The organism is Streptomyces acidicola (assembly GCF_009377235.1).
GTDB classification, from domain to species: domain Bacteria; phylum Actinomycetota; class Actinomycetes; order Streptomycetales; family Streptomycetaceae; genus Streptomyces; species Streptomyces acidicola.
Window position 1 is genome coordinate 1 of the sequence record NZ_VMNX01000036.1, and the last position, 51,960, is coordinate 51,960.

The window sequence follows — 51,960 nt, forward strand, 5'->3', positions numbered from 1 at the left end:
GCGGGGCGGCGTGGCGGAGGAAAGGGAGGGACTGCTGGGCGAAGTGGGGGCCCGCGTGGGAATGGCGGGGCAGTTCGACGACGGTCAGGCCCTGGTAGCCGGTGGCGGCGAGGGCTTCGAGTACGGGAGGGAAGGCGATCTCGCCGTCGCCGAAAGGGAGGTGGTCGTGGACGCCGCGGCGCATGTCCTCGATCTGGACGTGGCGCAGCCAGGGGGCGGCGGCGCGGACGCAGTCGGCGGGTGGCAGAGGTTCCAGGCACTGGCAGTGGCCGATGTCGAGCGTGAGCCCCAGCGCGTCCGGGCTGCCCAGTGCTTCACGCAGGTGGTGGAAGTCGGCGAGGGTGGCGAGGAGGTGGCCGGGTTCGGGTTCCACTGCGAGGGGGACACCGGCTTCGGTGGCCGCGTCCAGGACGGGGGTGAGCGCCTCTGACAGACGTTTCCAGGCGGTGCCCGTGTCCGTGCCTGCCGGGGTGATGCCGCTGAAGCAGTGCACGGCGTGGGCGCCGAGGTCGGCGGCGACCCGCACCGCGCGGAGGAGCAGGTCGACACGCCGGGCGCGGTCGTCGGGGTCCGCGTCCAGGAGGGAAGGGCCGTGTTTGCGGCGGGGGTCGAGAACATAGCGGGCGCCGGTCTCCACGGTGACGCTCAGCCCGAGCGCCGCCAGCCTGCGGGCGACCCGCGCGGTGCGGGCGGTGAGGTCCGGGGCGAGCGGGTCGAGGTGCATATGGTCGAGCGTCAGACCGACGCCGTCGTAGCCGAGGTCGGCTAGCAGGGCGAGGGCGTCGTCGAGGCGGAGGTCGGCGAGACCGTTGGTGCCGTAGCCGAAGCGGAGGCGACGGCTCATGTGCTCGTCGGAGGCGGTCATGTGACGCTCACCTTCCTCGCGAAGCTGCGTGCAGCCGGAGCGAGGGCGGCGGTCAACAGGGCCACACCTGTGGCGCCCGCGCGGGCCGTGAGGGCGGCCTGGAGCGGGATGAGGGCGCGGATGCCGGAGCCGACGGCGCGTTGGGTGAGCGGGGGTGACGGGTTCAGGGTGGCGTGGAAGAGGGGGCGAGCAGTGGTCGCTGCGTAGGTGACGGCGAGGGCGGTGTGCAGGGCCGCCGCCGCACTGGGCAGGGGGGTGGAGCCGGACAGGTTGCTCGGACCGGGCAGGTTGCTCGGACCGGGCAGGTTGCTCGGACCGGGCAGGTTGGTCGGGTCGGCCAGGTTGGTCAAGTTGAGGCGGGCGGAGCCGGCCGCGTCGGCTGTCCGGCCCGGCTTCAGGCCCAGGCCCGGAACGGAGGCTTCGGTCGAAGGACTGGGGCCTGCGGTGCGACGCCCTGTCGTGTGTCCACGGGTCAGTCTCCAGGCCAGAACCCCCGTCGTTGCCAGGCCTGCCAGTGGGGCCAAGGCGGAGCCGCCCTGTGTCTCGTGGCGGGACACCGTGGTCACCGCGAACGTGTGGGCGCCGAGGGCCAGTGCGGAAGGGAGGGCGGCGCGGGTGGTACCGGTGGTGGCGGCTGCGCCCAGGAGGACGTCGAGTGTGCGGGCGGCGCCCATGGCCAGCGGGCCGGCGGGGGTGCGTTTCAAGGTGAGGTCGTATGACCAGACGGTGGCCGCCAGGGGGACGGCGACGGTGAGGGCGGGGCGGCCGGCGCGGGCGGCCAGGGCCAGGCCGGCGGCGGTGAGCGCGCCCGCCGCGGCGAGTGCCGAAGTGGGGCGTACGCGGCCTGAGGGCAGGGGGCGGTGCGGGCGTTCGACGGCGTCCTCGGCATGGTCGGCCCAGTCGTTCAGGGCCATGCCTGCCTCGTACAGGCAGAGGGAGGAACCGATGGCGAGCAGGGTGCGGGCGTTCGGGCGGGCGGCCCCTGCGGCGGCCGCGCCCGCGAGGGCATCGCCGGGGACGGTGAACAGGGCGGGCAGGCGCAGCAGTTCGGCCCAGGCCTGCGCCTTCGCCTGCGCCTTCGCCTTCCCCTTCACCTTCACCTTCGTGTTCAGCTTCCGCATCTCCTTTGCCCCTGTCGTGGTCCCGGTCCTCATACCGCTCCTCGGTCCGGTCACCGCCCTGGTCCTCGTCATCGCGTGTCCCCCTCCCCCCGGAGCTCCCGCAACCGCCCCGCGAAGTCCGCCAGGGCCGCGTACTGCTCTCCCAGGGCCGACGGGCCGTCGCCGACGGGATCCTTGAAGTAGAAGCCGAGGTCGGTGAGAGGACCCGTCAGGCCTGCTTCGTGGGCCCGGGACGTAAGGCGGGCCAGGTCGAGGACCAGCGGGGCGGCCAGCGTCGAGTCGCAGCCCTGCCAGGTGGTCTGGAGGATCATGCGGGTGCCGAGGAAGCCGTCGAAGGCGATGTGGTCCCAGGCGGTCTTCCAGTCGCCGAGGGCGGGGACGTCGTCGATGTGGGTCTCGCCCTCCGGTGCCCGGCCCAGGGTGTCCGCCAGCACGCGTTCCTTGCCGGCGTTCTTCGCCGCGGCGGCGGCCGGATCGGCCAGGGCGGCGCCGTCTCCGCCGCCGAGGAGGTTCGTACCGGACCAGGCGCGGACCGTCAGGGCGCGCTGGGCGAACATCGGGCCCAGGACCGAACGCAGCAGCGTCTGGCCGGTCTTGCCGTCCCGGCCCGCGTACGGCAGGCCGGAGCCGGCGGCGAGCGAGGCGAGTGCCGGGTGGTGCAGACCCGTCGAAGGGGTGAAGTTGACGTACGGGCAGCCCGCGCGCAGGGCGGCCGCCGCGTACAGCGAGCTCGGAGGGAGGGCGGAGCCGGTGGTCGCGGGCTCCGTGGAGGCCACGTTCACCACGACGGCCCGGGCGAGTCCGTGACGTCGTACGAAGTCACGGATGTCCGTGGAGAAGGCGTCGATCAGGTCGGTCGGCTCACGGATGTCGCCCGGCAGCGGGCCGCCGGGGCGTATCTCGCGGTCGGCCGTGGTCAGTTCGGAGGAGATCGCCGAGGGCAGGCCGTGTGGCAGGACGCCTCCCGCGGCCAGGGCCTCCGCGCGTTTCGGCAGCGGGCAGTCCACGGTGTCGTGGCCGCCGAAGACCAGCGACGACAGGGCGGGCAGGCCGGTGCCGGCGAAGAGCGGGGTCTCGGTGACCATGCCCGTCGGGGCGTTCAGGCCCGCTGTCACGGCCGCGCACCCCGCGACGACGGTGGTGGCGACGGAACCACGCGCTCCGATCAGCCAGACCCCCACCCGGGGCTCCGAACGAGACACGGAAGGGGACACAGACGGGGACACGGACGGGGACACAGTCATGAGCGGCCTCCTGGTCGTACGCGCACCTCGGCGAAAACTCGGGTGAGGGAGAGACGGCGGGCGGGAGTCCGGCGTCCCCCGCCCGCCGCCGTTCAGTTGCCCGGTGACGGAGCCGCGGAGGTCGCGGTCCGTGCGGGCAGTTCCTTGATCCGGATGTCGCGGAAGGACACCCGGTCCTCGGCACCGTGGTTCTGGATGCCGATATGACCGTCCCGCAGGCTCCGGACCGGATCAGTGTTGGTGAAATCGTTGATCTTCACGCCGTTGAGCCAGATGCGGAGCCGTTCGCCCTCGACGCGGATCTCGTACGTGTTCCACTCCCCCGGCGGGTTCAGCGCACGGTCGCGCTTCTTGATGTCGGCGGACTGGAAGCTGTACACCGAGCCGGTGGTGCGCTCGGGTACGTCGGTGGCGTCGATCTGGATCTCATAGCCGTTGTTCACAGCCGACCACGGGTCGTCGGAGGCCGGGAAGCCCACGAACACACCCGAGTTGTCGTCGCCGGAGGCACTGGCCATCTTCCAGTCGAGTTTCAGCGAGTACGACCCGAAGCCGGAAGCGGCGTACCAGAGCATGCCGAGGCCGCCCGACGACGTCAGCGTGCCGTCGTCGCTCAGCTCGAACGAACCCGGCCCCGCCTGCCGCCACGCCGACAGGGACTCCGTCGTGCCGTCGAACAACGACTGGTAGCCGTTCTCCGGGCGGCAGTCGGCCTGGGCCTCACCGGTCACCCACCGGATCCCGCCCAGCAGATGCTGCCGGAAGGCGGGCTCGGCGTACGACTCCTTGGTGTGGCCGCCTCCGGTGTAGAAGGCGCGTCCGCCCTGGTACTCCTGGCACCAGGCGATGGGGTGGTCGCCGTTCATGGTGCCGCCGGTGTACGAGGACTCGTCGAGCGAGGCGAGGACGTGGGCCCTCTCACGCGGGTTGGAGCGGTAGTTGTACCACTCGTCCGTGCGGTTCCAGGCGGCCTCCAGCCCCGAGGTGGCCGGGTGGCCCCGGTCCTCCACGTCGACCGTGGCGGGCTGGATCGCCGGGTGCGACTGGAAGTACGCCCCGGCGAGCCCGCCGTAGAAGGCCCAGTCGTACTCGGTGTCGGCGGCCGCGTGGACGCCCACGTAACCGCCGCCCCGCCGGATGTACCGTTCGAACGCGCCCTGTTGGGCCTCGTTCAGGACGTCACCCGTGGTCGACAGGAACACCACGGCGTCGTACCGGTCGAGGTTGCGCGCGGTGAACGCGCCCGCGTCCTCGGTGGCGTCGACCGCGAAGCCGTGGGCGGCGCCCAGTTCCTTCACGGCGGCGATACCGTCGGGGATCGAGTCGTGGCGGAAGCCGCCGGTCTTGGAGAAGACCAGCACCCGGCTCTCCGCACGAGCGGCAGCACCGGTGTCGGCGCCCGTTCCCGAGCCCTGCGACACCGCCGGCCCCGACACGCACCCGATCAGCAGCGCGGCACCGACCACAGCTGTCGCCAGTCGTTTACTTGCTCTCATGGCAGCCCCCCTCAGCCCGCTGAAGACGCCGACGACGCCGACGACGCCGACGACGTAGTGAAGGTGAAGTCGTCCACGTCGAACAGGCCGCCGCTGCCGCTCCCCTTGAAGACCAGGTAGAGCGTGGTGGTGTCACGCGGGGCCCGCGACAGGGCGGCGCTGACGTCCTGGAAGTTCTCCCAGCCGCCGGTCACCGGCACGGTCGCGGTGCCGAGCACCCGGCCGGTCGGGGAGCCCGCCCGGACCTCCAGCTTGCCGCCCGCGCCGCCGGACGCGATCCGCGCGGTGAACTTCGTGGCGTTGGACAGCACATACGGCTTGAAGGAGATCCAGTCGCCGTTGGAGATGTCGCCGACCGTCTTGCCACCGTTCGCACTGGTCTTCGACTGGATCGTCACGCCGGAGGAGTCGTTGAAGTGCTCCGCCTGGCGGTGCTTGGGCTGGAGGGCGCTCTGGTCGTGGGTGGTCAGCGGGGCCTGCCCGCCCCCGCCGAGGTCGGTGTACTCGGCGTCGAGGACCCCGAAGATGTTGGCGTCCTCGTCATGGCCGCCGTCGGCACTGGTCTGGATGGTGCCGGAGCAGCCGTTGGCCGAGGTCAGCGGGTGGCCGTGGCTGTCGTGGCCGAGGACGAAGCTGACCTTCACCTTCGAGCAGTCGATCGACGTGCCGTCCTCCGGGTCGGTCACCTTCACCTTGAACGGCACGGCGTCACCGAAGCTGAACAACTGCCCGTCCTTGGGGAGCTCCAGCGTCACCTTGGGCGCGGTGTTGCCGACCACGATCTGCACGCTCGCGCTGCCGGTGCGGCCGGTGGTGTCCTTGGCGGTGACGGTCGCCGTGTAGGTGCCGTTCTTCTTGTACGTGTACGTGGGGTTGGCCGCGGTCGAGGTGCCGCCGTCGCCGAAGTCCCAGCTGTAGGTGAGCGCGTCGCCGTCCGCGTCCGAGGTTCCGGCCGAGGAGAAGCGGACCTTCAGTCCCGTCTGTCCCGAGGTACGGTCGGCGGTCGCCTGGGCGACGGGCGAGTGGCCGTCGGTGGCGTTCTCTATGCGGTACAGGGCGGAGTTCTCGTCGCCGCCGAACCAGGAGACTCCGTAGTCGAGGACGTACAGAGCGCCGTCCGGCCCGAAGGCCATGTCCATGACCTGGGTGCCGCTCCACGGGACGGGGTTGATGGACTGCACGGTTCCGTCCGCGTCCGACGTGATCCGCTTGATCCAACGACGGCCGAACTCACCGGCGAAGAAGTCGCCGTCGTAGGCCTCCGGGAACTTCACCGGGGAGTCCAGCGAGGCGTCGTAGCGGTAGACCGGGCCGCCCATCGGGGACTCGGAGCCGCTGCCGAACTCCGGTACGGAGTCGCCGTCGTACGGGATCCAGGCAGGCTCGACCGGGGGAAGCTCGGTCAGCCCGGTGTTGTTCGGCGAGGTGTTCTTCGGGGCCGCGCAGTCAAAGGCGGATCCGGAGGCGCCGGTCTCGAAGTCGTAGTCGATGAAGGCTTCGTTGTCACCGATGCAGTACGGCCAGCCGAAGTTGCCGGCCTTCGTCACACGGTTGAACTCGACCTGTCCGGAGGGGCCGCGCTCCGGCTTCGCGGCGCCCGCGTCGGGGCCGTAGTCGCCGACGTAAAGGATGCCCGTCTCCTTGTCCACGCTGAAGCGGAACGGGTTGCGGAAGCCCATCGCGTAGATCTCGGGGCGCGTCTTGTCCGTGCCCGGCGCGAAGAGGTTGCCCTCGGGGACGGAGTACGAGCCGTCGGCGTTCACCTTGATGCGCAGGATCTTGCCGCGCAGGTCGTTGGTGTTGCCCGAGGAGCGCTGGGCGTCGAACGCCGGGTTGCGGTTCGCGCGCTCGTCGATGGGGGTGAAGCCGTCCGACTGGAACGGGTTGGTGTCGTCGCCCGTCGACAGGTAGAGGTTGCCGTCCTTGTCGAAGTCGATGTCGCCGCCGACGTGGCAGCACAGGCCGCGGGACGCCGGGATGTCGATGACCTTCGTCTCGCTGGCGGTGTCGAGAGTGCCGTCGGTCTTCAGGACGAAGCGGGAGAGCCGGTTGACGCCGTCGAAGGGTGCGAAGTCGGCGGCGGTGCCGGTCTCGGGCGCGTCGCCCGCCGGGGTGTCCAGCGGGGGCGCGTAGTAGAGGTAGATGAAGCGGTTGTCGGCGAAGCCGGGGTCGACGCCGACGCCCTGGAGGCCTTCCTCGTCGTGCGAGTACACGTCGAGCTTGCCCGCGAGCTCGGTGTTGCCGGCGGCATCGGTGAGGCGGAGTTCGCCGTCGCGCGAGGTGTGCAGGACCGAGCGGTCGGGCAGGACGGCGAGCGACATGGGCTCGCCGACCTCGGGTTCGCCCTTGGCGAGGGTGACCTGCTGGAAGTCCTCGGCCGCGGCGGCGCCCGCCGGAACGGCGGCTCCCTGATCGGCGACGGCTGCGCCGGCCGTGGGTGCGGTGAGGGAGAGGGAGGCGCCCGCGAGCAGCAGGCCGCTCAGCAGCGCCACCGCCCCTCGGAACTTCGGTCGTCTGCTGCGACTGGTGTTGTCCCTGATGTTGTCGTACGGGTGCACGAAATGCCTCCAGGAAGGGGCTGGTCGTACGGAGGTGCACGGGTGTGTGCGATACGCCGGGGTGCGCCGTCACCCCGGAGGGATCCCCGGAGGGATCGGTACTCCGGGATGCGCCGTCATCCCGGAGACACCTGCGGGGAACGTGCTAGTCGTTGCCGCCGAACGCCGCGTCGAACGAGGCCGTCGGCGGTTCGAAGTCGAACGCCTTGAGACGGGTGAGGGCTTCGGGGGCGCCCTGGAGCCGGTCCATGCCGGCGTCTTCCCACTCGACGGAGACGGGGCCCTGGTAGTCGATGGAGCGCAGCATCCGGAAGACGTCCTCCCAGGGGACGTCACCGTGGCCGGCGGAGACGAAGTCCCAGCCGCGGCGGGGGTCGCCCCACGGCAGGTGGGAGCCGAGGCGGCCGTTGCGTCCGTCGAGCCGTTTGCGGGCCTCCTTGCAGTCGACGTGGTAGATCCGGTCGCGGAAGTCCCACAGGAAGCCGACCGGGTCGAGGTCCTGCCACACGAAGTGCGAGGGGTCGAAGTTCAGCCCGAACGCGGGCCGCCGGTCGACGGCTTCCAGGGCTCGCTGGGTGGTCCAGTAGTCGTAGGCGATCTCGCTGGGGTGGACCTCGTGGGCGAACCTCACGCCCTGCGCGTCGAAGACGTCGAGGATCGGGTTCCAGCGCGTCGCGAAGTCCTCGTAGCCGCGCTCGATCATGGACTCGGGCGCGGGCGGGAACATGGCGACCAGGTGCCAGATCGCCGAGCCGGTGAAGCCGATGACGGTGTCGACGCCGAAGGCAGCGGCGGCCCGTGCGGTGTCGGCGATCTCGGCGGCGGCCCGCTGCCGTACGCCCTCGGCTTCGCCGTCGCCCCAGATCCGGGCGGGCAGGATCGCCTGGTGGCGTTCGTCGATGATGGCGTCGCAGACGGCCTGCCCGACCAGGTGGTTGGAGATCGCCCAGCACTTCAGGCCGTACTTGTCGAGGAGCTCGTGACGCGACGCGATGTACGACGGGTCCGCGAGCGCCTTGTCGACCTCGAAGTGATCGCCCCAGCAGGCGAGTTCAAGCCCGTCGTAGCCGAAGTCGCGAGCGAGGCGGCAGACCTCTTCCAGGGGCAGATCGGCCCACTGTCCGGTGAAGAGCGTAAAAGTGCGCGGCATGCTCTGGGCCCTCCTCAGACCGCGATGGGTGTGTAGACGGAGTTCTTCTCGGCACTCTCCTCGACCGCCGCGAGCACCCGCTGGACCTGGAGCCCGTCGGCGAAGGACGGCTCCGGGCTGCGGCCCTCGGCGATGGCGTGGACGAGGTCCCGGGCCTGGTGGATGAAGCTGTGCTCGTAACCGAGACCGTGCCCCGGCGGCCACCAGGCGTCCAGGTAGGGGTGGTCGGGCTCGGTGACGAGGATGCGGCGGAAACCGGCGTGCTCCCCGGGTTCCGTGGCGTCGTGGTAGGCGAGCTCGTTGAGGCGCTCCAAGTCGAAGGCCAGGGAGCCGCGCTCGCCGTTGAGTTCGATGCGCAGGGCGTTCTTGCGTCCGGTGGCGTACCGGGTGGCCTCGAAGGAGGCAAGGGCGCCGGAGGTGAAGCGGCCGGTGAACAGGGCCGCGTCGTCCACGGTGACCGGCCCGGTGCCGGCGGACGACACGGCGGCCAGGCCGCTGGTGGCGCCGACGGGCAGCGGCCGTTCCCGTACGAACGTCTCGGTGAGCGCGGACACCCCGGCGAGCCGCTCCCCCGCCAGGTACTGCGCGAGGTCCACGATGTGCGCGCCCAGGTCGCCGAGCGAGCCGGAGCCGGCCGACTCCTTGCGCAGCCGCCAGGTGAGCGGGAACTCCGGGTCCACCAGCCAGTCCTGAAGGTACGTCACCCGCACGTGCCGCAGGGTGCCGATCCGGCCCTCGGCCACCATCCGCCGGGCCAGGGCGGTGGCGGGCACCCGGCGGTAGTTGAAGCCGACCATCGCCAACTGACCGCGCTGGTACGCAGATTCGGCGGCCTCGACCATCGCCTCGGCCTCCGCGACGGTGTTCGCGAGGGGTTTCTCGCACAGCACGTGCTTGCCCGCGGCGAGTGCGGCCAGGGCTATTTCGGCGTGGCTGTCTCCGGGGGTGCAGATGTCGACGACATCGACGTCGTCGCGTTCGATCAGGGCCCGCCAGTCGGTCTCGGCCGCCGCCCAGCCGTGCCGGTCGGCCGCCGAGCGTACGGCGGTCGCGTCCCGGCCGCAGATCGCGGCGAGGACCGGACGGCTCGGCAGATCGAAGACGCGGCCCACGGTGCGCCAGCCCTGGGAGTGGGCGGCGCCCATGAAGGCGTAGCCGACCATGCCGACGCCGAGCGAGGGCTTGGCGACGGTCGCGTCCGCGCCGTCCCCGGCCCCGGTGTCCGCCTCGGCCGTGACCGCCGCCCCGGCCGTGGCCGGCGTCGCGGCACCTGCCTCGGCTTCGTCGGGCTGTTGCGGCTGTCCCATACGGAGGTCCTCCTCGTTCGTCATGGCGCGGTGGGGGGTGTGTCCTGATCCACGGGTCACACCGGTCGGACCCGCGGAGCAGGGCGCATCACTTGAAGCCGGTGGACATGTACTGGTCGACGTTGTCCTTGTCGACGACCGCCGAGTAGAGCGTCATCGAGGCCGGGATCTCGAACTCGGCGAGACCGCCCACGCCCTTGCCCTGGCCGAGTGCGCGGGCCAGGTCGATCGCGGACGCGGCCATGGTCGGCGGGTAGAGCACGGTCGCCTTGAGGACGCCGTCGTCCTGCTTGATGGCCTGGAAGGCGGACAGGGCGCCCGCGCCGCCGACCATCAGGAAGTCGTCGCGGCCGGCCTGCTCGATGGCCCGCAGCGCGCCCACGCCCTGGTCGTCGTCGTGGTTCCACAGTGCGTCGAACTTCGACTGCGCCTGGAGGAGCTGGGCCATCTTGGCCTGCCCGGACTCCACGGTGAAGTCGGCGGCCTGCCGGGCCACCTTCTTGATGTTCGGGTAGTTCTTCAGCGCGTCGTCGAAACCCTGGGTGCGCTGCCGGGTCAGCTCCAGACTGTCGACCCCGGCGAGTTCGATGACACGGGCGTTCGGCTTGTCCTTGAGCTTCTCGCCGATGTAGTGGCCGGCGTTGAGGCCCATGCCGTAGTTGTCGCCGCCGATCCAGCAGCGGTACGCCTGCGGGGTGTTGAAGATCCGGTCCAGGTTCACCACGGGGATGCCGGCGCGCATCGCCTTCAGCCCGACCTGGGTGAGGGCCTTGCCGTCCGCCGGCAGGATCACCAGGACGTCGACCTTCTTGTTGATGAGGGTCTCGATCTGGCCGATCTGCTGGGCGGTGTCGTTGGAGCCCTCGGTGATCTCCAGCGTGACGTCCTCGTACTTCTCCGCGCGGCTCTTGGCGTTCTCGTTGATGGCGTTGAGCCAGCCGTGGTCGGCCTGCGGCCCGGCGAAACCGATCGTGACCTCCTTGCCGGGCTTGTCGTCGGCGGCCGGCTGGTCCTTCGCCGCGGGCTCGTCGCTCGACTCGTTGCTGGTGCATGCGGTGAGGAGGGCGCCGGCCGAGACGGCGGCGGTCCCGAAGAGCAGTCCTCTGCGGCTCGTGCGGTGTGCCATGGTGTGGGGGCCCTTCCGTGTCAGGTCGTTGTGCTTGGCGTACGTCGCTGGACCAGGACCGCGGCGACGATGATCGCGCCCTTGGCGATCTGCTGGACGTCGCTCTGGAGGTTGTTCAGCGCGAAGATGTTGGTGATCGTGGTGAAGATCAGGATGCCGAGCACGGAGCCCGTGATGGTGCCCCGGCCGCCACTGAGCAGCGTGCCGCCGATGATCACGGCCGCGATGGCGTCGAGCTCGTACAGGTTGCCGTTGGTGTTCTGGCCCGAGCCGGACAGCACGATCAGCAGGAACGCTGCGATGCCGCAGCACAGCCCGGACAGCAGGTACATGTACAGCCGCTGCCGCCGGACGTCGATACCGGCGAGGCGAGCCGCCTCCGCGTTGCCGCCGACGGCAACCGTGCGCCGGCCGAACGTCGTGCGGTTCAGCACCAGCCAGCCGACGATCGTCACGGCCGCGAAGACGAGGACGAGCGGCGGTATGCCCAGCACGTACGCGTCGCGCTCGCCGAGGCTCAGAATGCCGTCGACCGTGACGATCTGAGTCCTGCCCTCGGTGATCAGGAGCGCGAGTCCGCGGGCCGAGGCGAGCATGGCGAGCGTGGCGATGAACGGAACCACCCCGCCGTACGCGATGAGCACTCCGTTCACCAGCCCGCACCCGACACCGACGAGTACCGCGGTGAAGAGGATGCCGGCGAAGCCGTACTCCTGTGTGGCCACCGTCGTCGCCCATACGGAGGCGAGGGCGACGATCGCGCCGACGGAGAGGTCGATGCCGCCGGAGGTGATGACGAAGGTCATGCCGACGGTGACGACACCGACCACCGAGGCCTGAGTGAGGACGAGCTGGAGGTTGCGGGTGTCGAGGAACTCGTCGGGCCTGGTGATGCCGCCGATGACGATCAGCGCGGCGAGGACACCGAGGAGTGAGAGAGTGCGGACGTCGGCGCGGAAGAGGAGAGCGCGCCAGGCGGGCGGTTCACTGACTGGTGTCATTTTGCCGGTTCCGCTCCGGGGCGGGGACACGGGCTGTGTCATGACGCCGGGCTCCCTTCACCGGCCACAGGGCTTCCATCACTGGCCACCGGGCTTCCTTCCATGACGAGGTCGAGTACGCGGTGTTCGTCGAGTTCACGGGCGGGCGCGGTGTGGACGACGCGGCCCTCGCGGAGCACCAGGACGCGGTCGGCGAGGCCGAGCACCTCGGGGACCTCGCTGGAGACCAGCAGCACGGCCAGGCCGTCGTCGGCGAGGCGGCGGATCACCGCGTACAGCTCGGCGCGGGCGCCGACGTCGACGCCTCGGGTGGGTTCGTCGAGCAGCAGGACGCGGCAGCCGCGCAGCAGCCAGCGGGCCAGGACGGCCTTCTGCTGGTTGCCGCCGGACAGCGTGCGCACCGGCGCGGACGGGTTGTCGGGCCGCAGCGACAGCTCCCGGGTCGCGGCCCGCGCCGCTGCGAGCTCGGCCCCCCGGTCGATCCAGCCGCCGCGTGCGAAGCGGGACATGGACGACACAGAAACGTTTCGGGTGACGGACTCCAGCATCAGCAGCGCCTGTGCCTTGCGCTCCTCGGGGGCGAGTCCGAGTCCCGCGCCGACGGCGGCCCGTACGCTGCCGAGGCGCAACGGCCGCCCGTCGACGACGACCTGACCTGCGGTGGGCTTGCGGGCGCCGTAGATCGTCTCCAGGATCTCCGACCGCCCGGAGCCGACGAGGCCGGCCAGACCCACGATCTCGCCGGGGCGGACCTCCAGGTCGAAGGGCTCGAACTCGCCGTCGCGGGCCAGCCCTCGCACCTGGAGGACCGGCGTGCCGTCCGCGGGCGGCGCGGGCGGCCGGTCCGGGAAGACGTACTCGACGTTCCGTCCCGTCATCAGCGCCACGACCTCGCGCGTCGGCGTGCTCTCCGCGGGCAGCCCACCCGCCACGGCGCGCCCGTCCTTCAGTACGGTCACGCGGTCGCCGATGCGGCGGATCTCCTCCAGGCGGTGCGAGATGTACACGACCGCCACCCCGTCGGCGGTCAGGTCGCCCACGATCCGGAACAGGTTGTCGACCTCGTCCGGGTCGAGCGCGGCGGACGGCTCGTCCATGACGATGAGCCGTACCTCGTGGGAGAGCGCCCTGGCCATCGAGACGATCTGCTGGTGGGCGGCGGACAGGTCACCGACGAGCCGGGCGGGATCGATCTCGGGATGACCGAGTCGCCCCAGCAGAGCGGCTGTCGACTCCTTGGCCGCCTTCCCCCGGACGACGAAGCCGGCGGCCGTGGGTTCGTGGCCGAGGTGGACGTTCTCGGCCACCGACAGGCCCTCCACCAGGTCGAGTTCCTGGTAGATGGTGGCGATGCCGAGGCGCATGGCGGCGATCGGGGACTTGAGGGTGACGGGTTCGCCGCGCCAGGTGATCGTGCCGTCGTCGGGCTGGTGGGCGCCCGCGAGGACCTTGATGAGGGTGGACTTCCCGGCGCCGTTCTGGCCGAGCAGGCAGTGCACTTCGCCGGCCTGGACGTCGAGGTCGACGCCGTCCAGAGCCCGGACTCCGGGGAACGACTTGGTGATGCCGGACATGGTGAGCAGCGGTGGTTCTGGTGCCATGACGGTTCCCCTTGGCGGGCGTGCGGGCCGGTTTCAGGGCGATGCACCTGCTGGGGCAGGCATGTTCAGGACAGGGCTGAGCAGGGCAGGGCGGAGCAAGGCAGAACAGGGCTGAGTGGGGCTGAGCAGGGCGCTGAACTGGTGACCGGTACTGCTGGAGTGGGCTTACGCGGGCGAGAACAGGTGGTCGCTGATCAGCCGGGCCGCGCCGATGACTCCGGCGGCTGGTCCCAGCTCCCCGAGAACAATGGGCAGGTTGCCGGTCGCGAGAGGCAGCGACTGGCGGTAGACCTGGGTGCGGATGGCGGCGAGCAGCGTGTGGCCGAGGCCGGTGACGCCGCCGCCGATCACCACCAGGCCCGGATTGAAGAAGCTGACGAGTCCGGCGATGACCTGGCCGGTGCGGTTTCCGCCCTCGCGGATCAGGTCGAGTGCGGTGGCGTCGCCGGCGGCGGCCGCGGCGGCGACGTCGGCGGCACTGAGGGAGCCGTTGGTTTCCAGTCGGTTCGCGAGTTCGGCCGAGAGCCCCTGTTGGGCGGCCTCGGTGGCGTCACGGGCGAGCGCGGCGCCGCTGAAGTAGGCCTCCAGGCAGCCCCGGTTGCCGCAGGCGCACGGCCGGCCGTCCGGTACCGCCACGATGTGCCCGATGTCGCCCGCGCTGCCCGTCGTACCGCGGTACACCTCACCGCCGACGACGATGCCGCAGCCGATACCGGTGCCTATCTTGACGCAGAGGAAGTCGCCCGCGGAGCGCGCCACGCCCGCGTGCTGCTCCCCCGTCGCCATCAGGTTCACGTCGTTGTCGACCATGACCGGGCAGCCGAGCTCCTGGCTGAGCGCCTCCCGCACCGGGAAGCCGTCCCAGCCCGGCATGATCGGCGGCGCTACCGGAATGCCCTCGGGGAAACGGACCGGCCCGGGGACGCCGATACCGGCGCCGTCGAAGCCCTCCGCGAGCCCTGACGCCTTCAGCTTGGCAGCCATGGCCAGGACTTGCTCGAAGACGGCGACGGGGCCTTCCCGTACGTCCATCGGCTGGTTGATGTGCCCGAGGACCTCCAGCTCCGCGTTGGTGACGGCGACGTCGACGGAGGTCGCGCCGATGTCGACGCCCAGGAAGCGGAGGTTCGGGGCGAGCCGGATGTTGTGCGAGCGACGGCCGCCGCGCGAGGCGGCGAGTCCGTCGGCCACGATCAGGCCCGTCTCCAGCAGCCGCTCCACCTCGACGGCCAGCTTCGACCGCGAGAGGTCGACCTGATCACCGAGCTGAGCTCTGGAGTTGGGGCCACCGTCCCGCAACAGACGCAGCAGCCGGGCCTGGTGGGTGTTCGCGGGTCGAGCCGTCATGCGTCTCACGAGCCCCTCCCCGCCTCAACCGGCCTGTGTCCGTCGGGTTCCAGCCACATGTGTGGCCTGCTTTCGAGGGGAACGTAGCAGTGGCTGCCGCGAGTGGGAAGAACTTGCGCACGAATTGCTAACTACTTTCTCCACTCACAGGACAAAGACGGGTCGGATGCCCAGCAGAGACGACGTTTGTCCCCCTCGGGGCCCACTCCGGAAGGTGGCCGGCTGCGGGTTCGTTGTGGCTGGGCACGCCCACGCTGCAGAGCCGCACATGTCACAGCCCCGCGCCCCTTGAAAGCCACGGCACACCCGGTGACGTGATGCACTGGCAGCAGCGCCTACGAGCGCACGCAACCCGCCCATCCGCGGGCGTGCGACATGCGAGACCCAACGGCCGCGGGCACTCCGCACTCGGGCCCTACGACCGCGGGCGTGCACTCGGGCCCTACGACCGCGGGCGTGAGATACCCGAGGCCCTACGACCGCGGACGTGCGTGGTACGTCCTGCGCGTGTGCTCCGTGTGGGCGCGCATGACCTCGGTGGCGCGCTGCTCGTCACGGGCCGCGATCGCGGCGATCAGGTCTCGGTGCTCGATCCAGGACTGCTGTCCGCGCTGCCGGGCGACCGGCGTGTAGTACCAGCGGACGCGGCGGTCGACCTGGGCGGCGAGTTCGGCGAGGACCGTGTTGCCCGCGAGTTCCATGACCTTCGCGTGGAAGCGGGCGTTCATCGCGACCGCGCCGTCCACGTCGTCGGCCTCGACCGCGCTCTCGCCCTCGGCGCACAGCTCCTCCAGCGCCGTGACGCCCGCCGTGCCCGCGTTGGCGGCGGCGAGCCGGGCCGCCTCGGCCTCCAACAGCGTGCGCACCGTGAGGAGTTGGTCCGCCTCCTCCTCGGTGGGCTCGTGCACGAACGCGCCCTGGGCGGGCCGCAGGTCGACCCAGCCCTCGGTGTTCAGCCGCTGCAGGGCCTCGCGCACCGGCTGCCGGGAGACTCCGAGATGGCCGGCGAGCTCGCTCTCGACCAGGTGCTGGCCGGGCTGGAGGGCACGCGTCGTGATGAGTTCGAGCAGCGCCTCGTACACGCGGTCGCGCAGCGGACCGGGGCGTTCGAGCTTGGGCACCGCCCCCTGCGGCAGTCCTGTCGACAACATCGCGTCCCCCTCCAGGGCAACGGCGGCGCGGCAGCAGCCGGAAAGCCAGTATGGATTGTCTTTCGTCTACAGTCTACGGTGCACAGGAGCCAGGCCTGGGGGGAGTTGGCCTCGTCACATCGGCATCACCGAGAGATCATTCGGCGCCGTCGAAGGGGCACGGGCCCGCGCTGGAAGTGGGACTCTCACTGAAAGTGGGGCCCGGACCGGCAATGGGGCCCGCACGGAAGTGTGGGGCCCTCACGACCAGTGGAGTCCTCACGGGCAGCGGACGACCTGCCCCGCGTACGACAGGTTCCCGCCGAAGCCGAACAGCAGCACCGGGTCCCCGGTGGAGATCTCGCCGCGCTCGACCAGCTTGGACAGGGCCAGCGGGATGCTCGCCGCCGAGGTGTTCCCGGACTCGACGACGTCCCGTGCCACCACGGCGTTCACCGCGCCGATCTTCTCCGCGAGCGGTTCGATGATCCGCAGGTTGGCCTGGTGCAGCACGACCGCGGCGAGTTCCTCGGGAGTGAGCCCCGCACGCTCGCACGCCTTCCGGGCGATGGGCGGCAGCTGGGTGGTCGCCCAGCGGTACACGCTCTGCCCCTCCTGCGCGAACTTGGGGGGCGTTCCCTCGATGCGCACCGCGTGCCCCATCTCCGGCACCGAGCCCCAGAGCACCGGTCCGATGCCGGGCTCGCCGTCGGCGCCCTCGACGACGGCCGCGCCCGCTCCGTCGCCCACGAGCACGCAGGTCGTGCGGTCGGTCCAGTCCGTGACCTCGGACATCTTGTCGGCGCCGATGACCAGGGCACGGCTCGCCGAGCCTGCGCGGACGGCGTGGTCGGCGGTGGCGAGCGCATGGGTGAAGCCCGCACAGACGACGTTGACGTCCAGGGCGGCCGGGGAGGGGATGCCCAGGCGGGCGGCGACCCGGGCGGCGGTGTTCGGGGAGCGGTCGACGGCCGTGGAGGTGGCGACCACAACGAGGTCGACGGCGCCGGGGGCGAGGCCCGCGGCGGCGAGCGCCTTGGCGCCGGCCTGCGAGGCCAGCTCGTCCACGGGCTCTTCGGGCCCGGCGATGTGGCGCGTACGGATGCCCACCCGGGACTTGATCCACTCGTCACTGGTGTCGACCATGCCCGCCAGGTCCTCGTTGGTGAGCACCTTGGCGGGCTGGTAGTGGCCGACGGCGGCGATGCGAGTGCCGTTCATGGGTGGATCCCCCTCGTAGCCTCGGGTAGCGGGATTCACCAGTCTGATCACTGACTCACGGGTAAGTGTGCACGTACAGACACAGGAAAGGGGCGGCAGGGTTGTGGGCTTCTGTCATTCCCTTGGACGCCCGAACAATCGTCCGGGTGTCCAAGGTGCACGCCCTTGTGCCGGACAGCGGCCCCTCACCCCGTGAACAGCTGCGTCGCCTTTCGTACGAGTTCGTACAGTCCGTAGCCGAGTGGCAGCCCGACCCACAGCCAGGAGACGGCGATCAGGGCACGCCGGTCAGGCGGATTCGGGCTGCTGTCGCTGGACGACATCGGCGGTGGCCTCCTTCGGCGCGGGGACGTGATGACGGGCGTGGACGGGCCGGACGAACTCGTTGGCGACGAAGCCGACGACGAGCAAGCCGATCATGATGAAGAAGGACAGGTCGTAGAGCGACGAGCCGTGCTTGCCCGCCGCCTCCTGCCGGTCGGCGATCCAGTTCACGATCAGCGGCCCGAGGACGCCGGCCGTGGACCAGGCGGTGAGCAGCCGACCGTGGATCGCGCCGACCTGGTAGGTACCGAACAGGTCCTTCAGATACGCCGGGATGGTGGCGAAGCCGCCGCCGTAGAACGACAGGATGACCAGCGCGCAGACGATGAACAGCGGCTTGGAGGAGTCTCCGAACAAGGCGATCAGCAGGTACATCACCGCGCCCACGCCCAGGTAGACGCGGTAGATGTTCTTGCGCCCGATCAGGTCGGACGTGGACGACCAGCAGATACGGCCCGCCATGTTGGCCGCCGACAGCAGCGCGACGAATCCCGCGGCCGCGGTGACGGACACCGGGGTCGAGGAGTCGGCGAAGAAGTCCGTGATCATGGGGGCGGCCTTCTCCAGGATGCCGATGCCCGCGGTCACGTTCATGCAGAGCACGACCCACAGACACCAGAACTGCGGGGTGCGCAGTGCGCTGCGCGCCGAGACCTGCACCCCGTCGAAGACGCCCGGCCCGCTGTCGACCGGCTTCTCTCTCCTCGGCACGCGCACCAGCAGCACACCGAGCGACATGAAGACGGCGTACGCCAGTCCGTGGACGAGGAAGGCGAGCGCGATCCCGGAGGAGTCGGAGCCGAAGGACTCCAGCATCTGCGTGGACCACGGCGAGGCGATGAGGGCGCCGCCACCGAAGCCCATGATGGCGATGCCGGTGGCCATGCCGGGCCGGTCGGGGAACCACTTGATCAGCGTCGAGACGGGCGAGATGTAGCCGATGCCCAGTCCGATACCGCCGATGAAGCCGTAGCCGAGCACGATCAGCCAGTACTGCTCCACGGCGGCACCGAGGGCCGAGACCAGAAAGCCGGAGGAGAAGCAGACGAGGGCCACGGTCATCGCCCAGCGCGGCCCGTTGCGCTCCACGAGCGTGCCGCCGAACGCGGCTGACAGTCCGAGCATGACGATGCCGAGCTGGAAGGGCAGCGCGCTCTGCGTTCCGCTGAGACCGAGCGCGGACTCCAGCGGCGGCTTGAACACGCTCCAGGCGTAGGCCTGTCCGATGGAGAGATGGACCGAGAGTGCGGCCGGCGGGACGAGCCAGCGGCTCCAGCCGGGCGGTGCTACAGGGGGGCTCATGATCCCGAACGATAGGAACCGGCCAGGGAGTTGGGAAGCAGGACACGTCATCTTGTCGACCGTATGCGGTGAACGGTACGCCAGGCGCGACGAACGGTCGGTACGACGGGATGAGCGGTCGCAAGGAGGGGGTGAACGGTCGCAAGGAGGGGACGAACGATCGTGAGGAGGGGGCGAACGATCGCGTCAGGACCGTGGCGAACGGTCACGTCAGGACCGTGGGGCCGGTCGCGTCAGGACCGTGGCGGCCGGTCGCTGGACGCCCGTACGACGAGGGTCGGGGCAAGGCGTTCCGAGGGGGCGGGCTCGCCGGCGAGGAGGCGGGTGAGCAGGTCCAGGCCGCGGCGGCCCATCTCGTGCATGGGTGAGCGGACGCTGGTGAGCGGGATGGGCAACTCGGCCGCGAGCGGGGTGTCGTTGAAACCGACGACCGCGATGTCCTGACCGGGGCTCAGACCCCGGTCGCGGAGCGCGCCCATGGCCCCGATCGCCGCGAAGTCGTTGACGGCGAAGAGCGCGGTCGGCTGTGGGCCGGGGGCGTCCAGGACCCGGTCGGCGGCCTGTCGGCCACCCCTGGCGTCGAAGGCGGAGTGCACGATCCGGTCGGCGGGAACGGTCATGCCGTCCTCGGCGCAGCGTTCCAGGAAGCCTCGCGTACGGTCGATGCCCGTGCTCGCGTAGGGCTCGCCGGCGATCACAGCGAAGTCGCGGTGTCCGAGGCCCAGAAGGTGCTCGGCCACCTGCCGACCGCCCAGCGGGTCGTCGCAGGTCACCGAGGTGTGCCCGGCCACGTGCCGGCTGACCAGGACGAACGGCACACCGCGGGCGGCGGTCTCGGCCAGCAGGGCGCCGTCGGCACGGGCGTCGCCGAAGATCAGACCGTCGACCCGGCGGGCCAGCATCATCTCCGTCTGGGCCCGTTGTGTGTCGGGCTCGTCCTTGGTGTTGGTCACGAAGGTGGACAGACCCTGGGCGCGCGCCGCCTCCTGGATCCCCTCGTAGACGGTCGCGAGCACCAGGTCCGACAGCCGGGGCACCAGGACGCCGACCAGATTGCTGCGCTGGGTCCGCAGGCTCGTGGCGTGCGGGTTGGGCTGGTAGCCGAGCTCGTCGGCGAGTTCCCTGATCCGGGCGATGGTGGCACTGGACGCGGCACGCCGGCCCTCCTCGGGCTTGGCGTGCAGGGCGCGTGACACCGTCGAGACGTGAAGCCCCAGCCGGTCGGCCAACATGCGCAGGGTTACTTGTGGACGCTGCGGGTCCATCGCTGCCCGTGTCCCTCCCGTCCTGTGCGGTGCCGCCCTGTGCGGTGCGGTGCCGTGCCGTTCCGTCCAGGCCCGTTCCGTCCAGGCCCGTTCCGTCCGGTGCCGGTGGCCGCAGGGACCTGACCTGCGGTGACGAGGCTCCGGTGGCTCCCTCCGGCCTGATCCCCCGGACGGCCCGCCGATGGCCGGTGCCCGGTGAGCGCGCCGCCGGGTGCGGACGGCGTTTTCCGTGATCGTAACAGTGAGGTCATTGACCGGACGCACCCATGCGTGCAAGATACCCAAACGTTTGGTCCAATCGTTTGCTCTAGTTGGCCAGGAGGTCTCCTCGTGCGCAGGGTCGTCGTCCTCTCCACCGGCGGAACCATCGCCTCCCGCCCCGACAGCCGTGGTGCCGCGCGTGCCACGGACGGTGCGGAGGCGCTGCTCGCCGGGCTGCCCGGGCTGCCCGGCCCGGCGGATGTCGCCGTGGAGGGTCGGGACGTCGCGCGGGTCGGCAGTTATCTGCTCACGCCCGGCGGCATGGCCGGCATCGTCCGCGAAGTGCACCGGGCGCTGGACGATCCCGACGTGGCGGGCGTGGTCGTCACGCACGGCACCGACACCCTGGAGGAGACCGCGTTCCTCGCCGACCTGGTGCACCGGGACCCGCGTCCTGTGGTGTTCACCGGCGCCCAGCGGCACGCCGCGAACCGGGACACCGACGGTCCGCGCAACCTCGCCGACGCGGTCGCGGTCGCCGCGTCACCGCAGATGGCGGGCTGCGGAGTGCTGATCGTCTTCGACGGGCGGATCTTCGCCGCCCGCGGCGCGCGCAAGTCCCACACGCTCGCGCCGGAGGCGTTCTCTGCCCCGGACTCCGGCCCGCTCGGCCGGGTGACGCGAGGGGTGCCCCGGCTCTCCGCCCGGCCGGTACGGCCGCCCGCGCTCGGCCCCTCGGCGCTGGATCTGGAGGCCGCCCGCGTGGACATCGTGGCCTGCTACCCGGGCTCGGACGCCATCGCCATGGACGCGTTCGCCGCCGCGGGCGCGCGCGGCCTGGTGCTGGAGGCGACCGGCGCGGGCAACGCCAACCACGACGTGTGCGCCGCGATCGCCCGGCTGACCCGCGCCGGGATCGTGGTGGCACTGTCCAGCCGGGTGCACGCAGGTCCTGTCGCCGCGCTGTACGGCAACGGCGGCGGCGCCGACCTGGTGCGCGCGGGGGCCGTGCCCACCGGCACGCTCCGCGCCTCCCAGGCACGCATCCTGCTCACCGCGCTCCTGGCCACGGACCCTGATCCGGTACGCGCCGCGAGCGAACTGGGCAGGCACGCCGACTTCCCCGACGCCGACTTCCCCGAGGGCGACGTCCCCCACACCGACTCTCCACGCCCCTCCGACTCTCCCGGCTCCACCTCTTCCCGCGCTGAATCCCCCCGCACTGAATCCCTCCGCTCCGAATCCCCCCACTCCGAATCCCCCCGCACCGATCCGTGCGGCCCGGACGCCGCCGCCCCGCGGTCTTCCGGTGCCGGCTTCCCCGGACGGGCCACCGTGCCCGTCCGCTCCACCGAGAGGAATGAGTGATCATGAGCAAGGCAAGCAAGGACATCCGTGTCGCCTTCGGCGTGGACGTGGACGCCGTGGCCGGGTGGCTCGGCTCCTACGGCGGCGAGGACTCGCCCTGTGACATCTCCCGCGGTCTGTTCGCGGGCGAGGTCGGCGTGGAGCGGATCCTCCGCCTGTTCGAACGCCGTGACCTGCGCACCACCTGGTTCATCCCCGGGCACTCCATCGAGACGTTCCCGGACCAGACCCGGATGGTCGTGGACGCCGGACATGAGATCGGTATCCACGGCTACTCGCACGAGAACCCCATCGCCATGACCCGCGCCCAGGAGAGCGCGGTGCTGGACCGCGGTATCGACCTGGTCGAGCAGGTCTCGGGCCGCCGCCCCACCGGCTATGTCGCCCCCTGGTGGGAGTTCTCCCCGGTCACCAACGAACTCCTGCTGGAACGCGGCATCAAGTACGACCACTCGCTGATGCACAACGACTTCAGCCCCTACTACGTGCGCGTCGGCGACAGCTGGACCAAGATCAACTACTCGCTGCCCGCCGAGCAGTGGATGAAGCCGCTGGTGCGGGGCGAGGAGACCGGCCTGGTGGAGATCCCGGCCAACTGGTACCTGGACGACCTGCCACCCATGATGTTCGTCAAGGCCAGCGCCAACAGCCACGGCTTCGTGAACCCGCGCGACCTCGAACAGATGTGGCGCGACCAGTTCGACTGGGTCTACCGCGAGATGGACTACGGGGTCTTCACGATGACGATCCACCCCGATGTCTCCGGGCGCCCGCAGAACCTGCTGATGCTGGAACGTCTCATCGACCACATCGGCGGCCACGAGGGCGTGACCTGGTCCACCTTCGACGAGATCGCCGACGACTTCATCGCCCGCACCCCGCGCGGCTGACGGCCACCGCCGCTCGTCCCGCTGCGTCCCGCCCCTTCCCGGCCGGCCGGCGCCGTCGGGTCGTCACGGTGCCGTTGCCGTCGTCGTCGTTGCCGTCGCCGTTGCCGTTGCCGTTGCCGTTGCCGTCGGCCCGCTGTCCGTGTGCACCGCGCGACGTGCTCCGCGTACGCCGTTCGCGCGGCCCGGACGACCCACTCCCCCTCTCTCCCCTTCCCCGGCACGCACCCGTTCCGGACCCCGTCGGGTCCGCGTGCCCGCACCCGCTCCCGTTCTCGCCCAGACCCGAACCGCTCCCGTAGAAGGGTGCTTTCCGATGTCCGCTGCAACCCCCGGCACGGCGGCCGGCACTGTCACCGGCCCCACCCGCTCCTTCCCCGGAGTCGGTGTCCGCGCCACCCGCAAGGCCACCGTCATCGCCTTCCTGGCCTGGCTCTTCGCCGTCTACGACTACATCCTCTTCGGCACGCTGCTGCCGGAGATGTCCACCCACTTCGGCTGGGACTCGGCCACCGCCTCGTTCGTGTCCACCCTCATATCCGTCGGTACGGCGATCGTCGCGCTCGGCGTCGGCCCTCTCGTCGACCGCATCGGGCGCCGCAAAGGCATGATCCTCACCGTCGCCGGCACCGCCCTCGCCTCCGCGGCGACCGCCGTCACCCCCGGCGCCGGATACCTGGTCGGGGTCCGTGCGCTCGGCGGCCTCGGACTGTCCGAACAGGCCGTCAACGCCACCTACCTCAACGAGATCTACGCCGTCACCGAGGACGAGAAGATCAAGAAGCGCCGCGGGTTCGTCTACAGCCTGGTGCAGGGCGGCTGGCCACTCGGTGTGCTCCTCGCCGCCGCCTTCGTCGCCGTCTTCCTTCCGCTGGTCGGCTGGCGCGGCTGTTTCCTCCTCGCCGTCTTCCCCGCCGCGGTCATCGCCCTGACCCGGCGCGGCCTCAAGGAATCCCCGCAGTTCGAACTGGAACTGAGGCTGCGCGCGCTGCGCAAGGAGGGCCGCACCGACGAGGCGGCCGCCCTCGCCCGCTCCTACGGCGTCGAGGAGCAGCCCAAGGCCCCGCTCGCGGCTATCTTCCGCGGCACCGCGCTGCGCAACACCCTGGTCCTCGGACTCGCGTGGATCGTCAACTGGTTCGGCATCCAGGTCTTCAGTGTCCTCGGCACCACGGTCCTCACGGAGGGCAAGCACGTCAGCTTCACCGGGTCCCTGGTGATGCTGATCGTGATCAACGCCGTGGGATACCTCGGCTATGTCTTCCACGGCTGGATCGGCGACCGCGTCGGCCGCCGCAACGTCATCGGCTTCGGCTGGATCGTCTCCGGGATCTTCTTCACCCTCACCCTCACCGTCGCCCACGGCACCTTCGCGGTCGTCGCCCTCTACTCCCTCGGCATGTTCTTCCTGGTCGGCCCGTACGCGGCGCTGCTCTTCTACATGGGCGAGTGCTACGACACCGGCTGCCGGGCCACGGGCACCGCCTTCCTCAACGCCCTCTCGCAGCCCGGTGCCATCGTCGCCGGACTCATCGTGACCGCGCTGCTCGCCTCCGGGACCGGCTGGAACACCGCGGCGCTCCTGGTCGGCGCGATCGGCACCTCCCTGTCCGGGCTCGTCATGTTCGCCGCACGCAAGGTGGAGACCCTCCATGGCTGACCACGACCAGCGCCCCGTCGCCGTCATCACCGGTGCCGCCAGCGGCATCGGAGCCTCCCTGGCCGTGACCTACGCACGCCACGGCATCCGTACGGTCGTCGGCAGCTACCCCGGGGACCCGCACGACCCGCGGGAGACCGTACGGGCCGTGGAGACCGCGGGCGGCACCTGTGTCGTCCACGAACTCGACGTACGGTCCTCGGCCCAGACCGACGCCTTCGCACAGCGGGCCCTGGACGAGTGGGGGCGGCTGGACATCGCGGTCGCGGGCGCCGGGATCCTGCGCCGGGCCGCGCTCGCCGACCTCGACGACACCGCCTGGGACGACCTGCTCCAGGTCGACCTCACCGGCGTCCTGCGCACGTTCCGCTCGGCGGTCGGGGCCATGACCGGGCCGGGCGCCCTGGTCGCCGTGTCCTCCATCGCGGGCGGGGTGTACGGCTGGGGAGAACACGCCCACTACGGTGCCGCGAAGGCGGGGGTGTTCGGGCTGGTGCGCAGCCTCGCCGTCGAACTCGCGCCGCGCGGCATCCGCGTCAACACCGTGGTCCCGGGCTATGTGGTGACCCCACAGTCCCTCGACCCGGTCAACTCCCTGGGCCCGGACGGGCTGGAGCGCGCGGGCCGGGACATCCCGCTCGGCCGCGCCGGGCGCCCCGAGGAGATCGCCGAGGTGATCCGTTTCCTCACCTCGCCCGAAGCCTCGTACCTCACCGGCCAGGAGATCGTCGTCGACGGCGGACTCACCGTGCGCATGCCCGCCTGAGTGACTCGAGAGCCGGGACGACCGGGAACCGGGGCGATCCGGGAACCGGGCGTCCCGGGGCACCGCGACCGACCGGGAAGTCGACCGTGAGAAGCACGAGAGCTGTGAGAACCGTGAGAGGGGCAGAGAAGGCCATGCAGGTACTGAAGGACCGCACCGCGCTGGTGGTCGGGGCGGCGGGCGGCATCGGCGCCGCCATCGCGACGGCGTTCGTCGCGGAAGGAGCCCGAGTGGTGCTCGCCGACCACGACGGCGACCGCGCCGCTGCCACGGCCCGCTCCGTCGGGGCCGTCGGCGCCGTCCGCGTGGACATCACCGAGGAGGCGTCCGTCGCCGCCGCCGTGGCCGATGCCGAGGCCCGGCTCGGCGGCGGGATCGACATCCTGGTCAACTCCGCGGGCATCCTCACCGAGGCGCCCGTCGCCGAGATGTCCCTCGCGACCTGGGCGCAGACTCTCGCGGTGGACCTCACCGGGGTGTTCCTGTGCTGCCGCGCCGTGCTGCCCGGCATGACCGCACGCGGCTCCGGCCGCATCATCAACATCGCGTCGCAGCTCGGCATCAAGGGCGGAACCGGGCTCGCCCACTACTCCGCGGCCAAGGCCGGGGTGATCGGCTTCACCAAGTCCCTCGCCCTGGAAGCGGCTCCGCACGGCATCCTCGTCAACGCCATCGCCCCGGGGCCGGTCGAGACGCCGATGGTGGACGGCATCACCGAGGAGTGGAAGGACGCCAAACGCGCGGAGTTGCCGCTCGGGCGCTTCGGCCGGCCCGAGGAGATCGCCCCGACGGCTGTCCTCCTCGCCTCCGATCCGGGCGGCAACCTCTACACCGGCCAGACCCTCGGCCCCAACTCCGGGGACGTGATGCCCTGATGTGCGGGGCGTGCGGCGGCACACAGGCCCTCGGCGACTGGGCCCGGCCGCTCACCGCCGAGGTCGCCGCACGCTCCGCCGTGGCGACGGCCGTGACGCGGCTCGCGGGCCGCCGGGCGGGGCGCATCGCGGTGCGCCCCGGCGGCTGGTCGGTGCTCGGTGTCACCGGGGCACTCGCCGTCTGCGACACCCTCACCGAACTCGTCGCCCGGGTACGGGCCGACACCGGGCGGCCGGCCGGCAGCGAGGCCGCGACCGGCCCCGACGCCGCCTCCGGCCGGCTCACCCTGCCCGGCCCCGACCACCGCCGGGGTGTCGTCGTCGCCCTGATCCCGGACCGTACGGCCGACACGGAGGGCCCGGCCGGTACCCCTCTGCGAACCGGACCGACGGAAGCGCCGACGGCGGTCACCCCGACCCCGGGAACCGCGGACACCTGGACCGTGGGAACCGAGGCCGAGGCCAGAGCGGCCCTGAAGGCACTGGCCGACGGCCCGCACGCCACGCGCCATTACCTCGCCGGGCTCACCGGCGTGACGGCCCCGTGGGGCGCCCCGGCCGTGCCCCTGTGCTCCCGGAGCGCCCCGGACTCGGCCGCCGATCTCGTCGTATGGGTGGAATGGGCGCGCCAGGAGGGCCGGTTCGACGACGCGGCGCTCACGGTGCGGGTGCCCCTCACCGCCGACGCCGGGCTGGACGTCGAGGTGCGCGCGGGATGGGTGGTCCGCGCCGTGCCATGCCGTGCCATACCGCGCCGTGCCGTGACATCGCGGCGGTGACCGGTCGTCGGTGATGCCCTCCAGCGGCGCTGCACCGGATCGCCGAGCGCACGGGGCGGCCGCGGCCGACGACATCGCCCTGCTGCGCAAGGTGGGCCGCGCCATGCGGAACGCCTCGATCTGCGGTCTCGGGCAGACCGCGTGGAACGCCGCGGAATCCGCCATCGACCGGTCTGGGGGCGTACGAATGACCGTGATACCGCTCGGAGTGCCGCGTCGCCTCCTGGAATTCACCATCGACGGGGAGCCGGTGCGCGCCCCCGAGGGCCCGACGATCCTCGACGCCTGCCGGGTCGCGGGCAAGGACGTCCCGACCCTCTGCCAGGGCGACACCCTCACCCCCAAGAACGCCTGGCGGGTCTGTGTGGTCGAGGTCGAGGGCTCCAGGACCCTCGTCCCGGCCTGTTCCCGCAAGGCCGAGCCCGGCATGGAGGTCCGTACCGACACCGAGCGCGCCCGGCACAGCCGCAAGCATCCTCTTCTACAAGTGCGTGGACGCGTGCGGCGACCAGTGGCAGAACACGTTCGCGATCTCCGTCGCCGGGCGCGGCTACGACGCCCGGATCGCCGTCGAGCACGACGCGCCGCTCACCGACTCGGCGTGCGTGTACTGCGGGAACTGCATCGAGGTGTGCCCGATGGGCGCGCTCTCCTTCAAGTCGGAGTTCGACATGCGCGCGGTCGGTACCTGGGACGAGTCCGCGCAGACGGAGACGACGACGGTGTGCGCGTACTGCGGAGTGGGCTGCAATCTCACCCTGCACGTGCAGGACAATGAGATCGTGAAGGTCACCTCGCCGCACGACAACCCGGTGACCCACGGCAACCTCTGCATCAAGGGCCGCTTCGGCCACCAGCACGTACGGAACCGGGACTGATCGGGACTGAGGGGACATGGGACGAGTCACGGAACGACGCAAGGTGATCCGCATCCGGGACGGCGCGGTCTCCGCCCGCCCGGACACGCTCGTCGCCGAGGAACCCCTGGAGATCCGGCTCAACGGCAAGCCCCTCGCGATCACCATGCGCACCCCGGGCGACGACTTCGCGCTGGCGGCGGGCTTCCTGGTGAGCGAGGGGGTGCTGGGCACGGCGGACGAACTACAGAACATCGTGTACTGCGCGGGCGCCATGGTGGACGGTTCGAACACGTACAACATCGTGGACGTGAAGACCGCTCCGGGCGTCGTCATCCCGGACATCACGCTCGAACGCAACGTGTACACGACGTCGTCCTGCGGGCTGTGCGGAAAGGCGAGCCTGGACGCGGTCCGTACGACGGCCCGCTGGCCGATCGACGACACGCACGACGCGCACGGCGGTGAGGCTCCCCCGGTCCGTCTCGATCCCGCGCTGCTCGCGCAGCTCCCCGACCGGCTGCGCGCGGCCCAGCGGGTCTTCGACCGGACCGGGGGCCTGCACGCGGCGGCCCTGTTCAGTGAGGACGGCGAGCTCCTCGACATACGGGAGGACGTGGGCCGCCACAACGCGGTGGACAAGCTGGTGGGGCGTGCGCTGCAGAACGGCGCGCTGCCGTTGTCCCGCGCGGTCCTGCTGGTGTCGGGCCGCGCCTCCTTCGAGCTCGCGCAGAAGGCGGTGATGGCGGGCATTCCCGTGCTGGCGGCGGTGTCGGCCCCGTCGTCGCTGGCGGTCGACCTGGCGCTGGAGTCGGGCCTGACGCTCGTCGGCTTCCTTCGGGGCGCCTCCATGAACGTGTACGCGGGCGAGGACCGTATCGCCCTGCGGGCCGCGGCCGCCCAGGGCTGACCGGCTCCCCGCGACACGGCGGCGGGGCCCGACCGGCGGGGAGCGCCCCTGCGCCGCAGGGGCCCCGCCTCAGCCCTAGGTGAAGCGCACGTCTGTGAAGTGCACGTCGCGCGCCGTGACGACGGTGCCGAGCCGGGGGAAGTCCAGCCGCACCGACGCGTCGTGCTCGGCGGCCGTGAGCGCGGCCATCGCGTCCTCCACGAAGACGAGGTCGTAGCCGAGGTCACCGGCGGCGCGCGCGGTCGACTCCACGCCGAGGTTCGTGGCGATGCCGCCGAAGACGAGCGTGGTGATGCCGCGCTCGCGCAGCCGCTCGTCGAGGGCGGTGCCCTGGAAGCCGCCGATGGTCCGCTTCACGATCTCCAGGTCGCCGCCCCGGGCGAGGCCGGCGACCAGACCGCTGCCGGGTGGCTGCTCGACGGCGCCGGAGCGTTCGACGCGGATGAGCACGACGGGGGCGCCGGCGGAGCGGAAGGAGCTCGCCAGCTCTTCCGCGGCGACGAGGACGTCGGTTCCCTTGCGGGGTTCCAGGGGCAGGCCGACGATGCGGTCCATCAGGTCGACGAGCACGAGGGCCGTGCGGGACGGGTCCAGGGCGGGGTGGGATTCGGTGTCCGGTGCGGTCATGACGGAACGTTAGCCCGCGGCAGCCGTCCGTACCGGAAATCCATGTCAACAAGCCCGTGAACTGCTCGCGCTCGCCACGCGACGCGCGCCCCCGTCCCCCATGCGCGTCCCCGAGGGGCGGAGCCCCTGGGGATGGAAGGGCAGGGGCGGGACCCAAGGGCGGGGCGGCGGCGCTGACCCTTCGTCACCGGCTTGGCCCCGCACCCCTTGTGAGGCACTTGGGCGCGAAGTAGCGTCTGTGACCCTGCACGTTGGACGTGGGATGTCCGATGTCCTGTTTGTCTAGACGCATGAAGGGCGGGCCGCGCCATGCCGTCAAGTCACCGTGCACGTCTCAGATCACTCGTCACCGCCGCGCTCACCGCGGTTCTCGCCGTGGCCGCGTTACTCGTGTCGCCCGGCCCAGCCGGCGCCGAACCGACGACGGCGGCAGCCGACGCGGAGCCCGCGACAGGGCAGTTCAGCCAGCAGATCCTCTTCAAGGCCTCGCAGGACCCCGGCTACGCCTGCTTCCGGATCCCGGCGATCGTGAGGACCACGAAGGGCACGCTCCTGGCGTTCGCCGAGGGCCGCGTGCTGAACTGCGGAGACGCGGCCGACATCGACATCGTGGTCAAGCGTTCCACCGACGGGGGCCGCACCTGGGGCCCGCTCCAGGTCGTCAACGAGGGCGCGGGCGACACACACGGCAACCCCGCGCCGATCGTGGACCGCGAGACCGGCCGTATCGTCCTCGCCGAGACGTACAACACGGGCCGTACGGACAGCGGGAGCTGCCAGGTGCCCTGCGACCGCACCCCGCACCTCCAGCACAGCGACGACGACGGTCTCACCTGGTCACAGCCGCGTGACCTGAGCGCGGAGATCCTGCCGCCGCACTGGAACTCCTGGTACGCCACCGGGCCGGTGCACGGCATCCAGCTCAGCCGCGGCAAGCACGCCGGCCGGCTCGTCTTCGGCGTCAACGCCGAGACCTGGGGCGGCACCCGCGTCACCGCCAACCACGCCGCGCTCATCGTCAGCGACGACGGCGGCGAGAACTGGCGGATCGGCGCCACGGACTCGTATCCGATCGCGGACGACGGCACGTTCCGTCAGAAGCCCTCCGAGCTGACGATCACCGAACGCCAGGACGGTTCGATCTTCGTCAGCGGGCGCGAACAGGACGGGACCGACCTCGGCCATCGCACCCAGACCGTCAGCCGCGACGGCGGCGACAGCTTCGACTCCCCCTTCCGGACCCTCCCCGACTTCTACACGCCGCAGGTGCAGGGCTCCTCGCTCCGCCTCGGAAACCGGCTGCTGATCGCCTGCCCCGGCGACCCGGACCGCCGGCGGACGATGATGGTCCGTTCCTCCTACGACGGCGGTCGCACCTGGGACAGCGTGGACCGCGGCACGGTCGTCACCACGGACTGGTCCGGTTACTCCGACATGGTGCAGATCGGCAAGGACACCGTGGGGCTGATGTACGAGGGCGGTGCCGTCGACGCCCGCGACGAGATCCGCTTCGCCCGCTTCACCGAGAGCTGGCTGCAGTCGCGCCGCGGCCCGGACCCGACCACGGCCGACCGGGCGACCGGCGGCAGGCCCGCGCTCGTGCTCGGCGGGGCCCGCGCGACGGACGGTGTGTTCGGCGGCGCGATCGAGTTCGACGGCACCGACGACGCCGTACGGCTGCCGTACAGCCCGCGGCTCCCGCTCGGGACGAAGGACTTCACCGCGTCCCTGTGGTTCCGCTACTCGGCCACGACCGGTGAGCAGCCGCTGCTGTGGATGGGCGGTGTCGGGACGACGCAGCCCCAGGTGTGGCTGCGCGGCGAGCCCGCGTCGGATCGCATACAGGGCCTGATCACCGTGCGGGAGGGGTCCTCCCCGCCCAGGTCGGCGTCCGTGCGCACGACCGGTGCCTACAACGACGGCCAGTGGCACCATCTCGCGCTGCGGCGCGGCGGAGGGCAGCTCACGCTGTTCATCGACGGGACGGCGGTCGGGACGGCGGACGTACCCGGGTCGGTCAGCCGGAACTCGCCCTTCGGAGTGCACATAGGGCAGAAGCTGGACAGCCGGGCGTTCTTCAACGGAGCGATCGACGACGTGCGCGTCTACGACCGGGCACTCGGTGACGAGGAGCTGACCGGTCTGCGGAAGCGGTCCGCGGCCGGCGGTACAAGCACGACGGCCCGCGACTCGATCCTGTGGCTGCCCATGGACCGGGTGCGCGAGGACCACTAACGTCCCGTCCGTGCCCGACGACGACGCACGAGCACGACGGCGGACGGGGACCGGGCTGGGGCTCCTCCTGGCGCTGGTCCTCGCCGCCGTGCTGCTCACCGCCCTCCCGGACGACCGGGAGGGCGGCGGCACGTGCGCGGCCCGCACGGTCCGGACCTGGAGCGCGGACGGCGCGCTCACGGGCGAGTTCGCGCGGTACGGGGACGACGGCACACGCACCGACGACTGGACCGGCGGCGACGGCACCCACTCGGTGCGGCTGCCGGACGGGCGCGTGCTGTGGCTGTTCTCGGACACGTATCTCGGCCGGGTGCACGGGCCGCCCAACCCGGTCGGCGAGTCCGCCGCGTGGCGGGACACCTCGGCGCCGCTGGTGCGCAACTCGGCGGTGGTGATGTCCCGGACGGGCCGGCTGCTGTCCACGCTGCCCGCCCCGGTCTTCCCGGACCCGGGCCCGCAGCAGTGGCGCTGGCCGGTCGCGGCGCGCGTCGAACCGCGCTCTCCCGGCTCCTCGGAGCAGGTGGTGAGGGTTCTGCTGTGGACCCGTGCGGCGGGGCAGGCCCCGTGGATCTACGGCGTTCCCACGGCCACCGAGGTCGCCACGCTCTCGCTGCCCGGCCTCCGCCTTGAGGGCATCACGACGGTTCTGGACCAGCGGTCGGTCGCCGACCCGGCCCGGCGGGTGCTGTTCGGGACGACGGCCGTCGACGCGGGCGACTGGACGTACATCTTCGGCGGGAACGACGCGCAGGCCGTCTCCCGCCCGGTGTCCCAGGCGTACGTCGCCCGGGTGCCGCGCGGCAGGCTCGGGGAGCCCGGCGCGTGGGAGTACTGGGACGGCGGCCGGTGGGCGGTGCGCGGCCGGCCGGAGCCGGTGCTCGGGGACGGACGGCGCCGGGGTGTGGGCAGCGCGTTCACGGTGGTCCGCGACGGCCGTACGTACGTGCTGTTCACGATGGCCGCGGGAACCCGGGGCCTGACCAGGGTCACCTCGTACTGGTCCTGCTCGCCCACCGGGCCCTGGCACGGCCCCGGGAAGGGCTTCAGCCCACCTCTGCCCGCCGGGGACGTGGCGGCGTACAACCCGCAGGCGCACGAGGCGCTCAGCGGCGGTGGCAGCCGGCTCGTGCTCAGCTACGACGTGAACTGGCTGACCGCGAACGCCACGTCGGCGCAGGCGAACCTCAGCCGGAACGTGTCCCTGTACCGACCGCGGTTCGTATCGCTTCGTCTGGCTCCGGGGTGAGCTCCGGCTCCACCGGGTCGTGGGAGCGACGCTTGGCGATGACCGCGCACACCATGAGCTGCATCTGGTGGAAGAGCATCAGCGGCAGCACGGCGAGGGACGCCTGAGCGCCGAAGAGCACGCTCGCCATGGGCAGCCCGGAGGCGAGGGACTTCTTCGAGCCCGCGAACTGGATGGCGATGCGGTCCTCACGGCTGAACCGCAGCGCCTTCCCGCCGTACCAGGTGAGCGCCAGCATCACCGCGAGCAGCACGGCCTCGACGACCAGCAGGCCACCGAGCCGGGCGGGGCTGACCTGGTGCCAGATGCCCTGCACCATGCCCTCGCTGAACGCGACGTAGACGACCAGGAGGATGGAGCCGCGGTCGACGAGGCCCAGGACCTTCCGTTGCCGGATGACGAAACCGCCGATCCAGCGGCGCGCGATCTGCCCGGCGACGAACGGCACCAGCAGTTGCAGCACGATCTCGACGAGCGAGTCCGTGGAGAACCCGCCCGCGCTGCTGCCGAGCAGGCTCGCCGCGAGCAGCGGGGTGATGACGATGCCGGCGAGGGAGGAGAAGGAGCCCGCGCAGATCGCGGCGGGCACGTTGCCGCGCGCCATCGAGGTGAACGCGATCGACGACTGGATGGTCGACGGCACCAGGGTGAGGAAGAGGAGACCGGTGTAGAGGGAGTGCGTCAGGAACACCGGTTCGAGCGCGCGGGCGGCGAGGCCGAGCAGCGGGAAGATCACGAAGGTGCAGGCGAGGACGGCGACGTGCAGCCGCCAGTGCTTGAGCCCGTTGAGCGCGTCACGGGTGGAGAGCCGGGCGCCGTAGAGGAAGAACAGGAAGGCGATCGCGGCCGTGGACGCCCCCGAGGCGACGTCGGCGGCCGTACCCCGAGCCGGGAGGAGGGCGGCGACACCCACCGTCCCCAGCAACAGCAGGATGTACGGGTCGATCGGCAGCCAACTGGGCAACTGCAGGCGTTTCACGGTGCTCCACTTGCTTGGTTCTGATCGTCTCGGGGGTCATCTCGGGGCTTGGATCGTGCCCTCTCCATGTTCCTCCTGATCACGTCGATCGGGAATCCGGCATACCACTCTGACTGTCATCGTTTTTCGTGATGACCACGCTAGGCTGGCGCCATGTACGACCCCTCCCATCTGCGCACGTTCCTCGCGGTGGCCCAGACGCTGAGCTTCACGCAGGCCGCCCGTCGGCTCGGGCTGCGCCAGTCCACGGTCAGCCAGCATGTGCGCCGGCTGGAGGACGCCACCGGGCGGCAGCTGTTCTCGCGGGACACCCACTCCGTGGAGCTGACGGAGGACGGCGAGGCGATGCTCGGTTTCGCGCGCCGGCTCCTGGACGTGCACGAGCAGGCGACGGCGTTCTTCACGGGTACCCGGCTGCGCGGACGCCTGCGCTTCGGGGCCTCCGAGGACTTCGTACTGACCCGGCTCCCGGAGATCCTGGAGCGCTTCCGCAGCGACCACCCCGAGGTGGATCTGGAGCTGACGGTGGAGCTGTCGGGGACCCTGCACGAGCAACTCGCTGCGGGCAAGCTCGACCTGGTGCTGGCCAAACGGCGACCGCAGGACCCGCGCGGTGAACTGGTCTGGCACGACCGCCTGGTCTGGATCGGCGCGGAGCGGCTGCGTCTCGACCCCGACCGACCTGTGCCGCTCATCGTGTACCCGCCGCCGGGGATCACCCGGGCGCTGGCCCTGGAGGCGCTGGAGCGCGAGGGCCGCGCCTGGCGCATCGCGTGCACCAGCGGCAGCCTCAACGGGCTGATCGCGGCGGCCCGCGCGGGCCTCGGCGTGATGGCGCACTCGCAGGGGCTGGTGCCCCCGGGCCTGGTCCGGGTGCCCGACCGGGCCGGCCTGCCCGAACTGGGCGAGGTCGACTTCGTCATCGTCCACGGGCGGCGGCACGGCGCGGAACGGGGCGCCGCGGACGCGCTCGCGGCGGCGATCCTGTCCGGCGGGGACCGGCTGCACCGGGGGCGACGGGGCTGACCATCGGGGGCGGGCGGCCGTCACTTGCGGGCCGGCCACGGCCCCGATGACGGGGGGTGTGACGGTCGCGGCGGCCGGTGCGCTGGGACAGGTGTTGGGGCGTGCCCCACGGACCACGCAGGCCGTCGTCCGGAAGCACGCACCGGCGGAGGAAGTCGCCGAGCCGCGCGACAGACCGCCGCTGGGGCCGGGAACCGAAGCGGCGTGACCCGGCCTCAGCGGCCACAACACCGGTCACGCCCCGCGCCCGGAACAGGACCTTCCGGTTCTGTGCCCGCGTCGGCGCGCACCGTAACCGCACGGTACAGATTCGGTGGAGATTACGGGCTCGAAACTTACTTGACCGCAGAGAGTTCTGTCCGGACTCTCTCCATATGCGGGCATTTCCGCAGGCAACAGGGGGCCGGTGCCACCCCATTGGCACGTTCCGTCACCCCTCCCGCCCCATCCGCACGTGGGGTAGCTTTCACGGCGCTGTGGGGAGCGCCACGAGGAGCGGGATTGCGCGAGTTCACCAACCCTCCGTTGGCGTCGGCGCCGCCGGTGGGCGGCCTGGCCGACGTCGTCTACGAGTACGCCCAGGACGACCCCCTGTACGTGGCACTCGGCCGCAAGGACGAACGGGGGCGGTGGCGGGACGTCACCTCCGCCGGGTTCCGCGACGAGGTGCTCGCCCTCGCCAAGGGGCTCCTCTCACAGGGGATACGTTTCGGCGACCGGGTCGCCATCATGTGCCGTACGCGCTACGAGTGGACTCTCTTCGACTTCGCCCTGTGGTCCATCGGCGCCCAGGTCGTGCCGGTCTACCCCACGTCCTCCGCCGAGCAGGTCTTCTGGATGCTGCACGACGCGCAGGTGTCGGCCGTGATGGTGGAGCACGAGGACCACGCGATGACGGTCGCAACGGTCGTCGACCGGCTTCCGACGCTGCACAAGCTGTGGCAGCTCGACGTCGGCGCCGTACAGGAGCTGTACGAGGCGGGCGCGCACCTGGACGACGACGTGGTGCACCGGCACCGGCGCGCGGTCACCCCCGAGTCCACCGCGACGATCATCTACACGTCCGGCACCACCGGCCGCCCCAAGGGCTGCGTCATCAGCCACGGGAACTTCATGTTCCAGGCGGACACCGTCATCGAGCGCTGGGAGCCCCTCTTCCACTCCAGGAAGGGCGACGCGGCGGCGACCCTGCTGTTCCTGCCGCTCGCCCATGTCTTCGGGCGCATGGTGCAGGTCGCCGGGATCCGCGGGAAGGTCAAGTTCGGCCACCAGCCCCAGCTCAACGCGGCGGCCCTGCTGCCCGATCTGGCCGCCTTCCGGCCGACGTTCTTCCTGGCCGTGCCGTACATCTTCGAGAAGGTCTTCAACGCCGCGCGCCGCAAGGCCGAGAAGGAGGGCAGGTCCGGCGCGTTCGAGAAGGCCGTCGAGATCGCCGTGAACTACGCGGACGCCATGGAGGCGAAGGCGTGGGGCACCGGACCGGGCCCCTCGGCCGGCCTGCGCGTACAGCACCAGATCTTCGACAAGCTCGTCTACTCCAAGATCCGGGCCGCGATGGGCGGACGTGTGCGGCACGCGATGTCGGGCGGCTCGGCGATGGACCGGCGGCTCGGCCTGTTCTTCGCGGGCGCGGGCGTCTCCATCTACGAGGGCTACGGCCTCACCGAGTCCACCGCGGCCGCGACCGCCAACCCGCCCGAGCGGACCCGGTACGGCACGGTCGGGCAGCCCATCCCGGGCATGACCGTGCACATCGCGGACGACGGCGAGATCTGGCTGCGCGGCGACAACGTCTTCCAGGGGTACCTGAACAACCCCAAGGCCACCGACGAGTCGCTGCACGACGGATGGCTGGCCACCGGTGACCTCGGCTCGCTCGACCAGGACGGCTACCTCACCATCACCGGGCGCAAGAAGGAGATCCTGGTGACCTCGGGCGGCAAGAGCGTCTCGCCCGGGCTGCTGGAGGAGCGGGTACGGGACCATCCGCTGGTCGCCCAGTGCATCGTCGTCGGCAACGACCGGCCGTACATCGCGGCCCTCGTCACGCTCGACGGGGAGGCCGTGGAGCACTGGCTGCAGATGCGGGACAAACCGAAGATGACTCCGGCCCAGCTGGTACGGGACCCCGACCTGGAGACCGAGGTGCGGCGGGCCGTGGTCGCGGCCAACACGCTGGTGTCACAGGCCGAGTCGATCCGCACGTTCCGGATACTCGCCCACCAGTTCACCGAGGAGCACGGGCTGCTCACGCCGTCGCTGAAGCTGAAGCGGAAGGCGATCGAGAACGCGTATGCGGCGGAGGTCGAGGCGCTGTACCGGGCGTGAGCCCCAATTTCAGCGATTACTGACGGTCCATCAGTTCTCGCTGCGCCACTTATTGACGATCCGTCAGATCTGCCGCACGCTTTCGGTCACTCGACGCAAGGGGGCCGACCGTGTCGCGTTCGATCCGTGCCATCACCGCCGCCGTGGCCGCGCTGTTGCTCCTCACCTCCTGCAACTCGGCCGCGAACAGCGGGGGCTCCGGCAAGGCCGGCTCAGGAGCCGTACGCGGAGTGACCGACGACTCGGTCAAGGTCGGCGGGATCGTCTCGATGACCACGAGTACGGGGTACTCGAAGAAGGACACGGACCTCGGCGCGAGGGCGCGGTTCGACCGGGCCAACGCCGAGGGCGGGGTCGGCGGGCGGTCCATCGACTACCTGGGCGCGGAGGACGACGGGCAGGACCCGGCGAAGAACCTCGCGGCCGCACGCAAACTCGTCCAGCAGGACCAGGTGTTCGCGGTCGCGCCCATGAGTTCCACCACCTTCTCCGGCGCCGACTTCCTGCAGCAGCAGAAGGTGCCGACCTTCGGCTGGGGCACACTGCCCTCGTTCTGCGGGCCGAGCTACATCTACGGCTTCGGCGGCTGCATGGTCCCCACCCCCGGCGGAACCATCTCGCAGACCTGGCCGGAGGGCCTGAAGAACGTGATGGGCGGCTCCGAGGGCAAGTCGGTCGCGATCCTCGCCAACGACAGCGACGCCGGCACGTTCGCGATCCGCACCTACAAGCAGAGCTTCCTGTCGGCGGGCTACGAGGTGACGTACGCGAAGCCGGCCGTCCCCGCGGGGTCCGTGCCGAGCGACTGGTCGGCCTACACGAAGGAGATCCTGCGCAGCGACGGCGGGAAGGCCCCGGACGCCGTGGTGTCGGTGATGCAGACGCCGTACAACATCGGCCTGTTCACCGCCGTGAAGCGGACCGGCTACCGGGGCGTGCTCTCCGATCCCACCGACTACGACCCGGCGCTGCTCACCAAGGACGCGACCGAGAAGGCGCTGGACGGGGTGCACGTGCTGACGCAGTTCCAGCCGTTCGAGCAGGACAGCGCGGACATGCGGAGGTTCCGGGCGGACATCCGGAAGGCGGCCGGGAAGGACGTGCAGCTCAACATGCACATGATGACCGGATACATGTCCGCGGATCTCTTCCTCGCCATCGCCGCGAAGGCGGGCAGGAACCTGACCGTGGAGTCCTTCCAGAAGGCGGCGAAGGGCTTCTCCGACACCGGCACGCTGGTCGGCGACCGGGCCGAGCCCAAGGGCCAGAAGGAGTCGTTCGGGTGCGGGGCGCTGGTCCGGCTGAAGGACGGGAAGTACGTGGTGTCGGCGCCCTTCACGTGCTACTCGCCCATTCCCTTCACGTAGCGGCCGCGGGGAGGGATGGGGATGTCCGACCTGCTGGGGTTCGTGCTGAGTGGACTGGTCTCGGGCGCGCTGTACGCGCTACTGGCGACCGGGCTGGTGCTGTCGTACTCGGCCTCGGGGCTGTTCAACTTCGCGCACGGCGCCACCGCCTATCTGTGTGCGCTGGCCTTCTACGAGTTGCACTCCGGGTTCGGCTGGCCGGCGGTGCCGACGGCGTTGCTGCTGGTGTGCGTCGTCGCGCCGGGGCTGGGTTGGTGCCTGGACCGGCTGATGTTCCGCAAGCTGGCGCGGGTCGGTGAGACGGCCCAGATCGTGGCCACCATCGGGCTGCTGGTGGCGCTGCCCGCGCTCGGGCTGTGGATCGTGGAGCTGCTCGAGGACGCGGGGGCACCGGTCAAGCCGGCCGAGAACCAGTTCGGGCTGCCCGGGGTCGGGCCGAGCCCGGCCGTGTCCTGGCAGCCCATGGACGGGGTCGGGATCGACTCCGACCAGCTGATCACCTGGGTGGTGACGGCCGTGGTGGCCGTGGGGCTGTGGGTGCTGATGCGGCACACCCCGCTGGGGCTGCGGCTGCGCGCGGCCGTCGACAACCGGTCGCTGGTGGAACTGCGCGGCATGAGCGCGGACCGGCTGTCGTCGGTCGCGTGGATGGTGTCGAGCGGGCTGGCGGGGCTGGCGGGTGTGCTGGCCACTCCCCTGCTCGGCCTGTCTGCGCACGACTTCACGCTGTTCCTGTTCGTGTCGGCGACGGCCGCCGTGCTGGGCCGCTTCGCCTCGGTCCCGCTCGCCTTCGCGGGCGGGCTCGGGCTCGGGGTGCTGCAGAACCTGGTCGCGGGGTACGCGTCGTTCGCCGAGCAGATCACCGGATTCCGTACAGCCGTACCGTTCCTGATCCTCTTCGCGGGGCTGCTGGTGCTGACCCGGCGGCAGCGGACGGCGGGGACGACGACGATCGACGCACCGCCGGTGGACCACCTGGCGGGACGGTCGTGGGTACGGCGGTGGGGTCCCTGGACGGTGGCGGCCGTGCTGCCGGCGGTGGCGCTGTACACGGTGACCACGCCTTTCTGGAGCGGCATCATCGCCCAAGGGCTTGCGATCTCCCTGGTGTTCGTGTCCTTCACGGTGGTGACGGGGCTGGGGGCGATGGTGTCGCTGGCGCAGGCGACGTTCGTGACGGCCGCTGCGCTGGTGGCGGGGCTGCTGATGAGCCACGGGTGGCCGTTCGCGGCGGCGGCCGCCGTGGGCACGTGCGCGGCGGCCGTGCTGGGCGCGCTCGTGGCGCTGCCCGCGCTGCGGCTGGGCGGCAGGTCGCTGGCCCTCGCGACGCTCGCACTGGCCTTCCTCGCGGATCAGGTGCTCTTCCAGATGGGTTGGCTGAGGAACGGCGACACGGGCTGGGCGATCCCCCGGCCCGTCCTCGGCCCGCTGGACCTGTCCGACGACCGGGCGATGGGCGTGGCGATGATCGTGCTCGTCACGGTGGTCGTGGCGGCACTGAGCGCGTTGCGTGACTCGCCGTCCGGGCGGGCCATGCTGGCGGTGCGGTCGGCCCCGGCGGCCGCGATGGCCTCGGGCGTCTCCGTCGTGCGCACCAAGCTGACACTGTTCACGCTGTCCGCCGGGCTCGCGGGGTTCGGGGGCGTGATGTACGCGTCGTACAGCACGAGGATCACGGCGACCGACTTCACGGCGATGACGGGGCTCGTGTGGCTCGCGGTGGTCGTGGCCGCGGGGGTGCGGCGGCCGCAGTACGCGGTGGTGGCCGGGGTGGTGTTCGCGGTGATGCCGCACGTCATGGCGGACCATGTGACGAAGTCGGCGCATCTGCCGGTGATCCTGTTCGGGCTGGCGGGGCTCGCCCTGGCCAACGATCCGGACGGGTACTGTGCGGCGCTGCCGACACGGCTGCACCGCCGGCGGGCAGCGGCGGCAGCGCAGGGCGCCGCTCCCGAGCCGCCCGCGCCCCGGGAGGCGCCCGGCAGGGACACCGCCCTCGAACTGCGCGGAGTGCGCGCCGGATACGACGGTGCCCCCGTCCTGCACGGCGTCGACCTCGCCGTACGCCCCGGTGAGATCCTCGCGCTGCTCGGGCCCAACGGAGCGGGGAAGTCGGCCACGTGCCGGGTGGCCGCCGGACTGCTGCCGCCTCTCTCCGGGCAGGTGTACGCGGCCGGGCGTGACCTCACCAGGGAGGGAGCCGTCGGGCGGGCGCGGGCCGGTGTGCTGCTGGCGCCCGAGGGCCGGGGCATCTTCCCGGCGCTGACCATCGACGAGAACCTCGCACTCCACCTGCGGGCCAGGGGCGACCGCGAGGCCGTCTACGACCGCTTCCCCGCGCTCGCCGCCCGGCGCGGGGTCGCCGCGGGGTCGTTGTCCGGCGGCGAACAGCAGCTGCTCGCGCTCGCGCCCCTCCTCCAGCGCCCGCCCACGGTCCTGATCGCGGACGAACCGTCCCTGGGGCTCGCGCCCCGCGTGGTCGACGAGGTGTTCCGCCTCCTCGTCGAACTCAAGAACGCGGGTACGGCGTTGCTGCTCGTCGAGGAGAAGGCGGCGGAGATCCTGGAGGTCGCCGACACGGTCGCGTACCTCTCTCAGGGGAGGGTTACCTGGTGCGGGCCGCGCGCCGAGGTGGAGGAGGACCGGTTGACGGAGGCGTACCTGGGGATCGGGGCCGGCCACCGCCCCGCGAGCGGGGGGCGTGACGCGCCCGGTGACCAGGGGCACCGGCCCCAGGAGGTGCGCCGGTCATGAGCACGGACACGAGCGCCCCGGTCCTCCGGGCCACCGGCGTGGGCGTCCGCTTCGGCGGTGTGCGCGCCCTGGACGGCGTGGACCTGACGCTGAGCCCCGGCGAGGTGTGCGGGCTCATCGGCCCCAACGGGGCGGGAAAGACCACCCTGTTCGACGTCCTGTCCGGCATCCGCCGCCCCGACGAGGGCTGTGTGCTCCTTGACGGCTCCGACATCACCCGCCGGTCCCCCGTGTGGCGCGCCCGGCACGGCGTGCGGCGCACCTTCCAACGGCAGCAGCCGTTCGGCCAGTTGACGGTGGCCGACAACCTCGTCGTGGCCCAGGAGTGGCGCGGCGGTGGCGGCGGGTTCGCCGCCGACCTGGTGGGGGCGCCGTCCCGGCGGCCCTACGAGAGAGCGCGCCGGGAACGGGCCGCCGCCGTGCTGGCCGACTGCGGGCTGGACGCGGTCGCCGGGTCGTACGCGGCGGCCCTCCCGGTCGGCCGCGCCCGCATGCTGGAGCTGGCCCGCGCGGTCGCGGACCCGCCCCGTGTGCTGCTCCTGGACGAGCCCGCCTCGGGCATGACCACCGACGAGAGCCGCGCCCTGAAGTCCGTCGTGCTCCGGCTGGCGGCCGAGGAGGGCTGTGCCGTCCTCCTCGTCGAGCACAACGTCTCCTTCGTCATGGCCCTGTGCGCCCGGGTCGTCGTCCTCGACCTGGGCCGGGTCCTGGCCGAGGGGACGCCCGCCGAGGTCCGCGCGGACGCGCGGGTGCGGGAGGCGTACCTCGGCACGGGCGCGCCGGGCTGACGCGACGATCAGACGAGTTGGTAGCCGCGCAGGTTGGTCAGCAGCATGTAGGTGTTCTGGAGGGATCCGGAGGTGTCGCCCAAGGAGCGGTAGATGCCCCACTTGGGGCGGACGCGGTCGGCGAGGAAGGTGTCCACGCCGGTCTTGGACGCGTCGATGACCGTGCTCGAACCGCTCTTGAGGATCCAGCGGACCGAACCGGCCGACCCGTTGCCGACCTTGATCTGGAAGTCGACGTCCGTCCATTTGTCGTGCAGCGGATCGAGAGGGGTACGGCCGATCAGAATGTCGTCCTCGAACAGCTTCAGCTCAATGGTCTGTGCCCCGTTCACCCGGCGCAGAGACTGCACGACGATCGGCGCGGAACCCGTGCCCGGCTGCTTCATCTGCATGATGTGGGTGAAGGTGGTGGTCGCCTTCAGCGAACTCGGTATGTACATCGAGTACGTGACCCGCCAGGTCTGGCCCTCGGTCCACTTGAGGTAGTTGCTGCCGCTGCCGTTGCGCAGTCCGGTGACCTCCTGGCGCTGGCGGTCGGTCGAGGTGTCCCGGTCGACGGTGTGCATGTCGAAGCGCCAGTTGTTGCCGGTGGCGTAGATGTGCGGCGAGGCGGAGGTGTGCGAGTCGGCGCGGTCGTCCTCGATGGTCTCGAAGGCGCCGAGACCGTCGGCGCTCGCCGACGGGGACCACTTCAGCTGCCAGGAGGCGGCGTGCGCGGTGGAGGCGGCCGGGAGGCCGACGGCCGCGGCGGCGGCACCGCCGAGGGCGGCGCCCAGGAGGTTCCTTCGTGTGGTGCTCATGACTGATCACCTCGTCGTGAGTCGTGAGTCGTGAGTCGTGAGACGTGAGGCCTGAGGCCTGTGTGGGCGAGCAAGCGTTCACATACATGACCGACGTTCACTGACGCGCCCGTCGGCGGGAGTACAGGGTGTCGGCATGACGATGCACGGTCAATGGTCCAGACCGATATGACTGCACCCCCTGGGTCGATTCCGGCCATTCTGTGATTCGGACAACGGGCTGACCGGTGAGGAATGCGCCGGAGCCCGTGATCGTTGAGGATGGGAGTATCACCCGACGACTGAAGGATCGAGAGCGCGTGAGCAGCAAGGTCCCCCCGATCACCCTGAACAACGGCGTCGAGATGCCCCAGCTGGGCTACGGCGTCTGGCAGGTGCCGGACGACGAGGCGGAGCGGGCGGTCGGCACCGCGCTGGAGGCCGGGTACCGCAGCATCGACACAGCGGCGATCTACGGCAACGAAGAGGGCACCGGCAAGGCCATCGCCGCCTCCGGCATCCCCCGCGAAGATCTCTTCGTCACCACCAAGCTCTGGAACAGCGAGCAGGGGTACGACTCCACGCTGCGTGCCTTCGACGTGTCGCTGGAGAAGCTCGGCCTGGAGTTCGTGGACCTGTATCTGATCCACTGGCCGCTGCCGGCCAAGGGCACGTTCGTCGAGACGTACAAGGCCTTCGAGAAGTTGCACGCGGACGGCCGCGTCCGCGCCATCGGTGTCTCCAACTTCCTTCCGGAGCACCTGGAGCAGCTGCTCGACGCCACCTCCGTGGTCCCCGCGATCAACCAGATCGAGCTGCACCCGCACCTCCAGCAGCAGGCGGCCCGTGAGTACCACGCGGAGCGGGGCATCGCGACCGAGGCCTGGTCGCCGCTCGGTCAGGGCAAGGGCCTCCTGGAGGTCCCGGCGATCGTCGCCATCGCGCAGAAGCACGACCGCACCCCGGCCCAGATCGTGCTGCGCTGGCACCTCCAGATCGGCAACGTCGTGATCCCCAAGTCCGTGACCCCGTCCCGGATCAAGGAGAACCTCGAGGTGTTCGACTTCTCGCTCGACGCCGAGGACATGGCCGCGATCGGTGCCCTGAACGAGGACCGGCGCATCGGTCCGGACCCGGCGACGTTCAGCCTGGTCTGACGGGTACGCGATGGCCTGACGGCTACAACGAAGCGCCCCGGAACCTGACCTTGTGGTCCGGTTCCGGGGCGCGTCGTGTGTCCGGCACACCGGCCGACTCCGGTGCGCCCCGCATCCCTGCCCGACGGGGGGACGGAGACCGAACCGCGGAGGTGCGCCAGTCGGGCTGCCCGATCGGCCGTATCGTCACGCTGTTCACCACGTTGACCGAGCCGGACGACGCTCTCGAAGTCAACCGCGGCGGGCAGTGGCCGCCGTCAGCACGACTCCCGGTACGGCACGGAGGGCAGATAGCGGCGCCACTGGGCCTCGGTCGCCCCGCCCCGCGCCCGCGCGCACACCGCCTTCGCAGCCCGGCGTGGCTCCAACCACCGGGCCCGCAGCGGAAGATGGGGCGTGGCGACGCCCAGCCGGCCGCCGTCCGCGGTGAAACCCACCGCGAGCAGCGGTCCGTCACCGACGGCGAGCACGGCTCCGCGCAGCTGTGGCGAGGCCGTCTCCCATACGCGTACGGACCCGTCGGAGGCGCCGGCGGCGAGCAGCGCACCGTCGCGTGAGAACGCGAGGGCGGGCGTGGCCACCGTGGAGTCGGCGGCGACCAGCACGGCGAGCCTGCGCCAGGCACGCGCGTCCCACAGGGTCACCCGCCCCACCAGATCGGCGGCGGCCAGATACCGGCCGTCCTCGCTGAAGGCCGCCGTGTCCAGGTGGTCCTCGCCCACGACTCCCGTGCGGTATCTGCCGGTTGCCGTATCGATGCGCTTGCCGTCGCTGGTCAGCACCGTGCGTCCGCGCATGTCGATGGCCACGGCGCTCTCCTGCGGTGTGCCGATCGTCCAGCCGCCCCGCCGGGTACCGGACCACGTCACCCGGATCCCTTCATCGGTGCCGACCGCGGTGTGGACGGTGCCGTCGGGGGCGAGAGACCGTACGCCGTACCGCGGTCCGGGGGGCATCGGCTTCCCTTTGCGGTCGAACGCGGCGGCGGTCGGTGGCCGGTCCCGCCAGGCCCGGCCGAGGAGCCCGTGCAGCGTGATCGTGCGGACCACGTTGCCCTGTCCGCCCTGCCGATAGCGCAGCACGCCGTCCTCGGCATCCAGCCGGATGTCCCCGATGGCCGTAGTGAAGAGGGGGAACCTGATGAGTGGCTCGCGCGGTCCATCGTCCTGCGGGGCCGGCAGGTCCGTGCGCCAGAGGGCGAGCTGCTCGCCGCCCCAGGCCAGCGCGTACCGGCCGGTTCGGTCGAATCTCACGTTGTGGAGACCCTCCGGCGCGGGCAGCAGGGGGCGGTCACGGCCGACGCGGAAGTCCCAGGTGACGACGCCTTGGGTGGTTCCGGCCGCCAGGGCCCGCTCGTCCGGCGTGAAGGTGAGTTCGTCGGCCTGGCACAGCAGCCGCTCGGTCCCACGCGACGGCCGTCCGGGGACGCGGCGCCGCTCGACGGCGTCCCGGACGATCAGGCGCTCGCCGTCGCCGGTGCACCAGGCGAGGAAGCGGTCCCCCTCGCTCAGCGCGGGCAACGGGCCGCCCGATTCGCCGTCCGAGTACCGGAAGACCGCCTTCTCCCGCCGGAAGTCCCAGACCTCGACCGTCGCCCGGCCCGAGTCAGTGTCGGTGTCGGTGTCGGTGTCGGTGTCGGTGTGGCGTACGAGGAGGGTGCGTCCGCTCGGCCCGAACGCCGCGTCGGTGTCGGTCCAGGACCCGGTCGGGAGGAAATGGGTGCGTCCGTCCGCCAGGTCCAGGACCGTCGTTCCGCCGTCCCCCCGGTAGGCGATCCAGCGGCCGTCGGCACTGACGTCGACGACTCCCCGCGACAGACCCGGGCGCTCGACGGTCCTGATGCGGCGGTGGTCCCGTACGTCCCACTGCACGGCCTGGTTCCGTACGACGGCCGTCAGGATCCGGCCGTCGCCGCTGAGCCATACCGGCGCGTTGGGCGCGCGGACGCTCTCGGGCTGGATGAACGCGTCCTGGTCGCTCTGCGCGGCGGCCGTCCGCAGCGCCTCGCGGGTCTCCGGCAGATCGGCGGTCCGCCAGGCCGCGAGGGCGAGGCGCATCGCGGTGCGCGGATCGTCGGCGCGGAGCGTGTCCGCGAACGCCGCCACCCTGCGGGCCTCCGCCTCGTCCCGCTGCCGTGCGCTGACCCCGCTCTGCCGCCAGGCGGTCCCGCCCGCGATCACGGCCAGGCACAGCAGCACGGCCAGCGACACCGTAAGGGCCCGCAGCCGCCGGGCGACGCGGGCCGCGGTCCGTCTGCCGCGCTCGTACTCCGCGACGCTCACCGCCAGGAAGTCCGCCTCCAGAGGGCTCAACTCACCTTTTCGTGCCCGCCCTTCACCGAACGCGTCCCGTGCGGCCGTCAGCCGTAGGCCCCGGTAGAGCGCGCCCACGTCCCGGTCGAGGTCCTGCCAGGAACGAGCCGCGTCGGTGAGGTGCCGGTGCAGCCGCAGCCGGTCGCGGTCCTCGTCCACCCAGTCGCGCAGCCGCGGCCAGGCACGGATCAGGGCCTCGTGGGCCAGTTCGACGGTGTCGCCGTCCACCGTCAACAGGCGGGCCCGGACGAGGCGTTCGAGGACCGCCGTCGTCCTCGCGTCGGCCGAGAGCTCGGTCCGGTCGACCGGGCGCCGCGTGTCCTCGGTGCCGTCGCCGGGGTTCACCAGACGCAGCAGCAGCGCGCGGACGGCGGTGGCCTCGGTGGGCGGGCACCGGGCGTACACCTCCTCGGCGGTGTGGGCGACGGCCCCCTGGACGCCGCCGACGTCCTCGTACGCCTGGAGGGTGAGCGTGCGGGTGGTGCGGCGGCGCCACACCTCGCGCAGGGCGTGCGCCATCAGCGGCAGGCCACCCGGTTCCCCGGTCACGTCGGCGACGACGCGGGCGGTGAGGGCGCGTTCCACGACGAGCCGGGCGGCGACGGCAGGACGGACGACGGCGTCGCGCAACTGCCGCGGGGACATGGGGCCGACAAGCAGGGTGGAGTCGCGCAGCGCGTCGGCGAGAGGGCCGTCATCGGCACAGCGTCCGTAGAAGTCGGCGCGGACGGCGACGATCACGCGCAGCCGGCTCTCCGGTGCCAGCGCCGTGAGCAGCCGCTCGGTGAAGGCGGCGCGTTCACCGGGGTCGGCGCAGAGCGCGAAGAGTTCCTCGAACTGGTCAACGACGAGCAGGGTGTCACCGTCCCCGGAGTACGGAGTGAACAGCGCCTCGTGGGTGCGGACGGGGTGCGTTCCGGGGGTGAGGACGCGGATGGCCGCCAGGTCGGCCGACCGGCGCAGCGCGGGGATCAGTCCGGCGCGCAGGAGCGAGGACTTGCCGCTGCCGGAGGCGCCGACGACCGCCGAAAAGCGTCTGCGGGTGATCAGTTCGAGGAGTTCGGCGACCATGTCGTCGCGGCCGTGGAAGCGGTCGTGGTCATCCGGCCCGAACCGGGCGAGCCCGGGATACGGGCTGTCGCCGTGGTCGGCGGCGCGACCGTCCGTCTCCTCGGCGGCGGCCTCGCGCAGGCGCCGCTCCCACACGTCGGGGTCGCCGCCGCACACGGTGACGTATGCGCGGAGGACCGCCGACGTGGGCAGCCGCTCCCCGGCGGCCGCCGCGGACAGCGTGGGACCCGAGTAGCCGGTCCGCAGGGCCATCGCCCGGTAGGTCGGTGTGCCCGCGTCGTCGCGCAGCTTGCGCAGTTCGTACGCGAACCGCTGCACCGGACCCGCCATCGGGTCCAGCGGTTTCTCACGGCGCCCCATACGTACCCTCCCCCGGTCCCCTGGTCACGACGGCGAACCACGCTAACAACGGCCCCCACTCCCTTTGATAGGTAGGCCGGAACGGGGCTGCCCATCAATGATCCGGCGGCTGGACTCGGCGTGTCCGCCCGCCCCGGCCGACGGGGCCCGCACCGCACGGAGTCCAGCCATCGCCGCCACACAGCTCTCCCGGCCCACCCCCGCCCGCACGGCATCACCGCGCCCCCGCTCACGGCGCCGGTGGGCCGTCGGCGCCCCCGTCGCCCTGTCCCTCGTGCTCGGTCTGTGGGGTGTGCGCCGGGACGGCTCGCTGTGGCGTGACGAGGTGGTGACGTACGACATGGCACGGCGCGACCTGCCGGACCTGGCCGCGACCCTGGAGCAGGTCGACGCCGTGCACGGCCTCTACTACCTGCTGATGCACGGCCTGTTCGCGCTGTGCGACGACGCCGACCCGCTGCTGGTGCTGCGGCTGCCGTCGGTCGTGGCGGGGGCCGCGGCGTGCGGGCTGGTCGCGCTGCTCGGGCACCGGCTCGCGGGGGCGCGGGCCGGGCTGCTCTCCGGGATCGTCTTCGCGCTGCTGCCGCCGGTGCAGCGCTTCGCGCAGGAGGGCCGGTCGTACGCGCTGGTGTGCGCACTGGTCGTGTGGTCCACATGGTTGCTGGTGCGTGCCGTGGACCGCGGGACCGCACGACTGTGGGCCGGGTACACGGCGGTGCTGCTGACGGCGTGTCTGCTGCACGAGTTCGCCGTCCTCGTGGCCGTCGCGCACGCCGTGGTCGTCCCGCGGACGGCGCGTCCGGGGTGGGTACGGGCGGTGGCGGTGGTGCTCGTCGGGCTCGCTCCGCTCGCCGTGTTCAGCACGGGCCAGTCGGAGCAGGTGGCGTGGATCGGGGGCATCGGCGCGGTGTCCTGGACAGGCTTCGGGCTGATCGTGCTCGGAGCGGTCTGCGCGAGGCTCCTCGGCACGCCCCGGGTGGCGGTCGGCCGGCTGGACCTGCCCTCGCTGGGTCTGGCGCTGACCGTCCTGCCCGCCCTGGTGCTGCTGGTGGCCTCACTGGTCAAGCCGCTGTACGTGGACCGGTACGTGCTGTACGGCAACGCGGGCACAGCGCTCCTCGCCGGGGCGGTGCTGGACCGGCTGGGCTCCGGGCTCGGGACGCGTGTCGTCGCGGCGGCCCTCACGCTCGCGCTGGTCCCGGTCACTGTGGGCGTACGGACGCCGGAGAGCCGTGTGGACGACGTCGCCGCCGTCGAGCAGGCGATACGGCAGGCCGGCGTTCCGGGGGACGGCATCCTGTACATGCCGTCGCGGCGGCGGGTGTGGTCGCTGCACGATCCCGGGGCGGTGCGGGGGCTGCGCGACCTGGCGCTGGAGCGCGGGCCGGTCGCCTCCAGCACGCTGTACGGCACGGAGGCCGCCGTGCCCGTCATCCGGGCCCGCATGCTCACGGTGCCGCGGCTCGTGGCGGTGCGCGATCCCGAGGGCGAGCCGCTGGACCGGATCGCGCAGGAAGCGGTCAAGCGGGACGTCCTGGCCGCGTCCTTCGAGGAGTGCGACACCCTGCGGGTGCGGGGCGCGCGGGTCACGGTGTTCGCGCGCCCCGGGAAGTGCTGACCTGGAAACCCCGTTACCGGTTCCCGAACTCCGCCTCCGCCACATGAATCGTGTGCGCCGCCAGGACGAAGACGTCCGGCCGGTGATGCAGGCTCGCCTCGTCGTCGGGGTCGAGGAGTTGCTCGACGGTCGCAAGGTCGGACGCGTCGAGGTGTTCTCCGAGGTTTTCTCGGTAGTGCTCGAACATGGCCACGACGAACGCGCGGGCCTCGTCGGACAGCGGAGCGGGCAGGTCGAGCAGGAAGGTACGGCTGGTGGCACCGTGCAGGCCGACGGAGGTGAGCAGGCCCGGCCAGTCCTCGGTCTCCGCGACGGCGCCGGGGAGTTCGGCCCGCATCGCGGTGAACAGCTCGGCCTCGACGGCCCCGATACGGGCCTGGAGGCCGGGCCGGCCGATGCCGATGTCGCGGGGCAGGTAGCGGGCGGGGAGGCCGCCCTCCAGCAGGGCGAGGGTGCCGCCGGGCGCCAGCCGTTCGGCGAACGCCGCGAGGGCCGCCCGCTGGTCGGCGAGGTGGTGCAGGCTCCTGCTCGCCCAGAACAGATCGACCGGGTAGTCCAGGTCACCGAGCGCGTCCGGGAGGTCGCCCTCCACGGTGCTGAAGCGGTCCGCGACACCCAGGCGCTCGGCCCGCGCCCGGGCTCGTTCGAGGAGGGGGCCGGAACCGTCCGCGGCGACGACTCGCGCGCCCGGGAACGCTTCGGCCAGCACGCAGGCCACGACGCCGGGCCCGCTGCCCGCGTCGACGACGAGCCCCGGATGGGGCTGCCGCTTGCTCAGCCAGGCCGCGGCCCGCGCGTACAGGGGCGAGAACAGCTCCGCCTCCGCCTCCAGCCGCGGAGCCATCGCGGACCAGTCCCGGTCCCCGTGATCGTGGTGGTGAAGGTGGTTGCGCTCGTGGGTGTCGTGGTCGTGCTGGTGTCCCATGGTGGAGACCCTCTCGTCCGGATGCCCGTCAGCGTGCGCCGGCGCACCCGTTCACGGCAATTCTCTTTGCCGCTTCGGCAAGTCCGGGCGAGAGGTCACTTCCGGCCGGATGGCGGTCCGCCGGGGGCCGGCCCAGGAATCCTGGCCCCCGGCGGACGTCGTGCACCAGGCGCTCACATGTCCGGGGCGTGGGATCCGGACATGTGTCGGCTCACAGCGCCGGGTACGCGTTCTTCATGAGCTCCTGGAACTGGGCCGAGAACCAGTGCCCGGACAGCGGCGAGTTCGGCAGCGCACCCGACAGGTTGTTGCCGTTGCGCGGGTTGCCCGTGTAGGTCGGGTCGCACATGCGGTCGAAGCCCTTGCCCTCGTCGTTCGGGATGGACGAGCTGGACCCGTCGGACTCACCCGGAGGCTTCATCCACACGTAGGCGTCGATCCCGGCCGCCGGGTTGGCCTGCGGACGCTCGCCGAGGCCGGCTCCGGACTGGTTGCACCAGTTGCCGATGTGGATACGGCGGTCGTAGCGCCCGCCGTTGACGTACGTGTCGACGCTGGTCGTCGCGCCCGGTCCGGTGGGCCGTGCGGTGCCGCCCCAGCCGTTGCGGGAGGTGTCGATCAGCATGCCGATGCCGGCGTTGAAGCCGACCGAGACCAGCTGGTTACGGAAGGCCTGGGCGAAGGACTGCTCGTCGACGTAACGGTTCCAGTCGACCCACTTGGACTCGCGGACCGACTTGCCCGCCACGTTGTCGTTGATGGTGTAGTTGTTCTCCTTCAGTGCGCTGTAGTTCGCCGTGTTGGTGATGAAGCCGTGCACGTCGTTCACCGTGGCGCCCTCGGCGGTCGCCGCCTCCTTGAAGGTGTTGGCGGACGCGCCGAAGTTGTCGTCCCAGCCGATCCAGCCGTGGTGTCCGGCGTCGATGTAGTTGTAGACGTTGGCGACGTCGCCGAGCTTGTTCAGCGCGTATCCGACGCCCTTGACGTAGTTGCCGTTGGCCTTCATCACGTCGCACTGCGGGGTGGCCGTGGGGCGGCTGCCGGTGTTGGTGACGAGGTTGGGCAGCGAGTCGATCTCGACCGTCGTGACGATCCGCAGCGAGGCGTACTTCGGGTCGGCGAGGATCGCCGCGATCGGGTCGATGTACTGCGTCTTGTACTTGTCGATCTCCGTCGGGCCGAGTTCGCCGTTGGAGGCGAGGGCGGCGCAGTCACGTCCGGGCAGGTTGTAGATGACGAGCTGGACGACCAGCTCGTCGGAGCCCTTCTGCCGCAGCGCCTCGTCGAGGTGGGCGCGCAGACCCATCCCGCCGTTCACGCCGTTGATGGCGGCGATCCGGTCGAGCCAGACGCCCGTGGGCTGGTTGGCGATCCGGCTGCCGCCGGACTCGGCGTTGGCCTTCGCCCGCCATTCGGGGTTCACGTACACCTTGGCGCCGGAGTACGGGTTGTCGACCTTGGCGTCCGGGCCGCTGGGGTCCGGCGGATCCGTGGGACCGCTGCCGCCGTCGTCGACATTGCAGGTCACGCCGTCGAGCGTGAAGGTGGCCGGCATCGCGTTGGTGCCGCTGTAGGAGGCGTTGAAGCCGAAGCTGACCGAACCTCCGGTCGACATCGGCCCGTTGTAGCTCTCGTTGGACGCGGTCACGGCGGTGCCGCTCTGCGTGAGGTTGGCGTTCCAGCCGCTGGTGATCTTCTGGTTTCCGGCGTACGACCACTTCACGGCCCACGACGACTTGGCGGCGCCGTTGTTGGTGACCGTGACGGCGGCGGTGAAGCCGGAGTCCCACTGGTTCTGGATCTTGTAGTCGACGGTGCAGGGGACGGCCTGGGCGCCGGTGTCGTCGGGGACGGCGGCCATGGCGGTCCCGGTCGCACCGCCCACCAGCGCCAGTGCGGCGAGCAACGCCGTTCTTGTCCGGGTACGGCTCATGAGTGCGGTTTCCTCTCCGTGGGGGTTGTTCGTGCGGGTGGTCCGTGGGGGGTTGTCTGTGGGCGGGGTTGTCTGTGGGCGGGGTTGTCTGTGT

At 71.5% G+C, this 51,960-nt stretch carries 38 protein-coding genes and 2 pseudogenes; 18 read left to right on the forward strand and 22 right to left on the reverse strand.

The window, feature by feature from the left end; all coding sequences use genetic code 11:
• The 16 genes from FPZ41_RS12810 to FPZ41_RS12880 form a co-directional block, all read right to left on the reverse strand.
• Positions 1-865: sugar phosphate isomerase/epimerase family protein (locus tag FPZ41_RS12810; protein ID WP_152862143.1), on the reverse strand; the 865-nt coding region annotated here is incomplete at its 3' end.
• Positions 862-1,986: an SCO3242 family prenyltransferase gene (locus tag FPZ41_RS12815; protein ID WP_228022702.1), complete on the reverse strand. Its 1,125-nt coding sequence runs from the start codon at positions 1,984-1,986 to the stop codon at positions 862-864. The genes FPZ41_RS12810 and FPZ41_RS12815, both read right to left, overlap by 4 nt.
• Before the next feature lie 68 nt (positions 1,987-2,054).
• On the reverse strand, positions 2,055-3,230 hold the full coding sequence (locus FPZ41_RS12820) for an inositol-3-phosphate synthase (protein ID WP_152862147.1): 1,176 nt from the start codon (positions 3,228-3,230) through the stop codon (positions 2,055-2,057).
• 92 nt (positions 3,231-3,322) lie between these two features.
• Positions 3,323-4,726 (reverse strand): ThuA domain-containing protein, encoded by a 1,404-nt coding sequence (locus FPZ41_RS12825; RefSeq protein ID WP_152862149.1) that lies wholly within the window; start codon positions 4,724-4,726, stop codon positions 3,323-3,325.
• 11 nt (positions 4,727-4,737) lie between these two features.
• Entirely contained in the window at positions 4,738-7,284 is a 2,547-nt protein-coding gene (locus FPZ41_RS12830) for a PQQ-dependent sugar dehydrogenase (RefSeq protein ID WP_322620161.1), read from the reverse strand.
• Between the two features lie 145 nt (positions 7,285-7,429).
• Positions 7,430-8,434 (reverse strand): sugar phosphate isomerase/epimerase family protein, encoded by a 1,005-nt coding sequence (locus FPZ41_RS12835; RefSeq protein ID WP_152862151.1) that lies wholly within the window; start codon positions 8,432-8,434, stop codon positions 7,430-7,432.
• A gap of 14 nt (positions 8,435-8,448) precedes the next feature.
• A complete protein-coding gene (locus FPZ41_RS12840; protein WP_152862153.1) occupies positions 8,449-9,741 on the reverse strand; it encodes a Gfo/Idh/MocA family protein in 1,293 nt (430 codons plus the stop codon).
• Between the two features lie 88 nt (positions 9,742-9,829).
• Positions 9,830-10,867 (reverse strand): substrate-binding domain-containing protein, encoded by a 1,038-nt coding sequence (locus tag FPZ41_RS12845; RefSeq protein WP_152862155.1) that lies wholly within the window; start codon positions 10,865-10,867, stop codon positions 9,830-9,832.
• 20 nt (positions 10,868-10,887) lie between these two features.
• Complete coding sequence (locus FPZ41_RS12850) at positions 10,888-11,910, reverse strand: ABC transporter permease (protein WP_152862157.1); 1,023 nt, start codon at positions 11,908-11,910, stop codon at positions 10,888-10,890.
• Positions 11,907-13,469, reverse strand: coding sequence for a sugar ABC transporter ATP-binding protein (locus tag FPZ41_RS12855; RefSeq protein WP_152862159.1), 1,563 nt, complete (start codon positions 13,467-13,469; stop codon positions 11,907-11,909). Before FPZ41_RS12855 ends, FPZ41_RS12850 begins: the two co-directional genes overlap by 4 nt.
• A 165-nt stretch (positions 13,470-13,634) precedes the next feature.
• Positions 13,635-14,816 carry an ROK family transcriptional regulator gene (locus FPZ41_RS12860; RefSeq protein ID WP_152862206.1) on the reverse strand — a complete coding sequence of 394 codons (1,182 nt, stop codon included), beginning with the start codon at positions 14,814-14,816 and terminating at the stop codon, positions 13,635-13,637.
• 473 nt (positions 14,817-15,289) lie between these two features.
• A complete protein-coding gene (locus FPZ41_RS12865; protein ID WP_152862161.1) occupies positions 15,290-15,967 on the reverse strand; it encodes a GntR family transcriptional regulator in 678 nt (225 codons plus the stop codon).
• A 258-nt stretch (positions 15,968-16,225) separates the two neighbouring features.
• Positions 16,226-17,167: a beta-ketoacyl-ACP synthase III gene (locus tag FPZ41_RS12870; protein ID WP_152862163.1), complete on the reverse strand. Its 942-nt coding sequence runs from the start codon at positions 17,165-17,167 to the stop codon at positions 16,226-16,228.
• A 185-nt stretch (positions 17,168-17,352) separates the two neighbouring features.
• A complete protein-coding gene (locus FPZ41_RS47050) occupies positions 17,353-17,490 on the reverse strand; it encodes an MFS transporter small subunit (protein ID WP_194236077.1) in 138 nt (45 codons plus the stop codon).
• Positions 17,456-18,793, reverse strand: coding sequence for an OFA family MFS transporter (locus tag FPZ41_RS12875; RefSeq protein WP_152862165.1), 1,338 nt, complete (start codon positions 18,791-18,793; stop codon positions 17,456-17,458). Before FPZ41_RS12875 ends, FPZ41_RS47050 begins: the two co-directional genes overlap by 35 nt.
• Positions 18,794-19,026: 233 nt before the next feature.
• A complete protein-coding gene (locus tag FPZ41_RS12880) occupies positions 19,027-20,025 on the reverse strand; it encodes a LacI family DNA-binding transcriptional regulator (RefSeq protein ID WP_228022703.1) in 999 nt (332 codons plus the stop codon).
• A gap of 363 nt (positions 20,026-20,388) precedes the next feature.
• Here FPZ41_RS12880 and FPZ41_RS49860 point away from each other — a divergent pair, with 363 nt between their 5' ends.
• From FPZ41_RS49860 to fdhD, 9 genes and pseudogenes are all read left to right on the forward strand, one after another.
• Complete coding sequence (locus FPZ41_RS49860; protein WP_322620162.1) at positions 20,389-21,627, forward strand: asparaginase; 1,239 nt, start codon at positions 20,389-20,391, stop codon at positions 21,625-21,627.
• Between the two features lie 2 nt (positions 21,628-21,629).
• Positions 21,630-22,517 (forward strand): polysaccharide deacetylase family protein, encoded by an 888-nt coding sequence (locus tag FPZ41_RS12890; protein ID WP_152862169.1) that lies wholly within the window; start codon positions 21,630-21,632, stop codon positions 22,515-22,517.
• A 313-nt stretch (positions 22,518-22,830) separates the two neighbouring features.
• Entirely contained in the window at positions 22,831-24,174 is a 1,344-nt protein-coding gene (locus tag FPZ41_RS12895; RefSeq protein WP_152862171.1) for an MFS transporter, read from the forward strand.
• The gene (locus tag FPZ41_RS12900) at positions 24,167-24,940 is read left to right on the forward strand and encodes an SDR family NAD(P)-dependent oxidoreductase (RefSeq protein ID WP_152862173.1); all 774 of its coding nucleotides are present in this window, start codon (positions 24,167-24,169) and stop codon (positions 24,938-24,940) included. Before FPZ41_RS12895 ends, FPZ41_RS12900 begins: the two co-directional genes overlap by 8 nt.
• A 134-nt stretch (positions 24,941-25,074) precedes the next feature.
• A complete protein-coding gene (locus tag FPZ41_RS12905; protein ID WP_152862175.1) occupies positions 25,075-25,815 on the forward strand; it encodes an SDR family NAD(P)-dependent oxidoreductase in 741 nt (246 codons plus the stop codon).
• Positions 25,815-26,594 carry a hypothetical protein gene (locus FPZ41_RS12910; RefSeq protein ID WP_152862177.1) on the forward strand — a complete coding sequence of 260 codons (780 nt, stop codon included), beginning with the start codon at positions 25,815-25,817 and terminating at the stop codon, positions 26,592-26,594. The genes FPZ41_RS12905 and FPZ41_RS12910 overlap by 1 nt, the downstream gene beginning before the upstream one ends.
• A 26-nt stretch (positions 26,595-26,620) precedes the next feature.
• A pseudogene (locus FPZ41_RS12915) lies at positions 26,621-26,772 on the forward strand (NADH-ubiquinone oxidoreductase-F iron-sulfur binding region domain-containing protein); the annotation flags it as partial.
• Positions 26,773-26,781: 9 nt separating this feature from the next.
• Positions 26,782-27,472: pseudogene (locus FPZ41_RS12920) on the forward strand (2Fe-2S iron-sulfur cluster-binding protein).
• Between the two features lie 16 nt (positions 27,473-27,488).
• Positions 27,489-28,361, forward strand: a complete 873-nt coding sequence (gene fdhD / locus FPZ41_RS12925) for a formate dehydrogenase accessory sulfurtransferase FdhD (protein WP_152862179.1) — start codon at positions 27,489-27,491, stop codon at positions 28,359-28,361.
• Positions 28,362-28,436: 75 nt separating this feature from the next.
• Here fdhD and FPZ41_RS12930 read toward each other — a convergent pair whose 3' ends face one another.
• Positions 28,437-28,988, reverse strand: coding sequence for an isochorismatase family protein (locus FPZ41_RS12930; protein ID WP_152862181.1), 552 nt, complete (start codon positions 28,986-28,988; stop codon positions 28,437-28,439).
• Positions 28,989-29,297: 309 nt separating this feature from the next.
• Between FPZ41_RS12930 and FPZ41_RS12935 the strand changes: the two genes are divergently transcribed.
• Positions 29,298-31,223, forward strand: coding sequence for a sialidase family protein (locus tag FPZ41_RS12935; protein WP_152862183.1), 1,926 nt, complete (start codon positions 29,298-29,300; stop codon positions 31,221-31,223).
• 10 nt (positions 31,224-31,233) lie between these two features.
• Positions 31,234-32,469, forward strand: a complete 1,236-nt coding sequence (locus FPZ41_RS12940; RefSeq protein ID WP_322620163.1) for a hypothetical protein — start codon at positions 31,234-31,236, stop codon at positions 32,467-32,469.
• Here FPZ41_RS12940 and FPZ41_RS12945 read toward each other — a convergent pair.
• Positions 32,408-33,448: a bile acid:sodium symporter family protein gene (locus FPZ41_RS12945; protein WP_322620164.1), complete on the reverse strand. Its 1,041-nt coding sequence runs from the start codon at positions 33,446-33,448 to the stop codon at positions 32,408-32,410. The two genes, FPZ41_RS12940 and FPZ41_RS12945, sit on opposite strands and share 62 nt — an antisense overlap.
• Positions 33,449-33,601: 153 nt before the next feature.
• Between FPZ41_RS12945 and FPZ41_RS12950 the strand changes: the two genes are divergently transcribed.
• From FPZ41_RS12950 to FPZ41_RS12970, 5 genes are all read left to right on the forward strand, one after another.
• The gene (locus FPZ41_RS12950) at positions 33,602-34,474 is read left to right on the forward strand and encodes a LysR substrate-binding domain-containing protein (protein ID WP_152862185.1); all 873 of its coding nucleotides are present in this window, start codon (positions 33,602-33,604) and stop codon (positions 34,472-34,474) included.
• A 501-nt stretch (positions 34,475-34,975) separates the two neighbouring features.
• Positions 34,976-36,802, forward strand: coding sequence for an AMP-dependent synthetase/ligase (locus FPZ41_RS12955; protein ID WP_152862187.1), 1,827 nt, complete (start codon positions 34,976-34,978; stop codon positions 36,800-36,802).
• A gap of 110 nt (positions 36,803-36,912) precedes the next feature.
• Positions 36,913-38,169, forward strand: coding sequence for an ABC transporter substrate-binding protein (locus FPZ41_RS12960; protein WP_322620165.1), 1,257 nt, complete (start codon positions 36,913-36,915; stop codon positions 38,167-38,169).
• Positions 38,170-38,190: 21 nt separating this feature from the next.
• A complete protein-coding gene (locus FPZ41_RS12965; protein WP_152862189.1) occupies positions 38,191-40,923 on the forward strand; it encodes an ABC transporter permease subunit in 2,733 nt (910 codons plus the stop codon).
• Entirely contained in the window at positions 40,920-41,711 is a 792-nt protein-coding gene (locus FPZ41_RS12970; protein WP_152862191.1) for an ABC transporter ATP-binding protein, read from the forward strand. Before FPZ41_RS12965 ends, FPZ41_RS12970 begins: the two co-directional genes overlap by 4 nt.
• Before the next feature lie 8 nt (positions 41,712-41,719).
• Here FPZ41_RS12970 and FPZ41_RS12975 read toward each other — a convergent pair whose 3' ends face one another.
• Positions 41,720-42,511 carry a Tat pathway signal sequence domain protein gene (locus tag FPZ41_RS12975; RefSeq protein ID WP_152862194.1) on the reverse strand — a complete coding sequence of 264 codons (792 nt, stop codon included), beginning with the start codon at positions 42,509-42,511 and terminating at the stop codon, positions 41,720-41,722.
• A 299-nt stretch (positions 42,512-42,810) separates the two neighbouring features.
• On the opposite strand from FPZ41_RS12975, the gene FPZ41_RS12980 reads away from it, so the two are divergent.
• Entirely contained in the window at positions 42,811-43,647 is an 837-nt protein-coding gene (locus FPZ41_RS12980) for an aldo/keto reductase (protein WP_322620166.1), read from the forward strand.
• Positions 43,648-43,904: 257 nt separating this feature from the next.
• Here the strand turns inward: FPZ41_RS12980 and FPZ41_RS12985 are convergent, their stop codons facing one another.
• Positions 43,905-47,390, reverse strand: coding sequence for an nSTAND1 domain-containing NTPase (locus FPZ41_RS12985; RefSeq protein ID WP_152862196.1), 3,486 nt, complete (start codon positions 47,388-47,390; stop codon positions 43,905-43,907).
• 97 nt (positions 47,391-47,487) lie between these two features.
• Between FPZ41_RS12985 and FPZ41_RS12990 the strand changes: the two genes are divergently transcribed.
• Positions 47,488-49,008: a glycosyltransferase family 39 protein gene (locus FPZ41_RS12990; RefSeq protein ID WP_152862198.1), complete on the forward strand. Its 1,521-nt coding sequence runs from the start codon at positions 47,488-47,490 to the stop codon at positions 49,006-49,008.
• 13 nt (positions 49,009-49,021) lie between these two features.
• Here FPZ41_RS12990 and FPZ41_RS12995 read toward each other — a convergent pair whose 3' ends face one another.
• Together FPZ41_RS12995 and FPZ41_RS13000 are read right to left on the reverse strand one after the other, a co-directional pair.
• Complete coding sequence (locus tag FPZ41_RS12995; RefSeq protein WP_152862200.1) at positions 49,022-49,933, reverse strand: class I SAM-dependent methyltransferase; 912 nt, start codon at positions 49,931-49,933, stop codon at positions 49,022-49,024.
• Positions 49,934-50,144: 211 nt separating this feature from the next.
• A complete protein-coding gene (locus tag FPZ41_RS13000; RefSeq protein WP_152862202.1) occupies positions 50,145-51,866 on the reverse strand; it encodes a glycoside hydrolase family 6 protein in 1,722 nt (573 codons plus the stop codon).
• Between the last annotated feature and the right edge of the window lie 94 nt (positions 51,867-51,960).

Bases quoted from the DNA above. Each gene is read 5' to 3' on its own strand.
- FPZ41_RS12815 (WP_228022702.1), bottom strand. From the start codon at position 1,986: ATGCGGAAGCTGAACACGAAGGTGAAGGTGAAGGGGAAGGCGAAGGCG.
- FPZ41_RS12820 (WP_152862147.1), bottom strand. From the start codon at position 3,230: ATGACTGTGTCCCCGTCCGTGTCCCCGTCTGTGTCCCCTTCCGTGTCT.
- FPZ41_RS12825 (WP_152862149.1), bottom strand. From the start codon at position 4,726: ATGAGAGCAAGTAAACGACTGGCGACAGCTGTGGTCGGTGCCGCGCTG.
- FPZ41_RS12835 (WP_152862151.1), bottom strand. From the start codon at position 8,434: ATGCCGCGCACTTTTACGCTCTTCACCGGACAGTGGGCCGATCTGCCC.
- FPZ41_RS12840 (WP_152862153.1), bottom strand. From the start codon at position 9,741: ATGGGACAGCCGCAACAGCCCGACGAAGCCGAGGCAGGTGCCGCGACG.
- FPZ41_RS12845 (WP_152862155.1), bottom strand. From the start codon at position 10,867: ATGGCACACCGCACGAGCCGCAGAGGACTGCTCTTCGGGACCGCCGCC.
- FPZ41_RS12850 (WP_152862157.1), bottom strand. From the start codon at position 11,910: ATGACACAGCCCGTGTCCCCGCCCCGGAGCGGAACCGGCAAAATGACA.
- FPZ41_RS12855 (WP_152862159.1), bottom strand. From the start codon at position 13,469: ATGGCACCAGAACCACCGCTGCTCACCATGTCCGGCATCACCAAGTCG.
- FPZ41_RS12860 (WP_152862206.1), bottom strand. From the start codon at position 14,816: ATGACGGCTCGACCCGCGAACACCCACCAGGCCCGGCTGCTGCGTCTG.
- FPZ41_RS12865 (WP_152862161.1), bottom strand. From the start codon at position 15,967: ATGTTGTCGACAGGACTGCCGCAGGGGGCGGTGCCCAAGCTCGAACGC.
- FPZ41_RS12870 (WP_152862163.1), bottom strand. From the start codon at position 17,167: ATGAACGGCACTCGCATCGCCGCCGTCGGCCACTACCAGCCCGCCAAG.
- FPZ41_RS47050 (WP_194236077.1), bottom strand. From the start codon at position 17,490: ATGTCGTCCAGCGACAGCAGCCCGAATCCGCCTGACCGGCGTGCCCTG.
- FPZ41_RS12875 (WP_152862165.1), bottom strand. From the start codon at position 18,793: ATGAGCCCCCCTGTAGCACCGCCCGGCTGGAGCCGCTGGCTCGTCCCG.
- FPZ41_RS12880 (WP_228022703.1), bottom strand. From the start codon at position 20,025: ATGTTGGCCGACCGGCTGGGGCTTCACGTCTCGACGGTGTCACGCGCC.
- FPZ41_RS12890 (WP_152862169.1), top strand. From the start codon at position 21,630: ATGAGCAAGGCAAGCAAGGACATCCGTGTCGCCTTCGGCGTGGACGTG.
- FPZ41_RS12895 (WP_152862171.1), top strand. From the start codon at position 22,831: ATGTCCGCTGCAACCCCCGGCACGGCGGCCGGCACTGTCACCGGCCCC.
- FPZ41_RS12900 (WP_152862173.1), top strand. From the start codon at position 24,167: ATGGCTGACCACGACCAGCGCCCCGTCGCCGTCATCACCGGTGCCGCC.
- FPZ41_RS12905 (WP_152862175.1), top strand. From the start codon at position 25,075: ATGCAGGTACTGAAGGACCGCACCGCGCTGGTGGTCGGGGCGGCGGGC.
- FPZ41_RS12910 (WP_152862177.1), top strand. From the start codon at position 25,815: ATGTGCGGGGCGTGCGGCGGCACACAGGCCCTCGGCGACTGGGCCCGG.
- fdhD (WP_152862179.1), top strand. From the start codon at position 27,489: ATGGGACGAGTCACGGAACGACGCAAGGTGATCCGCATCCGGGACGGC.
- FPZ41_RS12930 (WP_152862181.1), bottom strand. From the start codon at position 28,988: ATGACCGCACCGGACACCGAATCCCACCCCGCCCTGGACCCGTCCCGC.
- FPZ41_RS12935 (WP_152862183.1), top strand. From the start codon at position 29,298: ATGCCGTCAAGTCACCGTGCACGTCTCAGATCACTCGTCACCGCCGCG.
- FPZ41_RS12950 (WP_152862185.1), top strand. From the start codon at position 33,602: ATGTACGACCCCTCCCATCTGCGCACGTTCCTCGCGGTGGCCCAGACG.
- FPZ41_RS12965 (WP_152862189.1), top strand. From the start codon at position 38,191: ATGTCCGACCTGCTGGGGTTCGTGCTGAGTGGACTGGTCTCGGGCGCG.
- FPZ41_RS12970 (WP_152862191.1), top strand. From the start codon at position 40,920: ATGAGCACGGACACGAGCGCCCCGGTCCTCCGGGCCACCGGCGTGGGC.
- FPZ41_RS12975 (WP_152862194.1), bottom strand. From the start codon at position 42,511: ATGAGCACCACACGAAGGAACCTCCTGGGCGCCGCCCTCGGCGGTGCC.
- FPZ41_RS12985 (WP_152862196.1), bottom strand. From the start codon at position 47,390: ATGGGGCGCCGTGAGAAACCGCTGGACCCGATGGCGGGTCCGGTGCAG.
- FPZ41_RS12990 (WP_152862198.1), top strand. From the start codon at position 47,488: ATGATCCGGCGGCTGGACTCGGCGTGTCCGCCCGCCCCGGCCGACGGG.
- FPZ41_RS12995 (WP_152862200.1), bottom strand. From the start codon at position 49,933: ATGGGACACCAGCACGACCACGACACCCACGAGCGCAACCACCTTCAC.
- FPZ41_RS13000 (WP_152862202.1), bottom strand. From the start codon at position 51,866: ATGAGCCGTACCCGGACAAGAACGGCGTTGCTCGCCGCACTGGCGCTG.